35 protein-coding genes are annotated in these 45,195 nt (G+C 54.3%); 26 read left to right on the top strand and 9 right to left on the bottom strand.

Annotated features, from left to right (window positions below; genetic code table 11):
* The 4 genes from CKK19_RS06520 to CKK19_RS06505 form a co-directional block, all read left to right on the top strand.
* A partial coding sequence (locus tag CKK19_RS06520; protein ID WP_164961767.1) for a 4Fe-4S dicluster domain-containing protein occupies nt 1-339 on the top strand: 339 nt, incomplete at its 5' end.
* A 1-nt stretch (nt 340) separates the two neighbouring features.
* Nucleotides 341-1,204, top strand: coding sequence for a dimethyl sulfoxide reductase anchor subunit family protein (locus CKK19_RS06515; protein WP_063854233.1), 864 nt, complete (start codon nt 341-343; stop codon nt 1,202-1,204).
* 274 nt (nt 1,205-1,478) lie between these two features.
* The gene (locus CKK19_RS06510) at nt 1,479-2,627 is read left to right on the top strand and encodes an MFS transporter (RefSeq protein WP_022647622.1); all 1,149 of its coding nucleotides are present in this window, start codon (nt 1,479-1,481) and stop codon (nt 2,625-2,627) included.
* Between the two features lie 123 nt (nt 2,628-2,750).
* A complete protein-coding gene (locus CKK19_RS06505) occupies nt 2,751-3,272 on the top strand; it encodes an anti-virulence regulator CigR family protein (protein WP_032624534.1) in 522 nt (173 codons plus the stop codon).
* 36 nt (nt 3,273-3,308) lie between these two features.
* On the opposite strand, the gene pflA is transcribed toward CKK19_RS06505, so the two are convergent.
* The 4 genes from pflA to ycaO form a co-directional block, all read right to left on the bottom strand.
* The gene (pflA, locus tag CKK19_RS06500; RefSeq protein ID WP_003858250.1) at nt 3,309-4,049 is read right to left on the bottom strand and encodes a pyruvate formate lyase 1-activating protein; all 741 of its coding nucleotides are present in this window, start codon (nt 4,047-4,049) and stop codon (nt 3,309-3,311) included.
* A gap of 203 nt (nt 4,050-4,252) precedes the next feature.
* Nucleotides 4,253-6,535 (bottom strand): formate C-acetyltransferase, encoded by a 2,283-nt coding sequence (pflB, locus tag CKK19_RS06495; RefSeq protein WP_022647624.1) that lies wholly within the window; start codon nt 6,533-6,535, stop codon nt 4,253-4,255.
* A gap of 51 nt (nt 6,536-6,586) precedes the next feature.
* Nucleotides 6,587-7,444, bottom strand: a complete 858-nt coding sequence (gene focA, locus CKK19_RS06490; protein WP_017384832.1) for a formate transporter FocA — start codon at nt 7,442-7,444, stop codon at nt 6,587-6,589.
* Between the two features lie 405 nt (nt 7,445-7,849).
* On the bottom strand, nt 7,850-9,610 hold the full coding sequence (gene ycaO, locus CKK19_RS06485) for a 30S ribosomal protein S12 methylthiotransferase accessory factor YcaO (protein WP_063854234.1): 1,761 nt from the start codon (nt 9,608-9,610) through the stop codon (nt 7,850-7,852).
* Between the two features lie 127 nt (nt 9,611-9,737).
* Between ycaO and CKK19_RS06480 the strand changes: the two genes are divergently transcribed.
* The 13 genes from CKK19_RS06480 (at nt 9,738) to CKK19_RS06420 (ending at nt 24,649) form a co-directional block, all read left to right on the top strand.
* Nucleotides 9,738-10,430 (top strand): DUF421 domain-containing protein, encoded by a 693-nt coding sequence (locus CKK19_RS06480; protein ID WP_023299721.1) that lies wholly within the window; start codon nt 9,738-9,740, stop codon nt 10,428-10,430.
* 162 nt (nt 10,431-10,592) lie between these two features.
* Nucleotides 10,593-11,681, top strand: coding sequence for a 3-phosphoserine/phosphohydroxythreonine transaminase (serC, locus tag CKK19_RS06475; RefSeq protein WP_022647627.1), 1,089 nt, complete (start codon nt 10,593-10,595; stop codon nt 11,679-11,681).
* Between the two features lie 68 nt (nt 11,682-11,749).
* Nucleotides 11,750-13,033: a 3-phosphoshikimate 1-carboxyvinyltransferase gene (gene aroA, locus CKK19_RS06470; protein ID WP_023299723.1), complete on the top strand. Its 1,284-nt coding sequence runs from the start codon at nt 11,750-11,752 to the stop codon at nt 13,031-13,033.
* A gap of 185 nt (nt 13,034-13,218) precedes the next feature.
* Entirely contained in the window at nt 13,219-13,902 is a 684-nt protein-coding gene (cmk, locus tag CKK19_RS06465; RefSeq protein ID WP_015570968.1) for a (d)CMP kinase, read from the top strand.
* A gap of 111 nt (nt 13,903-14,013) precedes the next feature.
* Entirely contained in the window at nt 14,014-15,687 is a 1,674-nt protein-coding gene (rpsA, locus tag CKK19_RS06460; protein WP_003858235.1) for a 30S ribosomal protein S1, read from the top strand.
* A 170-nt stretch (nt 15,688-15,857) separates the two neighbouring features.
* A complete protein-coding gene (gene ihfB / locus CKK19_RS06455) occupies nt 15,858-16,145 on the top strand; it encodes an integration host factor subunit beta (protein ID WP_003858233.1) in 288 nt (95 codons plus the stop codon).
* 212 nt (nt 16,146-16,357) lie between these two features.
* Complete coding sequence (locus CKK19_RS06450; protein ID WP_063854231.1) at nt 16,358-18,622, top strand: ComEC family protein; 2,265 nt, start codon at nt 16,358-16,360, stop codon at nt 18,620-18,622.
* A gap of 36 nt (nt 18,623-18,658) precedes the next feature.
* Nucleotides 18,659-20,407 carry a lipid A ABC transporter ATP-binding protein/permease MsbA gene (msbA, locus tag CKK19_RS06445; RefSeq protein ID WP_023299725.1) on the top strand — a complete coding sequence of 583 codons (1,749 nt, stop codon included), beginning with the start codon at nt 18,659-18,661 and terminating at the stop codon, nt 20,405-20,407.
* Nucleotides 20,404-21,381 (top strand): tetraacyldisaccharide 4'-kinase, encoded by a 978-nt coding sequence (gene lpxK, locus CKK19_RS06440; RefSeq protein ID WP_063854230.1) that lies wholly within the window; start codon nt 20,404-20,406, stop codon nt 21,379-21,381. The genes msbA and lpxK overlap by 4 nt, the downstream gene beginning before the upstream one ends.
* 43 nt (nt 21,382-21,424) lie before the next feature.
* The gene (locus CKK19_RS06435; RefSeq protein ID WP_063854229.1) at nt 21,425-22,654 is read left to right on the top strand and encodes a winged helix-turn-helix domain-containing protein; all 1,230 of its coding nucleotides are present in this window, start codon (nt 21,425-21,427) and stop codon (nt 22,652-22,654) included.
* A gap of 45 nt (nt 22,655-22,699) precedes the next feature.
* The gene (ycaR, locus tag CKK19_RS06430; RefSeq protein ID WP_003858220.1) at nt 22,700-22,882 is read left to right on the top strand and encodes a protein YcaR; all 183 of its coding nucleotides are present in this window, start codon (nt 22,700-22,702) and stop codon (nt 22,880-22,882) included.
* Nucleotides 22,879-23,625, top strand: coding sequence for a 3-deoxy-manno-octulosonate cytidylyltransferase (gene kdsB / locus CKK19_RS06425; RefSeq protein WP_023299728.1), 747 nt, complete (start codon nt 22,879-22,881; stop codon nt 23,623-23,625). The genes ycaR and kdsB overlap by 4 nt, the downstream gene beginning before the upstream one ends.
* Before the next feature lie 130 nt (nt 23,626-23,755).
* A complete protein-coding gene (locus CKK19_RS06420; RefSeq protein ID WP_063854228.1) occupies nt 23,756-24,649 on the top strand; it encodes a YcbJ family phosphotransferase in 894 nt (297 codons plus the stop codon).
* Here CKK19_RS06420 and elyC read toward each other — a convergent pair.
* On the bottom strand, nt 24,626-25,405 hold the full coding sequence (elyC, locus tag CKK19_RS06415; RefSeq protein WP_063854227.1) for an envelope biogenesis factor ElyC: 780 nt from the start codon (nt 25,403-25,405) through the stop codon (nt 24,626-24,628). The two genes, CKK19_RS06420 and elyC, sit on opposite strands and share 24 nt — an antisense overlap.
* A gap of 120 nt (nt 25,406-25,525) precedes the next feature.
* Between elyC and cmoM the strand changes: the two genes are divergently transcribed.
* The 7 genes from cmoM (at nt 25,526) to CKK19_RS06380 (ending at nt 36,161) form a co-directional block, all read left to right on the top strand.
* The gene (gene cmoM / locus CKK19_RS06410; protein WP_006809373.1) at nt 25,526-26,305 is read left to right on the top strand and encodes a tRNA uridine 5-oxyacetic acid(34) methyltransferase CmoM; all 780 of its coding nucleotides are present in this window, start codon (nt 25,526-25,528) and stop codon (nt 26,303-26,305) included.
* A 3-nt stretch (nt 26,306-26,308) separates the two neighbouring features.
* Nucleotides 26,309-27,631, top strand: a complete 1,323-nt coding sequence (gene mukF / locus CKK19_RS06405; protein ID WP_022647635.1) for a chromosome partition protein MukF — start codon at nt 26,309-26,311, stop codon at nt 27,629-27,631.
* Nucleotides 27,612-28,316 carry a chromosome partition protein MukE gene (gene mukE, locus CKK19_RS06400; protein ID WP_003858208.1) on the top strand — a complete coding sequence of 235 codons (705 nt, stop codon included), beginning with the start codon at nt 27,612-27,614 and terminating at the stop codon, nt 28,314-28,316. The genes mukF and mukE overlap by 20 nt, the downstream gene beginning before the upstream one ends.
* Nucleotides 28,316-32,764: a chromosome partition protein MukB gene (gene mukB / locus CKK19_RS06395; protein ID WP_023299731.1), complete on the top strand. Its 4,449-nt coding sequence runs from the start codon at nt 28,316-28,318 to the stop codon at nt 32,762-32,764. Before mukE ends, mukB begins: the two co-directional genes overlap by 1 nt.
* Before the next feature lie 178 nt (nt 32,765-32,942).
* Nucleotides 32,943-34,766, top strand: a complete 1,824-nt coding sequence (ldtD, locus tag CKK19_RS06390) for a L,D-transpeptidase (RefSeq protein WP_063854226.1) — start codon at nt 32,943-32,945, stop codon at nt 34,764-34,766.
* A gap of 175 nt (nt 34,767-34,941) precedes the next feature.
* Entirely contained in the window at nt 34,942-35,493 is a 552-nt protein-coding gene (locus CKK19_RS06385; RefSeq protein WP_003858202.1) for a YcbK family protein, read from the top strand.
* Between the two features lie 20 nt (nt 35,494-35,513).
* Nucleotides 35,514-36,161, top strand: coding sequence for an MBL fold metallo-hydrolase (locus CKK19_RS06380; protein ID WP_023299733.1), 648 nt, complete (start codon nt 35,514-35,516; stop codon nt 36,159-36,161).
* Nucleotides 36,162-36,214: 53 nt separating this feature from the next.
* Here the strand turns inward: CKK19_RS06380 and CKK19_RS06375 are convergent, their stop codons facing one another.
* From CKK19_RS06375 to pncB, 4 genes are all read right to left on the bottom strand, one after another.
* Nucleotides 36,215-37,405 carry an amino acid aminotransferase gene (locus tag CKK19_RS06375; protein ID WP_048965695.1) on the bottom strand — a complete coding sequence of 397 codons (1,191 nt, stop codon included), beginning with the start codon at nt 37,403-37,405 and terminating at the stop codon, nt 36,215-36,217.
* 184 nt (nt 37,406-37,589) lie between these two features.
* Nucleotides 37,590-38,648 (bottom strand): porin OmpF, encoded by a 1,059-nt coding sequence (gene ompF / locus CKK19_RS06370; RefSeq protein WP_022647640.1) that lies wholly within the window; start codon nt 38,646-38,648, stop codon nt 37,590-37,592.
* 606 nt (nt 38,649-39,254) lie between these two features.
* A complete protein-coding gene (gene asnS, locus CKK19_RS06365; RefSeq protein ID WP_003858191.1) occupies nt 39,255-40,655 on the bottom strand; it encodes an asparagine--tRNA ligase in 1,401 nt (466 codons plus the stop codon).
* A 168-nt stretch (nt 40,656-40,823) separates the two neighbouring features.
* A complete protein-coding gene (gene pncB, locus CKK19_RS06360; RefSeq protein ID WP_023299736.1) occupies nt 40,824-42,026 on the bottom strand; it encodes a nicotinate phosphoribosyltransferase in 1,203 nt (400 codons plus the stop codon).
* Between the two features lie 253 nt (nt 42,027-42,279).
* On the opposite strand from pncB, the gene pepN reads away from it, so the two are divergent.
* Entirely contained in the window at nt 42,280-44,892 is a 2,613-nt protein-coding gene (gene pepN / locus CKK19_RS06355) for an aminopeptidase N (protein ID WP_225455077.1), read from the top strand.
* 106 nt (nt 44,893-44,998) lie between these two features.
* Nucleotides 44,999-45,195 (top strand): helix-turn-helix domain-containing protein (locus CKK19_RS06350; RefSeq protein WP_196343145.1); only part of this gene is annotated, 197 nt, incomplete at its 3' end.

Raw genomic sequence — 45,195 nt, 5'->3', positions numbered from 1 at the left:
GTGGACGAGGATGTCTGCATTGGCTGTCGCTACTGCCACATGGCCTGCCCGTACGGTGCGCCGCAGTATAACGCGGCTAAAGGCCACATGACCAAGTGCGACGGCTGCCACAGCCGCGTGGCGGACGGCAAAAAGCCCATCTGCGTCGAGTCCTGCCCGCTGCGCGCGCTGGACTTTGGCCCGATTGAAGAGCTGCGTAAAAAACACGGTCAGCTTGCTGCGGTCGCGCCGCTGCCGTCTGCGCACTTCACGAAGCCGAGTATTGTGATTAAACCTAACGCCAACAGCCGTCCGACGGGTGACACCACCGGCTACCTGGCAAACCCGAAGGAGGTGTGAGATGGGAAGTGGATGGCATGAATGGCCGCTTATGATCTTCACGGTCTTTGGGCAGTGTGTTGCAGGCGGGTTTATCGTCCTTGCGCTGGCGCTGTTAAAAGGGAACCTCAATGCTGAACAGCAGCAGCGTTTAGTGTTGAGCATGTTTGGCCTGTGGGTGTTGATGGGGATTGGGTTTATCGCCTCTACGCTGCACCTGGGCTCACCGATGCGCGCGTTTAACTCCCTGAACCGCGTAGGTGCCTCTTCGCTGAGTAACGAGATTGCCAGCGGCGCAATCTTCTTTGCAGTTGGCGGGCTGGGGTGGTTACTGGCAGCGCTGAAAAAGCTGCCGTCAGGGTTACGTGCGTTGTGGCTCATCGTCACCATGGTACTGGGCGTTGTCTTCGTCTGGATGATGGTCCGGGTGTACAACACCATCGATACCGTTCCGACCTGGTACAGCGTCTGGACGCCGATGAGCTTCTTCCTGACCATGTTTATTGGCGGGCCGCTGCTGGGTTATCTGCTTCTGCGTGTAGCTGGCATTAATGGTTGGGCGATGCGCCTGCTGCCCGCGGTCTCGCTGCTGGCACTGGTCATCAGTACCGTTGTAGCGCTTATGCAGGGAGCGGAGCTGGCGACGATTCACAGCTCTATCCAACAGGCTTCGGCGCTGGTACCGGATTACGGTTCTCTGATGGCCTGGCGTGTGCTGCTGCTGACGGCGGCGCTGGTGTGCTGGATTGCCCCTCAGCTTAAAGGTTACGCGCCTGCGCTACCGTTGCTGTCACTGGCCTTTGTGCTGGTGCTGGCAGGGGAGTTAATTGGTCGCGGCGTATTTTACGGTCTGCATATGACGGTCGGTATGGCTGTCGCCAGCTAATTTTAGATTTTGTCATAAAAAGCCGGGACATAGTGCCCGGCTTTTCTTTTTTCATTCATGAAATTTTTCGACTGATGTTTCGCTGTTAAAATTCCCGGAAATAAATAAAAACAAATAGATAATTAATATTGGTAGCAGGCTTTGCATTAGCAGGATGAGTTTTTTAAATCGACAAGGCGCATATCGTGCGTGACGCCTGAATCGGTGGATTGACTTTGTTTTTGCCAGTGGCATGATGCGCACGAAATCTGAACTTCCTCACGGTTTTTAATCCATGACCACCTATACCCGCCCGGTGCTTTTGTTGCTCTGTGGCCTGCTTTTGCTGACCCTGGCGATCGCGGTGTTGAACACACTCGTCCCGCTATGGCTCGCCCATGAAAACTTACCAACCTGGCAGGTGGGTATGGTTAGCTCGTCCTTTTTTACGGGCAATCTGCTGGGCACCTTATTAACGGGCAGCCTTATTAAGCGCTTTGGTTTTAACCGCAGTTATTATCTGGCGTCACTGATCTTTGCCGTCGGATGCGCCGGTTTAGGACTGATGGTCGGCTTCTGGAGCTGGATGGTCTGGCGCTTTATTGCGGGCGTTGGCTGCGCCATGATCTGGGTGGTGGTTGAAAGTGCGCTGATGTGCAGCGGCACGTCCCGTAATCGCGGGCGTCTGCTGGCGGCTTATATGATGGTTTACTACGTCGGGACCGTTCTGGGACAACTGATGGTCAGCAAATTCCCAACCGACCTGATGAGCGTTCTGCCATGGGTAACAGGGATGGTGCTGGCCGCAATTCTGCCGCTGCTCTTTACCCGTATCGTGAACCAGAGCAGTGAGCATCAGGAGGCCACGCACGTTTGGCCGATGCTGAGACTGCGTCAGGCGCGCCTGGGGATTAACGGCTGTATTATTTCCGGGATTGTGCTGGGGTCGCTCTATGGCCTGATGCCGCTCTATCTCAACCATCAGGGCGTCAGCGATTCCGGGATCGGTTTCTGGATGGCGGTGATGGTCAGCGCGGGGATTGTCGGTCAGTGGCCGATTGGCCGCCTGGCGGACCGCTTTGGTCGTCTGCTGGTGCTGCGCGTCCAGGTTTTCGTGGTCATCATGGGCTGTCTCGCCATGCTCAGCAACGCCGCGATGGCGCCTGCGCTGTTCATTCTGGGGGCTGCGGGTTTTACGCTCTATCCGGTCGCGATGGCCTGGGCCTGTGAGAAAGTTGAGCATCACCAGCTGGTGGCGATGAACCAGGCATTGTTGCTGAGTTACACCATCGGCAGTTTACTGGGGCCGACTTTTACCGCTATGCTCATGCAAAATTACTCTGATAATCTGCTGTTTATCATGATCGCCAGCGTATCGTTTATTTATCTGTTAATGCTGCTGCGCAAAGCGGGCGAGCACCCAACGCCAGTGGCACATGCCTGATTAAATAAAAGCCTGTCGATGACAGGCTTTTTTGTCCCTGTCACATATAAGACTTTTACTTATTGTGAGTTTTTACTGCCTGGCGATAATTCAAATGAGTTCTACCACTAAAAGGCAGCAATCATGTCTACTCGTCGTTTTTCCACTACCGCACTTGCCGTAGTGTTGGCTTTAACGTTTGCAACGGCTCCGGCCATGGCTAATCCAGGAAACGGGAATGGCGGTGGTCACGGAAACGGTGGCGGACAAGGTAATAGCGGCAATCATGGTAACGGGAACGCTGGTAACCATGGTAATAAGCACAATAACGGCCAGGATAATCCAGGGAAATCGGATAAGAGCTTTAAAAACAGCAACGATGTTGGTCATGATGTTGACGTCCGCGTGAGCTTCGATCATGCCCGCCATCTGGCACTGAATTACGGCTTAACGGGCTACGACTCTCTGCCTCCGGGTATTGCGAAAAACCTGGCGCGCGGTAAGCCACTGCCTCCGGGCATTGCGAAGAAAACCGTGCCAGCCGATATGCTGGGTCAGCTTCCTTCTTATCCGGGCTATGAATGGCGCGTGGTGGGTGACGACCTGGTCTTAATTGCGCTGAGTACCGCGATTGTGACTTCGGTGATTAACGGCGTCTTTAAATAGAATATAAAAAGGCCCGGTTTTCACCGGGCCTTTTCGTTAATACATGACCTTGTGGCCATACTGCTCAAGAATACCTTTGACGCGCTCCATCGTCTCTTTTTTCGGCGGCTTCACGCCATCGAGCTTGTACTCTTCACCCATTGCCACCCATTTGTGTTTGCCCAGCTCGTGATAGGGCAGGAGTTCAATTTTCTCCACGTTACCCATATCCCTGGTAAATTCGCCCAGACGATGTGCAGAATCATCATCATCTGACCAGCCCGGTACCACCACGTAGCGGATCCAGGTCTTGACGCCTTTGTTGGCAATGTATTTGGCAAATTCCAGCGTACGGTGGTTTGAGACGCCAACCAGATTCTGGTGGATCTCATCGTTCATCTGCTTGAGATCGAGCATCACCAGATCGGTCACTTCAAGCAGTTCATCAATAACCGGATCGTAACGGCGCACAAAGCCGTTGGTGTCGAGGCAGGTATGAATACCTTCTTTATGGCAGGCGCGGAACCAGTCGCGCACAAATTCAGCCTGAAGAATGGCTTCACCGCCGGATGCCGTCACGCCACCACCGGACGCGTTCATGAAGTGGCGATAGGTCACCACCTCTTTCATCAGATCCTCAACGGTGACTTCTTTACCGCCATGGGTGTCCCAGGTGTCACGGTTATGGCAGTACAGGCAGCGCATCAGGCAGCCCTGGAAGAAAGTGATAAAGCGGATCCCCGGGCCATCGACGGTGCCACAGGATTCAAAGGAGTGAATGCGACCAATAATTGACATTGCGGTGATATCTCCGAATTTGGCCCATCCGGGGGCCTATGTAGATGCACAGCTCAAAGGCTATGTCGAGTCTGTTTTGGCTGTTATCCATTAAGTATAGATAGCGGACAAAAGAGACTGATGAAGCGAGGGTGTTAAAAAGGCCCCACTTGCGTGGAGCCTTTATTGTACGCTTTTTAACGCGTGATTTCAGTCAATTCCACTTACATGGACTGAGTGAAAGTACGGGTGATAACGTCCTGCTGCTGTTCTTTCGTCAGGGAGTTAAAACGTACTGCGTAGCCAGATACGCGGATGGTCAGCTGAGGATATTTCTCAGGATGTTCCATCGCGTCGAGCAGCATTTCACGGTTCATCACGTTCACGTTCAGGTGCTGACCACCTTCAATGGACGCTTCGTGGTGGAAGTAACCATCCATCAGACCCGCGAGGTTAGTTTTACGTACTTCGTCGTCTTTACCCAGCGCGTTTGGCACGATAGAGAAGGTGTAAGAGATACCATCTTTCGCGTATGCAAACGGCAGTTTAGCAACGGAGGTCAGAGAGGCAACCGCACCTTTCTGGTCACGACCGTGCATTGGGTTAGCACCTGGGCCGAATGGCGCGCCAGCACGACGACCGTCTGGGGTGTTACCGGTTTTCTTACCATACACAACGTTAGAGGTGATGGTCAGAACAGACTGAGTCGGGATAGCGTTACGATAGGTAGTGAGTTTCTGAATTTTCTTCATGAAACGTTCTACCAGGTCAACCGCCATGTCATCAACGCGAGCGTCGTTGTTACCAAACTGCGGATATTCGCCTTCGATTTCGAAGTCGATAGCCAGACCATCTTCGTCACGAATTGGTTTAACTTTCGCATATTTGATTGCAGACAGGGAGTCAGCCGCAACGGACAGACCTGCGATACCACACGCCATGGTGCGAACGACGTCACGGTCGTGCAGCGCCATCAGAGAGGCTTCGTAGCTGTACTTGTCGTGCATGTAGTGGATGACGTTCAGCGCAGTGACATACTGCTTAGCCAGCCAGTCCATGAAGTGATCCATGCGCTCCATCACTTCGTCGAAGTTCAGAAGGTCGCCTTTGATCGGTTCAGACTTAGGACCAACCTGCATTTTCAGTTTTTCGTCAACGCCGCCGTTGATTGCGTACAGCATGGTTTTCGCCAGGTTTGCACGCGCACCGAAGAACTGCATTTGCTTACCAACAACCATTGGGCTTACGCAGCACGCGATAGCGTAGTCGTCGTTGTTGAAGTCCGGACGCATCAGGTCATCGTTCTCGTATTGCAGAGAAGAGGTGTCGATGGACACTTTAGCGGCGAATTTCTTGAAGTTCAGTGGCAGTTTTTCAGACCACAGAACGGTGATGTTCGGCTCCGGAGAAGGACCCATGGTGTACAGGGTGTTCAGGAAGCGGAAGCTGTTTTTGGTTACCAGCGTACGGCCATCTACGCCCATACCGCCGATAGATTCGGTTGCCCAGATTGGGTCACCAGAGAACAGCTCATCATATTCTGGAGTACGCAGGAAACGAACCATACGCAGTTTCATGACCAGGTGGTCAATCATTTCCTGAGCGTCTTGCTCGGTGATTTTGCCTGCTTTGATATCGCGTTCGATATACGCATCCAGGAAGGTGGATACGCGGCCGAAGGACATTGCTGCACCGTTCTGAGACTTAACCGCGGCCAGGTAGCCGAAGTAGGTCCACTGAATAGCTTCCTGAGCGTTGGTTGCAGGACCAGAGATATCACAGCCGTATTTAGCCGCCATCTCTTTGATCTGACCCAGCGCACGGTGCTGTTCAGCAATCTCTTCACGCAGACGGATAGTCGCTTCCAGGTTTACGCCGTTTTCCAGGTCAGACTGGAGAGAGACGAACTGCGCGTATTTGTCTTTCATCAGGAAGTCGATACCGTACAGCGCAACGCGACGGTAGTCACCGATGATACGGCCACGGCCATAGGCATCTGGCAGACCGGTCAGAACGCCAGATTTACGGCAGTTCAGAATGTCTTTGGTGTAAACATCGAATACACCCTGGTTATGGGTTTTACGGTATTCGGTGAAGATTTTTTTCAGCATTGGGTCCAGCTCGCGGTTATACGCTTTGCAGGAACCTTCAACCATTTTAATGCCACCGAACGGGATGATTGCGCGTTTCAGTGGTGCTTCAGTCTGGAGACCAACGATTTTCTCAAGGGCTTTGTTGATGTAGCCAGCATCGTGAGAAGTGATGGTAGAAGCAACGGAGGTGTCAAAATCAACTGGCGCGTGAGTGCGGTTTTCCAGTTTAACGCCTTCCATTACGCTGTCCCACAGCTTGGTGGTTGCATCAGTCGCACCAGCCAGGAAGGATTCGTCACCTTCATACGGGGTATAGTTTTTCTGAATGAAGTCACGGACGTTGACTTCATTCTGCCAGTCACCTTTCGTAAAACCTTCCCAGGCTGTGGCTAACTTTTCATTAAGCTCGGACATGTAACACCTACCTTCTTAAGTGGATTTTTTATTTACTGCCTGAGACAACCATTAATGATGATCGCCGCCACGCAGGTAAATGACCCAGTATGTCAACCCAACTAACAGACCCCCACCGATAATGTTCCCGATAGTGACGGGGATCAGGTTATCAGTAATGAAATTCATAATAGTCAGGTGTGAAAAACTTTCCGGGGTTGAACCAACAGCAGTCCAGAACTCCGGGCTTGCAAAGTTGCGGATAACAATCCCCATCGGGATCATGAACATATTCGCAATACTGTGCTCAAAGCCGCTGGCAACAAACATCGCAACCGGCAGAACCATAATCATGGCTTTATCCATCAGGCTACGACCAGAGTAGCTCATCCAGACCGCCAGGCAGACCATCAGGTTTGCAAGGATGCCGAGAGCAACGGCTTCGATAAATGTATGGTGCATTTTGTGGTCGGCGGTTTGCAGGACGTTAAGCCCCCAGCCGCCGTTGGCGGTCATGTACTCGCCAGAAAGCCACATCAACAGAACAAAGAGCAGACAGCCAATCAGGTTGCCAACGTAGACGTTGAGCCAGTTGCGCCCCAGTTGACCCCAGGTAATTCTTCCGCTGGCTTTTGCCACAACAATCAGCACCGTTGAGGTGAAGAGGTCGGCGCCGCAGATGACGCAGAGGATCAGACCCAGTGAGAAGCAAATACCACCAATCAGTTTCGCTATGCCGAAAGGCATCCCGGCAGTGCCGGTGGTGGCTGTGATATAGAAGACGAAAGCGATGGAGATGAACACTCCAGCCGTAATGGCCAGAAAGAACGTCGTCATCGGATGTTTCGTTGCTTTGTAGACACCCGCTTCTTCGGCAACTTTCGCCATCGCAGCGGGGAGTAATAGATCAAAAGGGTTGTCAGCTTTCACACTAACTCTCTCTTTATTAAGTCGGCGACGAGATACTAACAAAGCATTATAGAAGAGAAATTGATATAGATCATATCTCGCCTGGCTTATAGGCCCGCAGTGTGTATGGTTTTACAGCAAAAGCGGAGTAAGTATTTGATTATCCGTATAAAAATAAATTTTAAAAGTTATGAAAAGAGTTGAATTTTTTCCTTCAGCCTCCCGTGGAACAGTTAATTAAAATGGAGTATTTATTAGAATTAGTAACAGTAAAGCCCAGGTAAGCGTTTTTATATTTACCCGTGGTTAACTTAATTATTACAATTAAACGTCATTGCGGAAAAATAAAAAAAAGGGGCAATGAAATTGCCCCGTAATATAGCTCAGGCGATTGAATACGCCTACAGCCATTAATGTTATATGCGCTTATTTTGACCAGTAAGCGGCTTTAGCCTTCTGCAATTTTTCATACGCATTCAGCAGTGACTGATGCGCCGGGAAGGCTTTCAGATCGCTGTCAACCGCTTGCAGGCCATAGAACGGTTCTTCACCGCTCAGCGCAGCGCTGGCAGCATCAACGGCATCTGCACCGTACATGCGGACGAAGGCGTTCAGATACTGCAATGGCTCGCGGTCGTCTTCCTGAGAAAGCAGGAGCAGCGTTTGCAGGCAACGGTAATAGTTAGTGCGCTCGGCGGAGAAGACGGACTGGTTAAACTCCATCGTCCACTCGGTCCAGGCCAAAGCCTGATCCAGATCGCCGCCCGCCAGCGCCAGCATCGCTTTTAGCTCGCCGATGCGCAGCGTGTACCAGCCGTTATCTTTTCCGGTTGCCAGACCCAGCAGTTCGCGTACGCGGGTGAAATCATCGTGTCCTTCTTCGTCCAGTTGGGCGATCAGGTTCAGATAATCTTCTTTATCCCACTCGCTGCCCGGCAGGGCCAGCAGGGTTTCACGCAGATGCGCGCCCATGCTGTTGTTCGCCAGCCACAGATCTTCTGCCGGATAGATGTCCGACATACCCGGCACAATAATACGGCACGCATAAACGCCGAGGTGTTCATAGTCGGCAATATAGACTTCCTGATCTTCCGCGTTGAAGATCGCCATCAGGGTGGCGAACTCTTCTTCCGTCGTACCGGCAAAGCTCCAGTCCACGAACGGATAGTCCGCGTCCTGTTTGAACATATCCCAGGAGATCAAACCGCTGGAGTCGATGAAGTGCGTTTCGAGGTTGGTGTGCTCGGCGACTTCTTCGTCATCAAAGGTTGGCGGGGTGAAGACGTCGAGATCTTTCAGGCTACGACCTTGCAGCAGTTCGGTCACGGTACGCTCCAGCGCCACGCCGAAGTCCGGGTGCGCGCCGAAAGAGGCGAAGCAGGTGCCATTTGCCGGGTTAAACAGTACCACGCAGATAACCGGATATTTGCCGCCCAGAGAGCCGTCATAAGCAAAGATTGGGAAACCTTCCGCTTCCAGTTTGGCGATGGATTCCACCACGCCCGGGTAGCGCGCCAGCACGTCAGCCGGGATCTCCGGCAGGCTGATGGATTCAGCAATAATACGGTTTTTGATGTGACGCTCGAAAACTTCAGACAACCCCTGTACACGCGCTTCGTTACGGGTGTTACCGGCAGACATACCGTTAGACACATACAGATTGCCAACGATGTTCATTGGAATGTAAACGGTCTGCTCGTCAGACTGACGGGTGAACGGCAGGGCGCAGATACCACGATCCTCATTGCCGGATTGCAGGTCGATCAGCATGCTGGCGGTCAGTTCGTTTTCCGGATCGTAGAACGCGCGCAGGCGGGCATCAAGAATGCCTTCCGGCAGTTCGTCGTCTTCGGGTAGCGGGAACCATTTTTCGTTCGGGTAGTGAACGAACGGGCCGTTGGCAATCGTTTCACCCAGCCAGAAGTCGGCGAAGAAATAGTTGGTGGACAGACGCTCAAAATACTCACCCAGCGCAGAGGCCAGTGCCGCTTTTTTGGTCGCGCCTTTGCCGTTGGTGAAGCACAGCGCACAGTCTTTGTCGCGAATATGCACGGACCAGACGTGAGGCACCGGATTCAGCCAGGAGGCTTCTTCGATATTAAAGCCCAGGTCGGTCAGTTTCTGCTGGAAGCGAGCGATGGAATCTTCCAGAGCGGCGTCTTTGCCGGGGATAAACGTTTGAGTCATGGCGTTCACTTTTATCGTACGTAAAGCGCGCAATGATACGGGTTTTGCGTGACGGGTGCTATCTCCGGCGAAAATAAATGGCTGGGCTATGCTTATAAGCAGTAACCTACTGTTAAGGCATAAAAAAATGAAAGCATTTGATCTCCAGCGGATGGCGTTTGATAAAGTCCCACCTGAGTTTTTAGGCGAAGTGGCGTTGCGTAGCCTGTACACCTTTGTACTCGTCTTCCTGTTTCTGAAAATCACCGGACGTCGCGGCGTGCGGCAGATGTCACTGTTTGAAGTGCTGATTATCCTGACGCTGGGTTCGGCGGCAGGGGACGTTGCCTTTTATGACGATGTGCCGATGGTGCCGGTTTTTATCGTCTTCGTGACGCTTGCGCTGCTGTACCGGCTGGTCATGTGGCTGATGTCGAAAAGTGAAAAACTGGAAGATCTGTTCGAAGGAAAACCGGTGGTGATTGTCGAAGATGGTCAACTGGCCTGGGAGAATGTGCAAAGCGCCAATATGACGGAGTTTGAGTTCTTTATGGAGCTACGTATAAGCAGCGTTGAACAACTGGGGCAGGTGCGTCTGGCGATTATGGAAACGAACGGTCAAATCAGCGTCTATTACTATCCTGACGATGAGGTCAAGCCGGGCCTGTGCATACTGCCGGATATGCTTATCGAGCGATACAAAACCGTCCCTGATGCGGGCCAGTATGCTTGCATAAAATGCAGCCACGTGGTGGTCATGCAGGCGGGCGATCATCAATTATGCCCTCGCTGTACAAATCCAGAATGGACGAAGGTTAGCCGGGCTAAACGCATTACCTGACAGCGATATTGTCGGTTTTGCGACAACGGTACGGCAGATTGTTTTGTGTGACGAGGGGCACATTTCTTCGGCCATAAGTTTTAGACATTGCGGCGCGTGTCACTGAATGATAAAACCGATATCCACAGTTATAACTTATGGCTTTTAGCGTGGTGAGGGGAAATGGCTCAAGTCTTTAATTTCAGTTCAGGTCCGGCAATGTTACCGGCAGACGTGCTCAAACAGGCTCAACAGGAGCTGTGTGACTGGAACGGTCTGGGTACGTCGGTGATGGAAGTCAGCCACCGGGGTAAAGCGTTTATTCAGGTGGCGGAAGAGGCAGAAAAGGATTTTCGCGATCTGCTGAACATTCCCTCGAACTACAAAGTATTGTTCTGTCACGGCGGTGGACGCGGTCAGTTTGCGGGTATTCCGCTCAATCTGCTGGGCGACAAATCCACCGCTGATTACGTTGATGCCGGCTACTGGGCGGCCAGTGCGGTAAAAGAAGCGCACAAATATTGCACGCCGAACGTTATCGATGCCAAAGTGACCGTTGACGGTATGCGCGCCGTGAAGCCGATGAGTGAGTGGCAGCTTTCTGACAACGCCGCGTATCTTCATTACTGCCCGAACGAAACCATCGACGGTATCGCTATTCACGAAGAGCCAGACTTTGGCGAAAATGTCATTGTGACGGCGGACTTCTCCTCCACCATTCTGTCCACGCCGCTGGACGTCAGCCGCTACGGCGTCATCTACGCGGGTGCCCAGAAAAACATCGGTCCTGCGGGTCTGACTATCGTTATCGTGCGTGAAGACCTGCTGGGGAAAGCCCATAAGTCTTGCCCGTCAATTCTGGATTACACCGTCCTGAACGACAACGATTCCATGTTCAACACTCCACCAACGTTCGCCTGGTATCTCTCCGGCCTGGTCTTCAAATGGCTGAAGCAAAAAGGCGGCGTGGCGCAGATGGACAAGATCAATCAGCAAAAAGCTGAACTGCTGTACGGCGTGATCGACAAGAGCGATTTCTACCGTAACGATGTCGCCAAAACTAACCGTTCGCGCATGAACGTGCCGTTCCAGCTGGCGGACAACAACCTGGATAACGTGTTCCTGGAAGAGTCCTTCGCGGCGGGTCTGCATGCGCTGAAAGGTCACCGTGTGGTAGGCGGTATGCGTGCCTCTATCTATAACGCGATGCCGCTGGAAGGCGTTAAAGCCCTGACTGATTTCATGATCGACTTCGAACGTCGTCACGGTTAATTGGCTGTTTTTCACCCCCGCAGCGTTCCTGCGGGGTTTTTATTATGTTGAGTTGAGAGTTAAGTTTCATGGAATCCCTGACGTTACAACCTATCGCGCGGGTAGATGGCACCATTAATCTGCCTGGTTCAAAAAGTGTCTCGAACCGCGCTCTGCTGCTGGCAGCTCTGGCAAACGGCACCACCGTCCTTTCCAACCTGCTGGACAGCGATGACGTGCGCCATATGCTCAATGCACTGAAAGCGTTGGGCGTTCAGTACGCGCTGTCAGACGATCGTACCCGTTGTGAAGTCACCGGTAACGGCGGCGCATTACATTCCGCTGAAGCGCTGGAGCTTTTCCTGGGTAACGCCGGTACGGCGATGCGTCCTCTGGCCGCTGCGCTGTGTCTTGGGAGCAACGATATTGTGCTGACCGGCGAGCCGCGCATGAAAGAGCGTCCGATCGGCCACCTGGTCGATGCCCTGCGTCAGGGCGGCGCGCAGATTGATTATCTTGAGCAAGAAAATTACCCGCCACTGCGTCTGCGCGGTGGTTTCACTGGCGATAATGTTGAGGTTGACGGTAGCGTCTCCAGCCAGTTCCTGACGGCACTGCTGATGACCGCACCGCTGGCTCCAAATGATACCGTGATTAGCATTAAAGGCGACCTGGTCTCTAAGCCGTACATTGATATCACGCTGCACCTGATGAAAACCTTCGGCGTTGAGGTGGAAAACCAGTCTTATCAGCGCTTCGTGGTGCGCGGGGCACAGCAGTACCAGTCTCCGGGCAACTACCTGGTTGAAGGGGATGCGTCATCCGCGTCCTACTTCCTGGCCGCGGGTGCGATTAAAGGCGGTACGGTAAAAGTGACGGGTATTGGTCGCAACAGCGTGCAGGGCGACATTCGTTTTGCCGACGTGCTGGAAAAAATGGGCGCGGTTGTGACCTGGGGCGATGACTTCATCTCCTGTACGCACGGTGAGCTGAACGCCATCGACATGGACATGAACCATATTCCTGACGCGGCAATGACCATCGCCACCGCTGCGCTGTTTGCGAAAGGCACCACCACGCTGCGTAACATCTATAACTGGCGCGTAAAAGAGACTGACCGCCTGTTCGCAATGGCAACCGAGCTGCGTAAAGTGGGGGCGGTGGTAGAAGAGGGCGAAGACTACATTCGCGTCACGCCGCCGGCAAAACTGCAATTTGCAGAAATTGGCACCTACAACGATCACCGCATGGCGATGTGTTTCTCGCTGGTGGCGCTGTCAGATACGCCAGTCACCATCCTTGACCCGAAGTGCACGGCGAAAACCTTCCCGGACTACTTCGAACAGCTGGCGCGCATTAGCACCCTGGCCTGACGATCGTATGCCGCATCTCCTGATGCGGCATTTCCTTACGCTTTCTGACAGTCATCCTCTTTCATTTCTTCTACACTCTGCTTCAATCATTCCGTAATTTGCACGCAAAGGTAACAGTTGCGCACGTTGGCGCGTATAATGCGCGGCGTTCATGTAAACGGTATGCCTTAATTAAGGAGAAAAAGATGACGGCAATTGCCCCGGTAATCACCATTGATGGGCCAAGTGGCGCAGGGAAAGGTACTCTGTGCAAAGCGATGGCGGAAGCATTGCAATGGCATCTTTTAGATTCGGGAGCAATCTATCGCGTGCTGGCGCTGGCTGCGCTGCATCATCATGTAGATGTTGCGTCTGAAGAAGCGCTGGTACCGCTGGCTGCACATCTGGATGTGCGCTTTGTCTCTACTGATGGCAACCTTGAAGTGATCCTGGAAGGGGAAGATGTCAGCGGTGAAATCCGTACGCAGGAAGTGGCCAATGCGGCCTCTCAGGTGGCGGCTTTCCCACGCGTTCGTGAAGCGCTGTTACGTCGCCAGCGCGGTTTCCGCGAAGCGCCGGGGCTGATCGCCGACGGCCGCGACATGGGAACCGTGGTATTCCCTGATGCGCCAGTGAAAATTTTCCTTGACGCCTCTTCGGAAGAACGTGCTCAACGCCGCATGCTTCAGTTGCAGGAAAAGGGGTTTAGTGTTAACTTTGATCGCCTTTTATCCGAGATAAAAGAGCGCGATGACCGCGATCGTAACCGCGCCGTCGCACCACTTGTTCCCGCGCAAGACGCATTAGTGCTGGATTCAACCAGTTTAACTATTGAGCAAGTGATTGAAAAAGCGCTACAATATGCGCGCCAAAAACTGGCACTCGCGTAATCGCGACCGATTTAGCAGTACCCCCGCTGCAATGGATTGACGGCGGGTATGTGAAACAACCCCATCCGGCACGGAGCCAGGTGGACGTTAATATTAACCTGAAGATTAAACATGACTGAATCTTTTGCTCAACTGTTTGAAGAATCCTTAAAAGAAATCGAAACCCGTCCGGGTTCCATCGTTCGCGGTGTTGTTGTTGCTATCGACAAAGACGTAGTACTGGTTGACGCCGGTCTGAAATCTGAGTCCGCCATCCCGGCTGAGCAGTTCAAAAACGCCCAGGGCGAGCTGGAAATCCAGGTAGGTGACGAAGTTGACGTTGCTCTGGACGCAGTAGAAGACGGCTTCGGCGAAACCCTGCTGTCTCGTGAGAAAGCTAAACGTCACGAAGCATGGATCACGCTGGAAAAAGCTTACGAAGAAGCTGAAACTGTGGTCGGTGTTATCAACGGCAAAGTTAAAGGTGGCTTCACTGTTGAGCTGAATGGTATTCGTGCGTTCCTGCCAGGTTCTCTGGTAGACGTTCGTCCAGTCCGTGACACCCTGCACCTCGAAGGCAAAGAGCTTGAGTTCAAAGTAATCAAGCTGGACCAGAAGCGTAACAACGTTGTTGTTTCCCGTCGTGCCGTTATCGAATCCGAAAACAGCGCAGAACGCGATCAGCTGCTGGAAAACCTGCAGGAAGGCATGGAAGTCAAAGGTATCGTTAAGAACCTCACTGACTACGGCGCATTCGTTGACCTGGGCGGCGTTGATGGCCTGCTGCACATCACCGACATGGCGTGGAAACGCGTTAAGCACCCAAGCGAAATCGTGAACGTGGGCGACGAAATCACTGTTAAAGTGCTGAAGTTCGACCGCGAGCGTACTCGTGTATCCCTCGGCCTGAAACAGCTGGGCGAAGATCCATGGGTAGCTATCGCTAAGCGTTACCCAGAAGGTACTAAACTGACTGGTCGCGTTACCAACCTGACCGACTACGGCTGCTTCGTTGAAATCGAAGAAGGCGTTGAAGGCCTGGTGCACGTTTCCGAAATGGACTGGACCAACAAAAACATCCACCCATCCAAAGTTGTTAACGTTGGTGATGTAGTGGAAGTGATGGTTCTGGATATCGACGAAGAACGTCGTCGTATCTCCCTGGGCCTGAAGCAGTGCAAAAACAATCCATGGCAGCAGTTCGCGGAAACCCACAACAAGGGCGACCGTGTTGAAGGTAAAATCAAGTCTATCACTGACTTCGGTATCTTCATCGGCCTGGACGGCGGCATCGATGGCCTGGTTCACCTGTCTGACATCTCCTGGAACGTTGCAGGCGAAGAAGCAGTTCGTGAATACAAAAAAGGCGACGAAATCGCAGCAGTTGTTCTGCAGGTTGACGCAGAGCGTGAACGTATCTCCCTGGGCGTTAAACAGCTCGCAGAAGATCCGTTCAACAACTGGGTTGCACTGAACAAGAAAGGCGCAATCGTAAACGGTAAAGTGACTGCTGTTGACGCTAAAGGCGCAACCGTAGAACTGGCTGACGGCGTTGAAGGTTACCTGCGCGCTTCCGAAGCTTCACGTGACCGCGTTGAAGATGCAACTCTGGTTCTGAGCGTTGGTGACGACGTTGAAGCTAAGTTCACCGGTGTTGACCGTAAGAACCGTGCAATCAGCCTGTCTGTTCGTGCTAAAGACGAAGCTGATGAGAAAGATGCAATCGCAACTGTGAACAAACAGGAAGATGCAAACTTCTCTAACAACGCAATGGCTGAAGCTTTCAAAGCAGCTAAAGGCGAGTAAGTTCAGGTTCGCACCATCATTTGAGCTGTAACGCATTTACAGCGCGAAGGATGGAGAGCAGACTTGACAGATTGCAGGATTCGTCCTGTAATCAATAACAAAGGGCGGCTACGGCCGCCCTTGTTTAATAAGCTGTTCAGCTAATGGGTTTGAAAGGAACCGGAGGAATCATGACCAAGTCAGAATTGATTGAAAGACTTGCCAGTCAGCAACCGCATATCCCTGCCAAGGCTGTGGAAGATGCCGTTAAAGAGATGCTGGAGCATATGGCTACCACTCTTGCCCAGGGCGAGCGCATTGAAATCCGCGGTTTCGGTAGTTTTTCCCTGCACTATCGTGCACCACGTACCGGGCGTAACCCGAAGACTGGCGATAAAGTGGAGCTGGAAGGAAAGTATGTTCCGCACTTTAAGCCGGGTAAAGAACTGCGCGATCGCGCCAATATTTACGGTAACTGAGTTTAATCATCAGGGTTAAACTGAGTTTAAAGAAAGCACCTTAGGGTGCTTTTTTTGTATCCCGCCCCTGCATTTCTGAATACGCGCCGCATTCTCATTTTCTCCTTGCTGTAAACGCTTAAAAACGTTGCAGCGCCCGCTGTAAATCACGCCTTTTCTGTCTGACGACGCATCAGTCCCGCCGCATAATCGCCTGAAACATGGAGGTGAAGATGGGGATCCACGTTATCAGTATGTGCGCCATTCTGGCCATAATCCCGCTCTATTGGTTACCCGTTTTGCCAGACTTGCATATTGTCTGGTTGCTGATTGCCGCAGGAATTGCGTTATCCGTACAGCAGAGAAAATGGCTCAGGTTTTCAGGCCTCGCATTGCTTTTTATGTGCTGGGGGATCCTGGCCGCTCAGGAAAGCGTGTGGCCGATGAACCATTTAACGAAAGTTCCGCAGCAGGCCGAGGTGGTTATTACCGCAACGGACGGCGCAACGATGCATCAGGGAAAGATTATCAGCCTCAATGGAGAACGCGTGTGGGCTGCCATGGGCGTGTCACTCTACGGCAACTATCTGCCTCAAAATGTCTGCGTGGGTCAACGCTGGGCAATGACCCTGCGGCTCAGGGCGGTACACGGAGAGCTCAACGATGGCGGCTATGATTCGCAGAAAAACGCCTTTGCCCGACACCAGACGCTGAGCGGACGGTTTACCCATGCGGAGATTATCGACGCACGCTGTAGCCTGCGTTCGCAATACCTGACATCACTACAGAATACGCTTTCAGCATATCAGTGGGGGCCCGTGATCCTGGGGCTGGGGATGGGGGAGCGGTTGTCGGTCTCGCGGGAGATAAAAAACCTGATGCGTGAGACCGGAACGATGCATCTGATGGCAATCTCGGGATTGCATATTGCGCTGGCCGCTTCTGCTGTCTGGCTACTGGCTCGGGGCATCCAATTTTTCCTGCCGGGCCGCTGGATTATCTGGCAAGTGCCCTTACTGGCAGGTCTGCTTTTTGCCGCGTTTTACGCATGGCTAACGGGATTGCAGCCGCCCGCGCTGCGTACGGTTATGGCGCTTGTGGTACTGGCTGCATTAAAAATGAGTGGTCGCCAGTGGTCGCCCTGGCAGGTATGGCTTACCTGCGTGGCGGCGATCCTGATTTTCGATCCTCTGGCGGTACTGTCACAAAGCCTGGCGTTATCTGCGTTTGCGGTCGCCGCGCTTATTTTTTGGTATCAGTGGTTGCCTCTCCCGCACTGGCAACGTGGCCGGTGCCTGCGGCCGCTGGTTACGCTGTTGTATTTGCAGGTTGGAATGCTGCTGCTTCTGTTGCCGCTTCAGGTACTGATCTTCCATGGTTTCAGTCTCTCCTCGCTGGTGGCGAATCTGTTTGCTGTTCCTCTGGTAACGTTTATCTCAGTTCCACTGATCCTGCTCGGCATGTTTCTGCATCTGTTTCCGGTGGCGACGCTGGAAAGTATCGTCTGGCTGGCAGCAGATAAATCTCTGGCAGGACTTTTCTGGCTATTGATGCGTTTACCGAATGGCTGGCAGGACGTGGATGAACGCTGGCAATACCTGACGTTACTGCCGTGGCTGCTGATCATTGGCTGGCGATTCAGGGCCTTCAGCGCAGTACCCGCAGTCTGTCTGGCAGGCAGCGTGGTGATGGCATTTCCCCTCTGGCACAGGATTAAAACTGACAGCTGGTCCCTGCATATGCTGGATGTAGGGCAAGGGCTGGCGATGGTCATTGAGCGTCACGGGAAGGCCATTCTGTATGACACCGGGCTGGCATGGCCCGGTGGGGACAGCGCGCAGCAGCTGATTATTCCCTGGCTACGCTGGCATCATCTTAGGCCGGAAGGGGTGATCCTGAGCCATGAACATCTCGACCACGCGGGGGGACTGGCATCGCTAAAAGCTGCCTGGCCTGCAATGTGGATCAGAAGCCCCTTAGCCTGGACCGGACATCTTCCGTGCTTTCGTGGACAGCGATGGCAGTGGCATGGGTTAACGTTCTCCGTGCACTGGCCACCCGAAAACACCTCGGCGAAAGGTAACAACCGCTCCTGCGTGGTAAAAATCGATGACGGCGAACAGAGCGTTTTACTGACCGGAGATATTGAAGCGCAGGCAGAACTGGCAATGTTGAGCCACCGCTGGCGTCAACTTGCGGCTACACTGATTCAGGTGCCGCATCATGGGAGTAACACGTCATCCTCAACACCGCTGCTACAGCGCGTAGAGGGGCAGGTTTCGCTGGCCTCGATGGCCCGCTATAACGCGTGGCGTTTCCCTTCCATCAAAGTAGTCAGGCGCTATCGAACTGAGGGATATCTCTGGCTTGATACCCCGCAGTCCGGACAGATAACTGTGACGTTTTCGCACCAAAGTCGGCAAATTCGCCGCTTACGTGAACACTATTTACCGCGTTGGTATCATCAGTGGTTTGGCGCGCCCGTAGATAACGGGTAGAATATGCGGCTATTTCAACAAATGCTGGTTTTTTGAATGCATAACGACAAAGATCTCTCCACGTGGCAAACGTTCCGCCGGCTCTGGCCGATGATTGCACCTTTCAAAGCAGGCTTGATCGTGGCGGGCGTAGCGTTAATCCTCAACGCAGCCAGCGATACGTTTATGTTATCGCTTCTCAAACCGTTACTGGATGACGGTTTTGGTAAAACGGATCGTTCAGTGCTGCTATGGATGCCGCTGGTGGTTATTGGGCTGATGATCTTACGCGGAATCTCCAGCTATGTATCCAGCTACTGCATCTCCTGGGTATCCGGTAAAGTGGTGATGACCATGCGCCGTCGGTTATTCAGCCATATGATGGGGATGCCAGTCTCATTCTTTGACAAACAGTCAACCGGTACCCTGCTGTCGCGTATTACCTACGATTCAGAGCAGGTGGCGTCGTCCTCTTCCAGCGCACTGATTACCGTTGTGCGTGAAGGCGCATCCATCATCGGTCTTTTTGCGATGATGTTCTATTACAGCTGGCAACTGTCGCTGATCCTTATTGTGCTGGCGCCGATTGTCTCCATCGCGATCCGCGTGGTATCAAAGCGTTTTCGCAACATCAGTAAAAATATGCAGAATACGATGGGGCAGGTGACTACGAGCGCCGAGCAGATGCTGAAAGGCCATAAGGAAGTGTTGATCTTCGGCGGTCAGGAAGTCGAAACCAAACGCTTTGACAAGGTCAGCAACAAAATGCGCCTGCAAGGGATGAAAATGGTATCGGCCTCGTCGATTTCCGATCCGATCATTCAGCTGATTGCCTCTTTGGCCCTGGCCTTCGTCCTGTATGCAGCAAGCTTCCCGAGCGTCATGGAAACCCTGACTGCGGGTACCATTACCGTGGTGTTCTCATCCATGATTGCGCTGATGCGTCCGCTGAAATCGCTGACTAACGTCAACGCCCAGTTCCAGCGCGGGATGGCAGCCTGTCAGACGCTGTTCAGCATCCTCGATTCCGAACAAGAAAAAGATGAAGGTACACGCGTGATAGAGCGCGCTAAAGGTGACCTGGAATTCCGCAACGTGACCTTTACCTATCCAGGCCGTGAAGTGCCGGCGCTGCGTGATATCAGCCTGTCCATCCCGGCGGGTAAGACCGTTGCACTGGTCGGTCGTTCCGGTTCGGGCAAGTCGACTATTGCCAGCCTGATTACCCGTTTCTACGATATCGACCAGGGCGAAATCCTGCTTGATGGTCACGACCTGCGGGAATATACCCTACAGTCGTTGCGTAACCAGGTCGCGCTGGTTTCGCAGAACGTGCATCTGTTCAACGATACGGTGGCGAACAACATTGCGTATGCCCGTACCGAAGAGTACAGCCGTGAAGAGATCGAGAATGCGGCGCGTATGGCCTATGCGATGGACTTCATTAACAAAATGGATAACGGTCTGGATACGATCATTGGCGAAAACGGGGTGCTGCTCTCCGGTGGTCAGCGTCAACGTATCGCGATTGCCCGAGCGCTGCTGCGCAACAGCCCGATTCTGATCCTCGATGAAGCAACGTCCGCACTGGATACGGAATCTGAACGCGCTATCCAGTCGGCTCTGGATGAATTACAGAAAAACCGTACCTCGCTGGTTATCGCGCACCGTCTGTCGACCATCGAACAGGCTGACGAAATCGTGGTGGTGGAAGACGGCGTTATCGTTGAACGCGGCAGCCATGCGGACCTGCTGGAACAACGTGGTGTTTACGCGCAGCTTCATAAAATGCAGTTCGGTCAATGATTGCACGCATCTGGTCGGGTGAATCCCCTCTGTGGGTGCTGCTTCTCCCGCTCTCCTGGCTGTATGGCCTGGTGAGCAGTGCTATTCGTCTGCTTTATCGCCTCGGGATCAAGCGCGCCTGCCGCGCACCGGTACCGGTAGTGGTGGTCGGCAACCTGACGGCGGGGGGAAACGGCAAAACGCCGGTGGTGATCTGGCTGGTAGAACAGCTCCAGAAGCGCGGTATCCGCCCGGGAGTTGTCTCACGCGGTTACGGTGGTAAAGCGGCGCAGTATCCACTGGTGCTGAGCCCAGCTACGACAACCGCTGAAGCCGGTGATGAGCCGGTACTGATTTACCAACGTACTGGCGCGCCGGTTGCGGTATCGCCGATGCGCAGTGATGCCGTAAAGGCACTGCTTGCAGAGCATGACGTACAAATCATAATTACCGATGATGGTTTGCAGCATTACGCGCTGGCGCGTGACAAAGAGATCGTGGTTATTGACGGCGTGCGGCGTTTTGGCAACGGCTGGTGGCTGCCAGCCGGTCCAATGCGTGAGCGTGCGTCGCGCCTGAAGAGCGTCGATGCCGTGATTGTAAACGGTGGTGAAGCCAGAGCGGGTGAGATCCCGATGCATCTTCGTCCCGGAAAGGCAGTGAATATGCTGACCGGCGAGCGTAAAGACGTCGCGTTACTGGATCATCTGATTGCGATGGCCGGGATTGGTCATCCGCCGCGTTTCTTCGCGACGCTGGAGCAGTGCGGCGCGCGGCTGGAGAAACGGGTACCGCTGGCCGATCACCAGGCGCTGGTTGCCGAAGAGATTGAGAGGCTGGCCGCACCGGGCCAGACGCTGATCATGACGGAAAAAGACGCGGTAAAATGCCGGGCCTTTGCGAAAGAAAACTGGTGGTATCTGCCGGTTGATGCTGAACTCAGCGGCGAACAGCCGGAACATTTGCTCAAGGAACTGCTCGCGTTAGTGCAGTAACTTCTACGTGGTTCCGGTAGCGCTTTGACTGACAGGAAAACGCATGTCTCTACCGCAACTCTCACTTGCAGCCGCACGCAACCTGCATCTTGCCGCCCAGGGGCTTCTGAAGAAGTCCCGCCGCCGCGCGCAGCCAGCTGATATCCTCTCTACCGTGCAACGCATGTCGTTGCTGCAAATCGACACCATTAACATCGTGGCGCGTAGCCCGTATCTGGTCCTGTTTAGCCGCCTGGGAAACTATCCTCCGCAGTGGCTGGATAATGCGCTAAGTCAGGGCGAACTGATGGAATACTGGGCGCATGAAGCCTGTTTTCTCCCGCGCAGCGATTTTGCACTGGTGCGTCACCGCATGCTCGCCCCGGACAAAATGGGCTGGAAATACCGCCAGGAATGGATGGCGGAACACGCGGATGAAATAGAGCAACTGATTGCCCATATTCAGAAAAACGGTCCGGTACGCTCTGCGGATTTTGAACACCCGCGAAAAGGCGCAAGCGGATGGTGGGAGTGGAAACCGCACAAACGCCATCTTGAAGGGCTGTTTACGTCGGGCAAAGTGATGGTGGTCGAGCGCCGCAACTTTCAGCGCGTTTATGACCTCACGCACCGCGTTATGCCTCACTGGGACGATACGCGTGACCTGCTGTCTCAGGACGCAGCCGAAGCCATCATGCTCGGGAACAGCGCCCGCAGCCTGGGCATATTCCGCCCACAGTGGCTGGCGGATTATTATCGCCTGCGTCAGCCGCAGCTAAAACCGCTGCTGGAAACGTGGCAGCGTGAACAGCGCGTGATGCCGGTCTCGGTTGAGTCGTTAGGTGAAATGTGGCTGCATGCGGATTTGTTCCCTCTGCTGGCACAGGCGCAAGAGGGCAAACTCCAGGCGACCCACAGTGCCGTGCTCTCGCCATTCGACCCCGTAGTCTGGGACAGAAAGCGGGCCGAACAGCTGTTTGATTTCAGCTACCGTCTGGAATGCTACACCCCGGCGCAAAAGCGTCAGTACGGTTATTTTGTTTTGCCGTTGCTTCATAAAGGGCAGCTTGTCGGGCGCATGGACGCTAAAATGCACCGTAAAACCGGCATGCTTGAAGTTATCGCGCTCTGGCTGGAAGAGGGCATAAAAGTCACGGCTGGCCTGGAAAAAGGGCTAACGTCTGCGCTCGGTGAATTTGCGCGATGGCAGGGGGCGTATGAAATTGTACTCGGTCGCGTGCCTGCGGGGCTGTTTACGACCTGTCGAGGTGGCTGGGAAACAGGCACTCCCTGAAAAAAGAATGTGGTAAGCTTTAGCAATTACCCATACGGAGGAACTATGGATCACCGTTTACTTGAAATTATTGCCTGCCCGGTGTGCAATGGCAAACTGTATTACAGCCAGGATAAACAAGAGCTGATTTGCAAACTGGACAGCCTGGCGTTCCCGCTGCGTGACGGTATTCCGGTCCTGCTGGAAAATGAAGCCCGTTCCCTGGTGGCAGAAGAGATCAAACCATGAGTTTTGTTGTCATTATCCCTGCGCGTTATGCTTCAACGCGCCTGCCAGGTAAACCGCTGGTGGATATCAACGGTAAACCGATGATTGTGCATGTCCTTGAACGGGCACGCGAATCGGGCGCCGGACGCGTCATCGTCGCCACCGATCACCCGGATGTCGCGCGAGCGGTTGAGGCCGCGGGTGGGGAAGTGTGCATGACCCGTGCCGACCACCAGTCAGGCACCGAGCGCCTGGCGGAAGTCGTCGAAAAATGCGGTTTCAGTGACGAGACGGTGATTGTGAACGTGCAGGGCGATGAGCCGATGATCCCGGCGGCTATTATCCGTCAGGTGGCCGACAACCTGGCCCAGCGTAAGGTTGGCATGGCGACCCTTGCGGTGCCGATTCACCACGCTGAAGAGGCGTTCAATCCGAATGCGGTGAAAGTGGTCATGGACGCAGAGGGCTACGCGCTCTATTTCTCCCGCGCCACCATTCCGTGGGATCGCGATCGTTTCGCGCAATCGAAAGAGACGATCGGCGAAACCTTCCTGCGCCACATCGGTATTTACGGCTACCGCGCCGGCTTTATTCGTCGCTATGTCGCCTGGGCACCAAGCCCGCTTGAGCATATCGAAATGCTCGAACAGCTTCGCGTGCTGTGGTACGGCGAGAAAATTCACGTTGCGGTTGCCCAGGAAGTCCCTGGCACCGGCGTGGATACGCCTGAAGATCTCGATCGCGTACGCGTCGAATTGCGTTAATTCGCTGCCATCCCCTCGTTCTGGGGGGATGTTCTCTTCCTTTTCTTTTTCATTATTGATCTCGACCGGGTGACATCCGGGGTTCGCGCGCTCATTATAAAAGCAGTAGTCTTAATGGGGGTAATCTCATATGGAACAGCTGCGTGCTGAACTCAGCCATCTCCTTGGCGAACAGCTAAGCCGGGTGGAATGCGTGAATGAAAAGGCCGATACCGCACTCTGGTCGTTGTACGACAGTCAGGGAAACCCCATGCCGCTGATGGCCAGAAGTTTTACCTCGCCGGGCGTCGCCAGACAGCTGGCCTGGAAAATGTCGATGTTGGCGCGGGAAGGGACTGTCCGTATGCCGACGGTCTACGGCGTGATGACCCATGAGGAGCATCCCGGCCCGGATGTTCTGCTTATTGAACGTTTACGCGGGGTTTCTGTTGAAGCTCCGACGCGTACACCGGAGCGCTGGGAACAGCTGAAAGATCAGATTGTCGAGGCTCTGCTTGCCTGGCATCGGCAGGACAGCCGGGGTCTTGTTGGCGCGGTAGACAGCACCCAGGAAAACCTGTGGCCGCTGTGGTATCGCCAGCGTGTTGAAGTGCTGTGGGGCACGCTGAACCAGTTCAACAACACCGGTTTAACGATGCAGGACAAACGTATTCTGTTCCGCACCCGGGAGTGTCTGCCGACGCTGTTTGAGGGCTTTAACGACAACTGCGTGCTGGTTCACGGCAACTTCACGCTGCGCAGTATGCTTAAAGACTCGCGCAGCGATCAGCTTCTGGCAATGGTCGGGCCGGGGATCATGCTCTGGGCGCCGCGCGAGTACGAACTGTCCAGGCTGAGCGAGGGCGGGGCGGCGGAAGATTTGCTCTGGCACTATCTTCAGCGCGCCCCCGTTGCGGAGGCCTTTCTCTGGCGACGCTGGCTCTATCTTCTCTGGGATGAGGTGGCGCAACTGGTCAACACCGGGCGCTTTAATCGGGCCAGTTTCGATCTGGCCGCAAAATCACTCCTGCCCTGGCTTGCCTGACGAACCCTTAAGCCACTGCCACAGGCGGCCAAGCGTCTCGTAACCGACGCGGTCGCTGTGCATCAGCCATACCGGGGACGGGATTATCCGTTCCCACGGGTTGAGCGGGGCGTCAATGGACAGCTGGTTTGCCGGAGCAGGAAGCGGATGCAGGCCCTGATTCTCAAAGAAAATCATTGCGCGCGGCAGGTGTGAAGCAGAGGTCACCAGCAGGAACGGCACATCACCGATGGCTTGTTTCACCGCAGCAGCTTCTTCTTCGGTATCTTTTGGGCTATCCAGCGTGATGATGGCGGAACGTGGTACGCCAAGCGATTCAGCCACTCTTGCCCCTGCTTCAGCGGTACTTACCGGGTTGGTTTTTGCCGCAGCGCCCGTGAAGATCATCTTCGATCCCGGATTGGCCAGCCACAGGCGGATCCCCTCGTTCAGACGCGGCAGACTGTTGTTGATCAGGTTCGAGCTGGGCGCCCAGTTAGGATCCCAGGTATACCCGCCGCCCAGCACCACGATATAGCCCACCTTCTGGTTTCCCTGCCATGTAGGGTAGGTGTTTTCAATCGGGCGTAACAAACCGTCAGCGACCGGTTGCAGGCTGAGTAACAGCAGCGCCAGCCAGCCCACGGTGACGAGGGATTTACCGCTTTTCTGAAAGCGGCTAAACCATATCAATGCCAGCCCCAGCGCGATGAGAAGCAACAGCAGGGGAAGGGGAAGCATCATGCCTCCGATATATTTTTTTAGGGTAAAAAGCATCCTTTTTGGTTCCTTTTTTAACCATACAGCAGGCGATTGCCCGTGATATTACACCAGAGTGGTTCATTCTCCGCGCGGGTGTGACAAAATAGCGGTTTTGCAGTGAGTGGAACCCTCCCAATGCGGGATCGCAATTTTGATGACATCGCGGAAAAGTTTTCGCGCAACATTTATGGCACTACCAAAGGTCAGCTTCGTCAGACGATCCTCTGGCAGGATCTGGATAAGCTGCTGGCTGAATTTGGTGACCGACCGTTGCGCGTACTGGATGCCGGAGGTGGGGAAGGGCAGACTGCAATTCTGATGGCGCAGCGGGGACATCACGTCACGCTTTGCGATCTTTCTGCCGAGATGGTTGCGCGCGCCGGGCGAGCGGCAGAAGAGAAAGGTGTGAGCGACAACATGCATTTTATACATTGCGCCGCTCAGGACATTCCGCAGCATTTGGAAACGCAGGTTGATCTGATATTGTTTCATGCTGTGCTCGAATGGGTCGCCGAACCACAAGCGATGTTAAAAACGCTGTGGTCGATGTTGCGCCCGGGCGGTGCGTTATCGCTGATGTTTTACAATGCAAACGGCCTGCTGATGCGAAACGTGTTGGTCGGCAATTTTGGCTATGTACAGCAGGGCATGTATAAAAAGAAACGACGCACGCTTTCACCGGATTTCCCCCGTGAACCGCAGCAGGTCTATGGCTGGCTGGAGGAGATCGGTTGGGAAATTACCGGCAAAACTGGCGTGAGGGTGTTTCATGATTATCTGCGTGATAAACAAAAACAGGATGACTGTTTAGACGCCTTAACAGAAATAGAGACGCGGTACTGCCGCCAGGAGCCTTATCTGAGCCTTGGCCGCTATATCCACGTCACCGCGCGCAAGCCGCAGATGCAAGGATAATCTATGAGTGAATTTTCCCAGACAGTCCCCGAACTGGTTGCCTGGGCCAGGAAAAACGATTTCTCCATCTCGCTGCCGGTAGACAGACTCTCATTCCTGCTGGCGGTTGCGACGCTAAACGGCGAACGCCTGGATGGCGAAATGAGTGAAGGCGAACTGGTGGATGCGTTCCGCCACGTCAGTGATGCGTTTGAGCAAACCAGCGAAACCATTAGCGTGCGTGCCAACAACGCAATCAATGATATGGTGCGTCAACGTCTGCTGAACCGCTTTACCAGCGAGCAGGCGGAAGGAAACGCCATCTATCGTCTTACGCCACTGGGCATTGGCATTACCGACTATTACATCCGCCAGCGCGAATTTTCCACGCTGCGTCTCTCCATGCAGCTCTCCATTGTTGCAGGCGAGCTGAAGCGTGCCGCCGACGCGGCTGATGAAAACGGTGACGAATTCCACTGGCATCGCAACGTTTACGCGCCGCTAAAATACTCGGTCGCCGAGATTTTCGACAGTATCGATCTGACTCAACGTCTGATGGACGAACAGCAGCAGCAGGTCAAAGACGATATCGCTCAACTGCTGAATAAAGACTGGCGTGCGGCCATCTCCAGCTGTGAACTTTTGCTGTCAGAAACGTCCGGTACGCTACGTGAGTTGCAGGATACGCTGGAGGCGGCTGGGGATAAGCTACAGGCCAACCTGCTGCGCATCCAGGACGCGACGATGGCGCACGACGATCTGCATTTTATCGACCGTCTGGTGTTTGATTTGCAGAGTAAGCTTGACCGCATTATCAGCTGGGGCCAGCAGTCGATCGACCTGTGGATCGGTTACGACCGCCACGTGCATAAATTTATCCGTACCGCCATCGATATGGATAAGAACCGCGTCTTTGCTCAGCGTCTGCGCCAGTCGGTACAGACCTACTTTGATGCGCCGTGGGCGCTGACCTACGCCAACGCCGATCGTCTTCTGGATATGCGCGACGAAGAGATGGCGCTGCGTGATGAAGAGGTTACCGGGGAACTGCCGCCGGATCTGGAATACGAAGAATTTAACGAAATTCGCGAGCAGCTTGCGGCGATGATCGAAGAACAGCTCGCTGTCTATAAAGCCAGACAAGCACCGCTGGATCTTGGTCTCGTGGTACGCGACTATCTGGCGCAGTATCCGCGAGCGCGCCACTTCGATGTAGCCCGCATTGTTGTAGACCAGGCGGTGCGCCTGGGCATCGCACAAGCCGATTTCACCGGACTGCCGCCGAAGTGGCAGCCGATTAACGATTACGGAGCCAAGGTACAGGCGCATGTCATTGACAAATATTGAACAAGTGATGCCAGTTAAGCTGGCACAGGCGCTGGCGAATCCGTTGTTTCCGGCGCTGGACAGCCAGCTGCGTGCCGGTCGTCACATTGGCCTTGACGAGCTGGATAATCACGCCTTTTTGATGGACTTTCAGGAGTATCTGGAAGAGTTTTACGCTCGCTATAACGTTGAGCTGATCCGCGCCCCGGAAGGGTTTTTCTACCTGCGTCCGCGCTCTACTACGCTTATTCCGCGCTCGGTGCTTTCCGAACTGGATATGATGGTCGGCAAAATTCTCTGCTACCTCTACCTCAGCCCGGAACGTCTGGCGAATGAAGGGATCTTCACCCAGCAGGAGCTTTACGATGAGCTGCTGTCGCTGGCGGATGAAAGCAAGCTGCTCAAGCTGGTAAATAACCGCTCGACGGGGTCCGATCTGGACCGTCAGAAATTACAGGAAAAAGTTCGCTCTTCCCTGAACCGTCTGCGCCGTCTGGGAATGGTCTGGTTCATGGGTCACGACAGCAGCAAGTTCCGCATTACCGAATCGGTCTTCCGCTTTGGTGCCGACGTGCGTGCGGGTGACGATGCGCGTGAAGCACAGCTGCGCATGATCCGTGACGGTGAAGCGATGCCGGTGGAAAACCATTTGCAGCTCAATGACGAGCACGAAGAGAATCAGCCGGATAGCGGGGAGGAAGAGTAATGATTGAACGCGGTAAATTTCGCTCACTAACGCTGATTAACTGGAACGGCTTCTTTGCCCGAACCTTCGATCTGGATGAGCTGGTGACAACGCTCTCCGGCGGTAACGGGGCAGGTAAATCCACCACCATGGCGGCCTTCGTGACGGCGCTGATCCCTGACCTGACCCTGCTGCACTTCCGTAACACCACTGAAGCGGGTGCAACGAGCGGCTCCCGAGATAAAGGGCTGCACGGTAAGCTGAAAGCGGGCGTCTGTTATTCGGTGCTGGACGTGATCAACTCCCGTCATCAGCGCGTGGTTGTAGGCGTGCGCCTGCAGCAGGTTGCCGGCCGCGACCGTAAAGTAGATATCAAACCGTTTGCGATCCAGGGGCTGCCAACCTCCGTGCAGCCGACCGCGCTGCTGACGGAAACCCTGAATGAACGTCAGGCGCGCGTTCTGACGCTCCAGGAGCTGAAAGACAAGCTGGAAGCCATCGAAGGCGTGCAGTTTAAGCAGTTTAACTCCATTACCGACTACCACTCTCTGATGTTCGATCTCGGCGTGGTGGCCCGTCGTCTGCGCAGCGCGTCAGATCGTAGTAAATACTACCGTCTGATTGAAGCCTCCCTGTACGGCGGTATCTCAAGCGCCATTACCCGCTCCCTGCGCGACTACCTGCTGCCGGAAAACAGCGGCGTGCGTAAGGCCTTCCAGGATATGGAAGCCGCGTTGCGTGAAAACCGCATGACGCTGGAAGCGATTCGCGTTACGCAATCTGACCGCGATCTGTTTAAGCACCTGATCAGCGAAGCCACCAACTACGTGGCGGCAGACTATATGCGTCACGCCAACGAGCGCCGTATTCATCTCGATCAGGCGCTGGAATACCGCCGCGAGCTGTTTACCTCCCGCAAACAGCTGGTCGCCGAGCAGTATAAGCATGTCGAAATGGCGCGCGAACTGGGCGAGCACAACGGTGCCGAAGGGGATCTGGAAGCCGATTACCAGGCGGCCAGCGATCATCTGAACCTGGTGCAAACCGCGCTGCGTCAGCAGGAAAAAATCGAGCGTTATGAAGCCGATCTCGATGAGCTGCAAATTCGTCTTGAAGAGCAAAATGAAGTGGTGGCAGAAGCCGCCGATTTGCAGGAAGAGAACGAAGCCCGCGCGGAAGCCGCCGAGCTGGAAGTGGATGAGCTGAAAAGCCAGCTCGCAGACTACCAGCAGGCGCTGGACGTGCAGCAGACCCGCGCGATCCAATACAACCAGGCGCTGCAGGCGTTGCAGCGTGCCAAAGAGCTGTGCCACCTGCCGGACCTGACCCCTGAAAGCGCTGACGAATGGCTGGATACCTTCCAGGCCAAAGAGCAGGAAGCCACTGAGAAACTGCTTTCTCTCGATCAGAAAATGAGCGTGGCGCAAACGGCACACAGCCAGTTTGAGCAGGCGTACCAGCTGGTGGTGGCGATCAACGGTCCGCTGGCGCGTAACGAAGCGTGGGACGTTGCCCGTGAGCTACTGCGCGACGGCGTCAATCAGCGCCATCTGGCCGAACAGGTGCAGCCGCTGCGCATGCGCCTGAACGAGCTGGAACAGCGTCTGCGTGAACAGCAGGAAGCTGAGCGTCTGCTGGCGGAATTCTGCAAACGTCAGGGTAAAAATTACGATTTCGACGAGCTTGAGGCTCTGCATCAGGAGCTGGAAGCGCGTATTGCGGCCCTGTCCGATACCGTATCGAACGCCAGCGAACAGCGCATGACGCTGCGTCAGGAGCTGGAACAGCTTCAGTCCCGTTCGAAGACGCTCTTACAGCGTGCGCCGATCTGGCTGGCCGCACAAAGCAGCCTGAACCAGCTCAGCGAGCAGTGTGGTCAGGAGTTTGCCTCCAGCCAGGACGTCACAGAATACATGCAACAGCTGCTGGAGCGCGAACGCGAAGCGATTGTTGAGCGTGACGAAGTGGGCGCGCGCAAGCGTGACGTCGATGAAGAAATCGAGCGTTTAAGCCAGCCTGGCGGCTCAGAAGATCCGCGCCTGAATGCGTTAGCCGAGCGTTTCGGCGGCGTGCTGCTGTCTGAAATTTACGACGACGTCGGCCTGGACGATGCGCCGTACTTCTCCGCGCTGTACGGTCCGTCCCGTAACGCGATTGTAGTGCCGGATCTGTCGCTGATTTCTGACCAGCTTGCAGGGCTGGAAGACTGCCCGGAAGATCTCTACCTCATCGAAGGGGATCCGCAGTCGTTTGATGACAGCGTATTCAGCGTCGACGAGCTGGAAAAAGCGGTGGTGGTGAAAATCGCCGATCGCCAGTGGCGCTATTCGCGCTTCCCGGAACTGCCGCTGTTTGGCCGCGCCGCGCGTGAAAACCGTATTGAAAGCCTGCACGCCGAGCGTGAAACGCTTTCAGAGCGTTTTGCGACCCTGTCGTTTGACGTGCAGAAAACCCAGCGTCTGCATCAGGCGTTCAGCCGCTTTATCGGCAGCCATCTGGGCGTTGCCTTCCAGCCCGATCCGGAAGCCGAAATTCGTAAGCTCAACACCCGCCGCGGTGAGCTGGAGCGTGCGCTTGCCAGCCATGAAAATGACAACCAGCAAAGCCGCGTGCAGTTTGAGCAGGCGAAAGAAGGCGTTGCGGCCCTTAACCGCATCCTGCCGCGCCTGAACCTGCTGGCGGACGATACGCTCGCCGACCGCGTGGATGAGATTCAGGAACGTCTGGACGAAGCGCAGGAAGCGGCGCGCTTTGTGCAGCAACACGGCAATCAGCTGGCAAAACTGGAGCCGATGGTTTCCGTTCTCCAGAGCGACCCGGAACAGTTTGAGCAGTTAAAAGAAGATTACGCCTGGTCACAGCAGGTGCAGCGCGAAGCGCGTCAGCAGGCGTTTGCCCTCACGGAAGTGGTGCAACGTCGCGCACACTTCGGCTACTCCGATTCAGCAGAAATGCTGAGCGGGAACAGCGATCTGAATGAAAAGCTGCGCCAGCGTCTTGAGCAGGCCGAAGCGGAACGAACGCGCGCCCGTGAAGCGATGCGTACTCACGCTGCACAGCTGAGCCAGTACAGCCAGGTCATGGCGTCGCTGAAAAGCTCCTTCGACACCAAGAAAGAGCTGTTAAATGACCTGCATAAAGAGTTGCAGGACATTGGCGTGCGCGCCGACAGCGGCGCAGAAGAGCGGGCGCGTATTCGCCGCGATGAGCTGCATGCTCAGCTCAGCAACAACCGTGCGCGTCGTAATCAGCTCGAAAAAGCGCTGACCTTCTGTGAAGCGGAGATGGACAACCTGACGCGTCGTCTGCGCAAGCTGGAGCGCGACTATTTTGAGATGCGTGAACAGGTTGTGACTGCGAAGGCGGGCTGGTGCGCGGTGATGCGCATGGTGAAGGACAACAACGTGGAGCGTCGTCTGCACCGTCGCGAGCTGGCGTACCTGTCAGCCGATGAACTGCGCTCTATGTCGGATAAGGCGCTGGGTGCGCTGCGTCTGGCCGTGGCGGACAATGAACACCTGCGCGACGTGCTGCGCATGTCCGAAGATCCGAAGCGTCCTGAGCGCAAAATTCAGTTCTTCGTGGCGGTTTATCAGCACTTACGCGAACGTATTCGTCAGGACATCATCCGTACCGACGATCCGGTTGAAGCGATCGAACAGATGGAGATCGAGCTGGGCCGTCTGACGGAGGAGCTGACTTCCCGCGAGCAGAAGCTGGCAATCAGCTCCCGCAGCGTGGCGAATATTATTCGTAAAACCATTCAGCGCGAGCAGAACCGTATCCGTCAGCTGAACCAGGGCCTGCAAAGCGTGTCGTTTGGCCAGGTCAACAGCGTGCGGCTGAACGTGAACGTGCGTGAGGCGCACTCCACGCTGCTTGACGTGTTGTCTGAACAGCATGAGCAGCATCAGGATCTGTTCAACAGTAACCGCCTGACCTTCTCCGAAGCGCTGGCGAAGCTGTATCAGCGTCTGAATCCGCAGATTGACATGGGCCAGCGTACGCCGCAAACCATCGGCGAGGAGTTGCTGGACTACCGCAACTATCTGGAAATGGAAGTTGAGGTTAACCGTGGCTCAGACGGCTGGCTGCGCGCGGAATCCGGTGCGCTCTCTACCGGTGAAGCCATCGGTACCGGTATGTCGATTCTGGTGATGGTGGTGCAGAGCTGGGAAGATGAAGCGCGTCGTCTGCGTGGCAAGGACATCTCTCCATGCCGTCTGCTGTTCCTCGATGAAGCCGCGCGTCTCGACGCCCGCTCCATCGCCACGCTGTTTGAGCTTTGCGAGCGACTCGATATGCAGCTCATCATCGCGGCGCCGGAAAACATCAGTCCGGAAAAAGGGACAACCTATAAGCTGGTGCGTAAAGTGTTCCAGAACAGTGAACATGTACACGTCGTAGGTTTGCGTGGCTTTGCGCCGCAGCCTCCGGAGTCTTTACCGGGCACGGCTGACGCCTCTTAACCCCGGGTATGATAAAAGGCGGCGCTCAGGCGTCGCTTTTTTATTCACTTAACTTGTGTTCAGGGCTGCGTTATCTTTAAACTTCTTTACATAAGGCAAGGCAGCAGCGTGTATGCCTTTCTATACTGAAGGAAAGCTCCATAATACTGGGCATGTCGTGAAAAACAGGGGGCAAGGGATGTTGCTTAAGAAAGATCGTGGTCGTCAGCTGTCTGCGCTGAGTTTGTGCCTGACAGTGATGTTTGCTCCACTGTTTACCGCTCAGGCCGATGAGCCTGAAATTGTACCGACTGACAGCTCCGCGACGATGGGCGCGCAGCCGACGTCGCTGTCACAACCGCTGGATCAGTCTCCGGCGACGGCCATCATGGCCGGCATTAAACCGCTGCCGGAAGGCATCGATACTGAATCATTACGCCAGCAGCTTATGACCGGGCTGCCCTCGGGCTATACTCCCGCTTATATTAACCAGCTCACGCTGCTTTACGCTGCGCGCGATATGAAACCGATGTGGGAAAATCGCGATGCGGTACGTGCCTTCCAGCAGCAGCTGGCTGAAGTGGCGATTGCAGGTTTTCAGCCACAGTTCACGACCTGGGTTGAACTCCTGACCGACCCTGCCGTTACCGGACAGGCGCGTGATGTGGTGCTGTCTGATGCCATGATGGGCTACTTGCAGTTTGTGGCGGGGATTTCGGTGAACGGCAACCGCTGGTTATACAGCAGTAAACCGTACAAGCTGGCGACGCCCGCGCTGTCCGTCATTAATCAGTGGCAGCTGTCGCTGGACAACGGTGAACTGCCGCGCTTTATCGCAAGCCTTGCGCCTGCCCACCCGCAGTATGCCACGATGCATCAGTCGCTTCTTGAGCTGGTCGCGGATTCCCGCCCGTGGCCTCAGTTGCGTGGAACAGCAACGCTGCGTCCGGGACAATGGAGCAGCGATGTGCCTGCGATTCGCGAAATTATGAAACGGTCTGGCATGCTTGACAGCGGCCCTAAAATTGCGCTGCCCGGCGACGATACGCAAAACGCAGTCGTCAGCCCGTCGGCGCCGGTAAAAGAGAAAACCGCCGTTGCACTGAGCAATAAGCCCGCCGCTTACGATCGTGAGCTGGTCGCGGCAGTGAAGCAGTTCCAGGCCGCGCAGGGGCTGGGCGCCGACGGCGTGATTGGTCCATCGACTCGCGACTGGCTGAACGTCTCTCCGGCCCAGCGGGCAGGGGTGCTGGCGTTGAATATCCAGCGCTTGCGCTTGCTGCCGGGCACGTTATCCACCGGCATTATGGTCAACATTCCGGCGTACTCTCTGGTCTACTATCAGGACGGTAGCGAAGTGCTGGCGTCCCGCGTGATTGTGGGTCGACCTGACCGCAAAACGCCGATGATGAGCAGCGCGCTGAATAACGTGGTGGTTAACCCGCCGTGGAACGTGCCGCCGACGCTGGCGCGCAAAGATATCCTGCCTAAGGTCTGGAATGACCCGGGCTATCTGGAGCGACATAACTATACGGTGATGCGTGGCTGGAACAGCAAAGAAGCGATTGACCCCTGGATGGTCGACTGGTCAACGATTACGCCTTCGAACCTGCCGTTCCGTTTCCAGCAGGCACCGGGTGCGCATAACTCGCTCGGACGTTACAAATTCAATATGCCAAGTTCGGACGCAATCTATCTGCATGATACCCCGAACCATAATCTGTTCCAGAAAGACGCACGCGCGCTCAGTTCTGGCTGCGTTCGCGTGAATAAGGCCTCCGAACTGGCGAATATGCTGTTGCAGGATGCAGGCTGGAACGATACGCGGATATCAGATGCCCTGAAGCAGGGGGATACGCGTTACGTCAATATCCGCCACAATATTCCGGTCAATCTTTACTATCTGACGGCGTTTGTGGGCGCGGACGGACGTACCCAGTATCGTACAGATATTTACAATTATGATCTGACAGCGCGATCCGGCGCACAAATCTTGCCAAAAGCGGAACAATTAATCAGGTAAATGAAGTAGTTCGGTAAAAATGATTGTCGTAAGTTATGGTGAATATGAGGCGATCTGGCTGCAAGCCGCGTATTCACTGGGATTGGGCGCCTTGACGTAGCAGGCTTTGCCAGTTATGGTGCCCTTCGTGCGCTAAGCATATTGACAATTTCTTTTACCTGTAGACCTGATTATCATGGACAAATTTGACGCTAATCGCCGCAAATTGCTGGCGCTAGGTGGCGTTGCGCTGGGCGCAGCAGCCATCCTTCCGACGCCAGCATTTGCCACCCTCTCGACACCTCGTCCGCGTATTTTAACGCTCAACAATCTGCATACTGGTGAGACGCTTAAAGCGGAATTTTTCGATGGCAGAGGCTATATTCAGGATGAATTAGCACGACTCAACCATTTTTTCCGTGATTTCCGCGCGAACAAAATCAAAGCCATCGACCCTGGATTATTCGATCAGCTTTACCGCTTGCAGGGACTGCTGGGGACCAAAAGGCCGGTGCAACTCATTTCTGGCTATCGCTCTCTGGATACCAACAATGAACTGCGCGCCCACAGCCGTGGGGTAGCGAAAAAAAGCTATCACACCAAAGGGCAGGCGATGGATTTCCATATTGAAGGCGTTTCGTTAGCCAATATTCGCAAAGCGGCGTTATCTATGCGCGCAGGTGGTGTAGGATACTACCCACGTAGCAACTTTGTGCATATTGATACCGGGCCGGTTCGGCACTGGTAATAACGAAACACAGGAGCAGTATGAACTATCGTATTATTCCGGTTACCGCGTTCTCACAGAACTGTTCATTGATCTGGTGTGAACAAACTAAACTGGCCGCGCTTGTTGATCCCGGTGGCGACGCTGAGACAATCAAGCAGGAAGTCGCTGCCAGCGGTGTAACGCTGATGCAGATTTTACTGACCCATGGCCATCTTGACCATGTGGGTGCAGCGGCTGAACTGGCTGAACACTACGGTGTGCCGATTATCGGCCCGGAAAAAGAAGATGAGTTCTGGCTTCAGGGGCTGCCTGCCCAAAGCCGCATGTTTGGTCTGGATGACTGTCAGCCACTGACACCGGACCGCTGGCTGAACGAAGGCGATCGCGTTAACGTAGGGAATGTAACTTTACAGGTGTTGCATTGCCCCGGGCATACGCCCGGCCATATTGTCTTCTTTGATGACGTGTCACGCCTGCTGATTTCCGGTGACGTGATTTTCAAAGGGGGCGTAGGACGCAGCGATTTCCCACGCGGCGATCACGGTCAGCTGATTCAGTCGATTAAGCAGAAGTTATTACCGTTAGGTGATGATGTGACGTTTATCCCTGGACACGGACCAATGTCAACGCTGGGCGATGAGCGGTTGCATAACCCGTTCCTTCAGGATGAAATGCCTGTCTGGTAAACCCTTTCAATAAAAAAGCCTGCGCGATGCAGGCTTTTTTTTATGGGTGCAGGTTACAGCACCGCGACAATGGCTTCGCACAGCGGCGCCATGTTGTCAGGCGTCATACCTGCAACGTTCACGCGGCCAGAGGCAACGGCATAGACGCCAAACTCTTCACGCAGGCGCAGCACCTGCTCTTTGGTCAGACCGCTGAAGGAGAACATGCCGTTCTGCTTGATGATGAAGCTGAAGTCACGGTCGGCGCCTTTCTCAGCCAGCGTGTTCACAAACAGCAGACGCATGCGTTGAATGCGCTGACGCATATCGTTCAGCTCTTGTTCCCAGATTGCGCGCAGCGCATCGTTGCTCAGGATCGTCGCAACTACAGACGCACCGTGTGCCGGTGGGTTGGAGTAGTTAGCGCGGATCACGGACTTCATCTGGCTGAATGCGCGATCGACAGTTTGATCGTCAGCGGCCACCAGCGTACAGGCGCCGACACGCTCGTTATACAGACCAAAGTTCTTGGAATAGGAGCTTGCGACAATCAGCTCCTGATGGACGGCGGCGAATGCGCGCAGACCTTCAGCATCTTCTTCCAGACCACGGGCAAAGCCCTGGTAAGCGAAGTCGAACAGCGGCAGCCAGCCTTTTTCAACGGACAGCTTAGCCAGCTGTTCCCACTGTGCAAGCGTAGGATCGATACCAGTTGGGTTATGGCAGCAGCCATGGAACAGCACCACATCGCCCGCCTGGGCTTCGCTCAGGCTGGCCAGCAAACCATCGAAGTCCAGCGCGTGGTTTGCCGCGTCATAGTAGGCGTATTCACGGACTTCCAGACCCGCAGAATTAAACACGCTCTTGTGGTTCGGCCAGCTTGGATTGCTTACCCAGACACGCTTCACAGAGGTGTTTTTCGCCAGGAAATCTGCCGCCACGCGCAGTGCGCCGGTACCGCCTGGGGTCTGCGCCGTGCGGGCGCGTTTTTCGCTCACAATGGTGCTGCCTTTGCCGAACAGCAGCTCCTGGGTGCAGCGACCAAATTCAGGGATACCATCAATACCGAGGTAGTTTTTGGTGGTTTCGTTTTCCAGCAGATACTGCTCAGCTTTTTTGACGCTGGTCAGTACCGGAGTTTTGCCGGTTTCATCTTTATATACACCAATACCCAGGTTGATTTTGCCAGGGCGGTCGTCGGCACGAAACAGATCGGCCAGGCCCAGAATTGGGTCGGCAGGAGCGGCAGTAATGTTCTCAAACATGACGAAGTTCCATTGTGATTACAGAAGTGAAATCCGCTATCAGGTTAACGGTAGATTTACAAAATGCCAACCGTTTGCGACGAAAAGCGTGCGGCTTTTCAAAAGTCGCTATTATTTTCTCTCGGGAATAAAAAAACAGGGCCGAAGCCCTGTTCATTAAGCATATAGCAACGAGGTGTGCTGATTAGAACTGGTAAACCAGACCCAGAGCCACGATGTCGTCGTTGTTGATGCCCAGCTTGTTGTCGTCTTTCAGCTGGTTGATCTGATAGTCAACATAGGTAGACATGTTTTTGTTGAAGTAGTAGGTCGCACCGATATCAACGTAGTTGATGTAGTCTTCGTCACCGATACCTTCTACGTCTTTCGCTTTAGATTTGTAGTAAGCGATGGACGGACGCAGGCCGAAATCGAACTGGTACTGAGCGACAACAGAGAAGTCCTGAGACTTGTTAGCGAAACCACGGCTGCCCAGGCGCGCTGCGTTACGCATTTCGCCATAAATGGCTGCCAGGTAGATGTTGTTCGCGTCGTATTTCAGGCCGGTTGCCCACTGTTCAGCTTTGTCGCCTTCACCCCATTCCAGAGTCTGCTGGTTGTTGGTACGGTCAGCGGCGCCATAAGCACCGACAATGCCGAAGCCTTCGTAGTCATAGCTCAGAGAGGTCGCCCAGCCGTCGCCGTTGGAACGTACCGCGTCATCACGTTCATTTTTGCCCAGGTACTGAACACCAAAGTTCAGACCGTCAACCAGGCCGAAGAAGTTGCTGTTACGGTAAGTCGCCAGACCACCCGTACGGCCTGCGAAGAAGTTATCGCTCGCGCCGGTGTCGCCGCCGAACTCAGGCAGCATATCGGTGATGCCGATTGCGTCATAGACCAGACCGTAGTTACGACCGTAGTCGAAGGAGCCTGCGTCACCAAATTTCAGACCTGCGAATGCCAGACGGGTTTTGTTGCCGTTCTGCGCATCGCCGCCTTCAGAGTTGTTACCCTGGAAGTTGTATTCCCACTGACCGTAGCCAGTCAGCTGATCGTTGATCTGAGTTTCACCTTTGAAGCCCAGACGCGCGTAAGTGTTGTCGCCATCGTTGCCCGCGTAATCAGAGAAGTAATGCAGGCCAACTGCTTTCCCGTAAAGATCTAATTTGTTGCCGTCTTTGTTATAGATTTCAGCAGCGTTTGCTGCACCGGCTACCAGCAGGGCAGGGACTACCACTGCCAGGATATTGCGCTTCATCATTATTTATTACCCTCATTGGTTTTTTTATGACACTCGCCACTGCCGTCAATAAATTCTGTCAATAAATATTTCCGGAACTATTGATGAGAGTTAGGTGTCTTTATGTGTCTGACAGGCATCTTTCCATTCATAGAACCGTTTCGCTACACTGAAAGTGCTACAATCTTCAAGATTCAGTTACCAAAAGAAAATATGTGTAACTAAATATGTATTTTTGGGAACTTTGTGAAGCACCTCAAACTTCAGCGCGTTCTGGTGAATTAAACCTCCCCTTTATTCTTATATATATGATTTCCTTATGTTTAATTTAGCTAAAGGCCTTTCGTATAAACAGAAGTTAAACGGCTCATTTTTTCTTATAATCGACAAAAGCCATCCAGATGGCTGTGAAAGTGGTTGTTTTTTGTGCTATTGCGTAAGGATTGTATTAAGCGCAATAAGAATAGGGTTGTTTTTTTGTCTAAGGATATTTCGTGGAAACAAAACGTAACAGGTAGAGGGAATTGCGGGGTTGTGGTTTATAGACGCTTACTTTTGACTGACGAAAACTGACATTGCAGGATAAAATAATGGCCAGCATTTGCTGGCCATTAATGATTTGGTCGGTTAGAAACTTGCGTTACGCGGTGTGCGTGGGAACGGAATCACATCACGTACGTTCTGAACACCTGTTACGTAAGCAATCAGACGTTCGAAGCCCAGGCCAAAGCCAGAGTGCGGAACGGTGCCGTAGCGACGGAGATCGCGATACCAGCTGTAGTCCGCCGGGTTCAGGCCCATCTCCTGCATACGCGCGTCCAGTACATCCAGGCGCTCTTCACGCTGGGAGCCACCGATGATCTCACCGATGCCCGGCGCCAGAACATCCATCGCGGCAACGGTTTTACCATCTTCGTTAAGGCGCATATAGAACGCCTTAATGTCTTTCGGATAGTTTTTCACCACAACCGGTGCTTTGAAGTGCTTCTCTGCCAGATAACGTTCATGCTCGGAGGAGAGATCCACGCCCCAGTAAACCGGGTTTTCGAATTTCTCACCGCATTTTTCCAGGATAGCGACCGCGTCGGTGTAATCCACCTGCGCGAAGTCTGCGGAGACGAAGCGTTCAAGACGGGCGATGGCGTCGTTATCGACACGCTCAGCGAAGAATTTCATGTCGTCTGCGCGTTCTTCGAGAACGGCTTTGAACACGTATTTCAGCATCGCTTCTGCCAGGCCAGCCACGTCATTCAGATCGGCAAAGGCGACTTCCGGCTCCAGCATCCAGAATTCCGCCAGGTGACGGCTGGTGTTAGAGTTTTCCGCACGGAAGGTTGGGCCGAAGGTGTAGATCTTAGACAGCGCACAGGCGTAGGTTTCGCCGTTGAGCTGGCCGGAAACCGTCAGGAAGGCTTCTTTACCAAAGAAGTCTTTGTCGTAATCGACTTTTCCTTCCGGCGTACGTGGCAGGTTTTCCATATCCAGCGTTGAAACGCGGAACATTTCACCTGCGCCTTCGGTATCGGATGCCGTGATCAGCGGAGTAGACACCCAGAAGTAACCCTGCTCGTCAAAGAATCGATGCAGCGCCTGCGCCAGCGTATGACGCACGCGCGCCACTGCACCAATAAGGTTGGTGCGCGGACGCAGGTGCGCAACTTCACGCAGATATTCGATGCTGTGACGCTTTGCAGCCATCGGATAGGTGTCCGGATCTTCAACCCAGCCGGTCACTTCCACCGAGGTCGCCTGAATTTCGTAGCTCTGACCCTGGCCCGGAGAGGCCACCACAACACCGGTGACGATCACGGAACAGCCGGTTGTCAGGTGCAGAACGTCATCATTGTAATTGGGCAGAGAATTATTAATGACGGCCTGTACAGGATCAAAGCAGGAACCGTCATAGACGGCGAGGAAGGAGATGCCAGCTTTAGAATCTCGGCGAGTACGCACCCATCCGCGCACGGTGACCTCCTGGTCAACGGCGACACGGCCCTGGAGTACGTCGGCTACAGGCACAACGCTCATAATATTCTCTCTGTTAATAGTCGGAAAAAATAAACACTTGTCCGCCCTTATAGGGGGGATATCTATGTTACCTGCCATCCGCTATCAGACAAGTAAATTTCACCGTCTTAAGAGAAGAAATAAGAAATTAATAAGAGAAGGGGAGCCATGAAGGCTCCCCCGAAGCCGTTAACTGGCTTTTTTAACCTGAGGCAGATCGAAGGCTTTACGTAATGCGCGGACAAACGCTTTGTCATGGCAGATGGTTTTGCCCGGGCTGTCGGAGAGCTTCGCGACCGGCTTACCGTTACATTCCACTAGCTTTATGACGATGTTCAGCGGTTTCACCTGGGGGATATCACAGGTTAAGCGCGTACCAATTCCGAAACTCAGGTTCACCCGCGATGAGAAGTGGCGATAAAGGTCGACGGCTTTCGCCAGGTCAAGGTTATCGGAGAAGACCAGCACCTTACTCATGGGATCGATACCCAGTTTTTCGTAATGGGCGATGGCTTTCTCACCCCATTCAACCGGGTCCCCGGAATCATGGCGCAAACCCTGGTAGCGTTCGGCAAACTCAGGGCCAAAGTCGCGCAGGAACGCGTCCATGGTAATGCAGTCGGTAAGGGCAATACCCAGCCGATCCGGGTATTCCTCAAGCCACGCGGCGAGGGCGGCGCGCTGGCTGTTGGCAAGGTCAGGGCTGATCTGCTGGTGCGCCTGGAACCATTCGTGCGCCTGGGTACCCATCGGCGTTAAATCAAGGCGACGCGCCAGATCGTAGTTACTGGTGCCAACGAACCACGGCTCCTGTTGCAGACGTCTGACAATGGCTTCCTGAACCTCGCGAGAGAAGCGGCGGCGCGTGCCAAAGTCCATCAGACGGAAGCGGGACATATCCAGCCCTTCTGTCAGTCTGGAAAACTCAACGAGTTTATTCTCCAGAGCAGCAACCGCCTGCGTTACACCGGTTTCAGGGGAGCGATAGCGGTGGGCCAGCTCGCTGATCACGGCCAGAAGCGGCACTTCCCACATGATCACTTCGCGCCACGGGCCGGTCAGACGAATGTCCAGCTTGCCGTTATCATTGGTGACGGTGACCTGTTCCGGCTTATAGCGGAACTCACGCAGCCAGTTCAGATAGTCCGCTTTAAAGAAAGGCAGGCCTGAAAGCCACTGATATTCGTCATCGGTGAGCGCCAGATGCTGCATGGCATCGACCTGTTCACGAATGGAATCTGCGTAGATACCCAGCAAGTCGTCACCCCGGCAGCGAAATTCCGCCGCAACATGAACATCATGATAGTGGTGAAACACGGCTTGCTGCATATGCAGCTTGTACGCGTCGGTATCCAGCAACGTATGCAGAACCGGAGAAGCGAATTGAGTCATAGGTGCGCTGTAGCATCCTCTCACGGGAGCGTTTAGTACAATAAACAACTCCGGAGTATACCCTGTTTAGTGATTTATTGAACCCCGATCACAACATAAGCACACTTTATGGTCGAGCGCATTTCGTGCCCCGTGTTATAAAAATGTAGCAAAAACGGCGTTGTGCCTGAAAAGATGAACATTCTGCATAGCGCGTTTTACACAACCGGAATATATTGAATCGTTACTCGACAAACGATGCATAAGGTTTTCTATGACACAACAGCCACAAGCTAAATACCGCCACGACTACCGTGCGCCGGATTACCTGATAAGCGATATCGATCTGACCTTCGAACTGGATGCCACAAAAACCGTCGTGACGGCGGTAAGCCAGGTGACGCGCCAGAGCGCGACAGCCGTGCCGCTGCGTCTGGATGGTGAAGACCTGACGCTGGTTTCCCTGCATATTAATGATGAAGCCTGGTCAGACTATAAAGAAGAAGGCAACCAGCTGGTCATCGACAACCTGCCGGAACGCTTTACCCTGCGCATCGTGAATGAAATCAGCCCTGCCGCCAATACCGCGCTGGAAGGGCTTTACCAGTCAGGCGTAGCCCTGTGCACCCAATGTGAAGCCGAAGGGTTCCGCCACATTACCTGGTATCTGGATCGCCCGGACGTCCTGGCGCGCTTTACCACCAAAATTATTGCCGACAAAACGCTGTACCCGTACCTGCTTTCCAACGGCAACCGGATTGGTGAAGGGGAAATGGAGAATGGCCGTCACTGGGTACAGTGGCAGGATCCGTTCCCGAAACCCTGCTACCTGTTTGCGCTGGTGGCGGGCGATTTCGATGTTCTGCGCGACACCTTTAAAACGCGCTCTGGCCGTGAAGTCGCGCTGGAGCTGTTCGTGGACCGTGGCAACCTTGACCGCGCCCCGTGGGCAATGACCTCCCTCATCAACTCCATGAAGTGGGATGAAACGCGCTTTGGCCTCGAATATGACCTCGACATCTATATGATCGTTGCTGTCGATTTCTTCAATATGGGCGCGATGGAGAATAAAGGTCTTAACATCTTCAACTCCAAATACGTGCTGGCGCGTAACGATACCGCAACGGATAAAGATTACCTCGATATCGAACGCGTTATCGGCCACGAATATTTCCATAACTGGACCGGGAACCGCGTCACCTGCCGCGACTGGTTCCAGCTGAGCCTGAAAGAGGGCTTAACCGTCTTCCGCGATCAGGAGTTCAGCTCCGATCTGGGATCGCGGGCGGTAAACCGCATCAACAACGTGCGCACCATGCGTGGTCTGCAATTTGCAGAAGATGCCAGCCCAATGGCCCATCCGATCCGCCCGGATAAAGTCATTGAGATGAATAACTTCTACACCCTGACGGTGTACGAAAAAGGCGCTGAAATTATCCGCATGATCCACACCCTGCTGGGCGAAGCGAATTTCCAGAAAGGGATGCAGCTTTACTTCGAGCGTCATGACGGCAGTGCGGCCACCTGCGACGATTTCGTCCAGGCGATGGAAGACGCCTCTAACGTGGATCTGTCTCATTTCCGCCGCTGGTACAGCCAGGCCGGTACGCCGATTGTGACGGTCAAAGACGACTATAACCCGGAAACTGAGCAGTACACGCTGACCATCAGCCAGCGCACACCGCCAACGGCGGAGCAGGAAGAGAAACATCCGCTGCACATTCCGTTCAGCGTTGAGCTGTACGACAACGAAGGCAACGTGATCCCGCTACAGAAGGGCGGTCACCCGGTACATAACGTGCTGAATGTGACCCAGGCAGAGCAGACCTTTATCTTCGATAACGTCTATTTCCAGCCTGTTCCTGCCCTGCTGTGCGAGTTCTCCGCGCCGGTGAAACTCGAATACAAGTGGAGCGATCAGCAGCTGACGTTCCTGATGCGTTACGCGCGCAACGATTTCTCGCGCTGGGATGCGGCACAAAGCCTGCTGGCGACCTACATCAAGCTGAACGTCAACCGTTACCAGCAGGGCCAGCCGCTGACGCTGCCGGTTCATGTGGCAGACGCGTTCCGTGCCATCCTGCTGGATGAGAACATTGACCCGGCGCTGGCGGCTGAAATTTTGACGCTGCCGTCTGCGACTGAAATCGCCGAGCTGTTTGACATCATCGACCCGATTGCGATCGTCGCCGTGCGTGAAGCGCTGACCCGCACGCTGGCGACCGAACTGGCAGATGAGTTCCTCGCCATTTACAACGCCAACAAGCTGGACGCGTATCGGGTGGAACATGGGGATATCGGTAAACGTTCCCTGCGCAATACCTGCCTGCGCTATCTGGCGTTTGGTGAGGCAGAACTGGCGAACACGCTGGTCAGCAAGCAGTACCACGAAGCCGATAACATGACGGATGCCCTGGCCGCGCTGGCCGCAAGCGTTGCCGCCGAGCTGCCGTGCCGCGATGCGCTTATGCAGGAGTACGACGACAGGTGGCATCAGGATGGTCTGGTGATGGACAAGTGGTTCATTCTTCAGGCCACCAGCCCGGCAGTCGATGTACTCAGCAAGGTCCGCAGCCTGCTGAAGCACCGTTCGTTCACCATGAGCAACCCGAACCGCGTCCGCTCCCTGATTGGCGCGTTTGCCAGCAGCAACCCGGCCGCGTTCCATGCTGAAGACGGCAGCGGTTATCAGTTCATGGTTGAAATGCTGACCGAGCTGAACAGCCGTAACCCGCAGGTGGCGTCTCGTCTGATTGAGCCGCTGATCCGCCTGAAACGCTACGATGCGCAGCGTCAGGCGAAAATGCGTGCCGCACTTGAGCAGCTGAAAGGGCTGGAAAATTTGTCTGGCGATCTGTACGAGAAGATTACAAAGGCGCTGGCCTGATGTAAAAAAGCCCGGTGGCGCTTCGGTATGAACCGGAAACATGGGTAACACTTTAGACCGGATACATGGGTAACAGTTATAACTGGCATAGAAGAGGAGACTCGCTATGCCCTGGACTGAGACCCGACCTATGCAACGCCTTGATTTCATCCGTGCCTGCCATGCAGGTACGGATTCTTTTTCTGCCCTCTGCCGTCTCTTCGGCATCAGTCGAAAAACCGGTTACAAATGGCTTCAGCGTTTTGACCCCTCTGACCTGTCATCTCTCTCTGACCGGTCGCGTGCTCCGCACTCCCACTCCCG

This window comes from Enterobacter sp. CCUG 70166, assembly GCF_020224095.1.
Taxonomy (GTDB): Bacteria; Pseudomonadota; Gammaproteobacteria; order Enterobacterales; family Enterobacteriaceae; genus Enterobacter; species Enterobacter intestinihominis.
This window is presented reverse-complemented; position numbering and strand designations above follow the sequence as displayed.

What these genes read in the sequence shown, in the direction of transcription:
- pepN (WP_225455077.1), top strand. Translation starts at nt 42,280, where the DNA reads ATGACACAACAGCCACAAGCTAAATACCGCCACGACTACCGTGCGCCG.
- CKK19_RS06420 (WP_063854228.1), top strand. Translation starts at nt 23,756, where the DNA reads ATGGAACAGCTGCGTGCTGAACTCAGCCATCTCCTTGGCGAACAGCTA.
- cmoM (WP_006809373.1), top strand. Translation starts at nt 25,526, where the DNA reads ATGCGGGATCGCAATTTTGATGACATCGCGGAAAAGTTTTCGCGCAAC.
- ompF (WP_022647640.1), bottom strand. Translation starts at nt 38,648, where the DNA reads ATGATGAAGCGCAATATCCTGGCAGTGGTAGTCCCTGCCCTGCTGGTA.
- CKK19_RS06480 (WP_023299721.1), top strand. Translation starts at nt 9,738, where the DNA reads ATGAAAGCATTTGATCTCCAGCGGATGGCGTTTGATAAAGTCCCACCT.
- CKK19_RS06435 (WP_063854229.1), top strand. Translation starts at nt 21,425, where the DNA reads ATGTCTCTACCGCAACTCTCACTTGCAGCCGCACGCAACCTGCATCTT.
- CKK19_RS06505 (WP_032624534.1), top strand. Translation starts at nt 2,751, where the DNA reads ATGTCTACTCGTCGTTTTTCCACTACCGCACTTGCCGTAGTGTTGGCT.
- pflB (WP_022647624.1), bottom strand. Translation starts at nt 6,535, where the DNA reads ATGTCCGAGCTTAATGAAAAGTTAGCCACAGCCTGGGAAGGTTTTACG.
- lpxK (WP_063854230.1), top strand. Translation starts at nt 20,404, where the DNA reads ATGATTGCACGCATCTGGTCGGGTGAATCCCCTCTGTGGGTGCTGCTT.
- mukE (WP_003858208.1), top strand. Translation starts at nt 27,612, where the DNA reads ATGTCATTGACAAATATTGAACAAGTGATGCCAGTTAAGCTGGCACAG.
- CKK19_RS06510 (WP_022647622.1), top strand. Translation starts at nt 1,479, where the DNA reads ATGACCACCTATACCCGCCCGGTGCTTTTGTTGCTCTGTGGCCTGCTT.
- mukB (WP_023299731.1), top strand. Translation starts at nt 28,316, where the DNA reads ATGATTGAACGCGGTAAATTTCGCTCACTAACGCTGATTAACTGGAAC.
- ycaO (WP_063854234.1), bottom strand. Translation starts at nt 9,610, where the DNA reads ATGACTCAAACGTTTATCCCCGGCAAAGACGCCGCTCTGGAAGATTCC.
- rpsA (WP_003858235.1), top strand. Translation starts at nt 14,014, where the DNA reads ATGACTGAATCTTTTGCTCAACTGTTTGAAGAATCCTTAAAAGAAATC.
- CKK19_RS06515 (WP_063854233.1), top strand. Translation starts at nt 341, where the DNA reads ATGGGAAGTGGATGGCATGAATGGCCGCTTATGATCTTCACGGTCTTT.
- ihfB (WP_003858233.1), top strand. Translation starts at nt 15,858, where the DNA reads ATGACCAAGTCAGAATTGATTGAAAGACTTGCCAGTCAGCAACCGCAT.
- CKK19_RS06380 (WP_023299733.1), top strand. Translation starts at nt 35,514, where the DNA reads ATGAACTATCGTATTATTCCGGTTACCGCGTTCTCACAGAACTGTTCA.
- elyC (WP_063854227.1), bottom strand. Translation starts at nt 25,405, where the DNA reads ATGCTTTTTACCCTAAAAAAATATATCGGAGGCATGATGCTTCCCCTT.
- asnS (WP_003858191.1), bottom strand. Translation starts at nt 40,655, where the DNA reads ATGAGCGTTGTGCCTGTAGCCGACGTACTCCAGGGCCGTGTCGCCGTT.
- serC (WP_022647627.1), top strand. Translation starts at nt 10,593, where the DNA reads ATGGCTCAAGTCTTTAATTTCAGTTCAGGTCCGGCAATGTTACCGGCA.
- CKK19_RS06450 (WP_063854231.1), top strand. Translation starts at nt 16,358, where the DNA reads ATGGGGATCCACGTTATCAGTATGTGCGCCATTCTGGCCATAATCCCG.
- CKK19_RS06385 (WP_003858202.1), top strand. Translation starts at nt 34,942, where the DNA reads ATGGACAAATTTGACGCTAATCGCCGCAAATTGCTGGCGCTAGGTGGC.
- pncB (WP_023299736.1), bottom strand. Translation starts at nt 42,026, where the DNA reads ATGACTCAATTCGCTTCTCCGGTTCTGCATACGTTGCTGGATACCGAC.
- mukF (WP_022647635.1), top strand. Translation starts at nt 26,309, where the DNA reads ATGAGTGAATTTTCCCAGACAGTCCCCGAACTGGTTGCCTGGGCCAGG.
- pflA (WP_003858250.1), bottom strand. Translation starts at nt 4,049, where the DNA reads ATGTCAATTATTGGTCGCATTCACTCCTTTGAATCCTGTGGCACCGTC.
- aroA (WP_023299723.1), top strand. Translation starts at nt 11,750, where the DNA reads ATGGAATCCCTGACGTTACAACCTATCGCGCGGGTAGATGGCACCATT.
- kdsB (WP_023299728.1), top strand. Translation starts at nt 22,879, where the DNA reads ATGAGTTTTGTTGTCATTATCCCTGCGCGTTATGCTTCAACGCGCCTG.
- msbA (WP_023299725.1), top strand. Translation starts at nt 18,659, where the DNA reads ATGCATAACGACAAAGATCTCTCCACGTGGCAAACGTTCCGCCGGCTC.
- cmk (WP_015570968.1), top strand. Translation starts at nt 13,219, where the DNA reads ATGACGGCAATTGCCCCGGTAATCACCATTGATGGGCCAAGTGGCGCA.
- CKK19_RS06375 (WP_048965695.1), bottom strand. Translation starts at nt 37,405, where the DNA reads ATGTTTGAGAACATTACTGCCGCTCCTGCCGACCCAATTCTGGGCCTG.
- ycaR (WP_003858220.1), top strand. Translation starts at nt 22,700, where the DNA reads ATGGATCACCGTTTACTTGAAATTATTGCCTGCCCGGTGTGCAATGGC.
- ldtD (WP_063854226.1), top strand. Translation starts at nt 32,943, where the DNA reads ATGTTGCTTAAGAAAGATCGTGGTCGTCAGCTGTCTGCGCTGAGTTTG.